At 45.6% G+C, this 42,600-nt stretch carries 34 protein-coding genes and 1 pseudogene; 30 read left to right on the top strand and 5 right to left on the bottom strand.

Annotation, left to right across the window (positions count from 1 at the left end):
- Positions 1 to 236: 236 nt before the first annotated feature.
- A complete protein-coding gene (locus HMPREF1548_RS29450; protein ID WP_021636156.1) occupies positions 237 to 449 on the bottom strand; it encodes a hypothetical protein in 213 nt (70 codons plus the stop codon).
- Between the two features lie 258 nt (positions 450 to 707).
- Between HMPREF1548_RS29450 and HMPREF1548_RS30490 the strand changes: the two genes are divergently transcribed.
- The 23 genes from HMPREF1548_RS30490 (at position 708) to HMPREF1548_RS11105 (ending at position 30,270) form a co-directional block, all read left to right on the top strand.
- The gene (locus HMPREF1548_RS30490) at positions 708 to 1,001 is read left to right on the top strand and encodes a hypothetical protein (protein WP_021636158.1); all 294 of its coding nucleotides are present in this window, start codon (positions 708 to 710) and stop codon (positions 999 to 1,001) included.
- Positions 943 to 2,463 carry a family 43 glycosylhydrolase gene (locus tag HMPREF1548_RS11000; RefSeq protein WP_021636159.1) on the top strand — a complete coding sequence of 507 codons (1,521 nt, stop codon included), beginning with the start codon at positions 943 to 945 and terminating at the stop codon, positions 2,461 to 2,463. The genes HMPREF1548_RS30490 and HMPREF1548_RS11000 overlap by 59 nt, the downstream gene beginning before the upstream one ends.
- A gap of 37 nt (positions 2,464 to 2,500) precedes the next feature.
- Positions 2,501 to 3,061, top strand: coding sequence for an RpiB/LacA/LacB family sugar-phosphate isomerase (locus HMPREF1548_RS11005; RefSeq protein ID WP_021636160.1), 561 nt, complete (start codon positions 2,501 to 2,503; stop codon positions 3,059 to 3,061).
- 30 nt (positions 3,062 to 3,091) lie between these two features.
- Complete coding sequence (locus HMPREF1548_RS11010) at positions 3,092 to 4,063, top strand: alpha/beta hydrolase (protein ID WP_198168630.1); 972 nt, start codon at positions 3,092 to 3,094, stop codon at positions 4,061 to 4,063.
- Positions 4,064 to 4,575: 512 nt separating this feature from the next.
- Positions 4,576 to 5,544 (top strand): hypothetical protein, encoded by a 969-nt coding sequence (locus HMPREF1548_RS11015; RefSeq protein ID WP_021636163.1) that lies wholly within the window; start codon positions 4,576 to 4,578, stop codon positions 5,542 to 5,544.
- 439 nt (positions 5,545 to 5,983) lie between these two features.
- Positions 5,984 to 8,236: a helix-turn-helix domain-containing protein gene (locus HMPREF1548_RS11020; protein WP_162162440.1), complete on the top strand. Its 2,253-nt coding sequence runs from the start codon at positions 5,984 to 5,986 to the stop codon at positions 8,234 to 8,236.
- 299 nt (positions 8,237 to 8,535) lie between these two features.
- Positions 8,536 to 10,347, top strand: a complete 1,812-nt coding sequence (locus HMPREF1548_RS11025; RefSeq protein WP_051358368.1) for a heparinase II/III domain-containing protein — start codon at positions 8,536 to 8,538, stop codon at positions 10,345 to 10,347.
- 23 nt (positions 10,348 to 10,370) lie between these two features.
- Complete coding sequence (locus tag HMPREF1548_RS11030) at positions 10,371 to 12,080, top strand: type 2 periplasmic-binding domain-containing protein (protein WP_021636167.1); 1,710 nt, start codon at positions 10,371 to 10,373, stop codon at positions 12,078 to 12,080.
- Positions 12,081 to 12,196: 116 nt separating this feature from the next.
- Positions 12,197 to 13,150, top strand: a complete 954-nt coding sequence (locus HMPREF1548_RS11035) for an ABC transporter permease (protein ID WP_021636168.1) — start codon at positions 12,197 to 12,199, stop codon at positions 13,148 to 13,150.
- A gap of 198 nt (positions 13,151 to 13,348) precedes the next feature.
- Complete coding sequence (locus tag HMPREF1548_RS11040; RefSeq protein ID WP_270495995.1) at positions 13,349 to 14,083, top strand: carbohydrate ABC transporter permease; 735 nt, start codon at positions 13,349 to 13,351, stop codon at positions 14,081 to 14,083.
- Positions 14,084 to 14,119: 36 nt separating this feature from the next.
- Positions 14,120 to 15,337 carry an alpha-L-fucosidase gene (locus HMPREF1548_RS11045; protein WP_021636170.1) on the top strand — a complete coding sequence of 406 codons (1,218 nt, stop codon included), beginning with the start codon at positions 14,120 to 14,122 and terminating at the stop codon, positions 15,335 to 15,337.
- Between the two features lie 62 nt (positions 15,338 to 15,399).
- On the top strand, positions 15,400 to 16,416 hold the full coding sequence (locus HMPREF1548_RS11050; protein ID WP_157065666.1) for a hypothetical protein: 1,017 nt from the start codon (positions 15,400 to 15,402) through the stop codon (positions 16,414 to 16,416).
- Positions 16,417 to 16,432: 16 nt separating this feature from the next.
- Positions 16,433 to 16,678, top strand: coding sequence for a DUF3502 domain-containing protein (locus HMPREF1548_RS11055; protein ID WP_021636172.1), 246 nt, complete (start codon positions 16,433 to 16,435; stop codon positions 16,676 to 16,678).
- A gap of 402 nt (positions 16,679 to 17,080) precedes the next feature.
- On the top strand, positions 17,081 to 18,703 hold the full coding sequence (locus tag HMPREF1548_RS11060; protein WP_021636173.1) for a SulP family inorganic anion transporter: 1,623 nt from the start codon (positions 17,081 to 17,083) through the stop codon (positions 18,701 to 18,703).
- 227 nt (positions 18,704 to 18,930) lie between these two features.
- Positions 18,931 to 20,628: a sensor histidine kinase gene (locus HMPREF1548_RS11065; RefSeq protein WP_021636174.1), complete on the top strand. Its 1,698-nt coding sequence runs from the start codon at positions 18,931 to 18,933 to the stop codon at positions 20,626 to 20,628.
- Positions 20,606 to 21,349: a response regulator transcription factor gene (locus tag HMPREF1548_RS11070; RefSeq protein WP_021636175.1), complete on the top strand. Its 744-nt coding sequence runs from the start codon at positions 20,606 to 20,608 to the stop codon at positions 21,347 to 21,349. Before HMPREF1548_RS11065 ends, HMPREF1548_RS11070 begins: the two co-directional genes overlap by 23 nt.
- 179 nt (positions 21,350 to 21,528) lie before the next feature.
- Positions 21,529 to 23,106 carry an ABC transporter substrate-binding protein gene (locus HMPREF1548_RS11075; RefSeq protein ID WP_021636177.1) on the top strand — a complete coding sequence of 526 codons (1,578 nt, stop codon included), beginning with the start codon at positions 21,529 to 21,531 and terminating at the stop codon, positions 23,104 to 23,106.
- A 155-nt stretch (positions 23,107 to 23,261) separates the two neighbouring features.
- Positions 23,262 to 24,179, top strand: coding sequence for an ABC transporter permease (locus tag HMPREF1548_RS11080; RefSeq protein WP_025488218.1), 918 nt, complete (start codon positions 23,262 to 23,264; stop codon positions 24,177 to 24,179).
- Positions 24,180 to 24,195: 16 nt separating this feature from the next.
- The gene (locus HMPREF1548_RS11085) at positions 24,196 to 25,089 is read left to right on the top strand and encodes a carbohydrate ABC transporter permease (RefSeq protein WP_051358369.1); all 894 of its coding nucleotides are present in this window, start codon (positions 24,196 to 24,198) and stop codon (positions 25,087 to 25,089) included.
- Between the two features lie 32 nt (positions 25,090 to 25,121).
- Positions 25,122 to 26,480 carry an alpha-L-fucosidase gene (locus HMPREF1548_RS11090; protein ID WP_021636180.1) on the top strand — a complete coding sequence of 453 codons (1,359 nt, stop codon included), beginning with the start codon at positions 25,122 to 25,124 and terminating at the stop codon, positions 26,478 to 26,480.
- A gap of 108 nt (positions 26,481 to 26,588) precedes the next feature.
- On the top strand, positions 26,589 to 27,824 hold the full coding sequence (locus HMPREF1548_RS11095; RefSeq protein ID WP_157065667.1) for a uroporphyrinogen decarboxylase/cobalamine-independent methonine synthase family protein: 1,236 nt from the start codon (positions 26,589 to 26,591) through the stop codon (positions 27,822 to 27,824).
- A 553-nt stretch (positions 27,825 to 28,377) separates the two neighbouring features.
- Positions 28,378 to 28,659, top strand: coding sequence for an MFS transporter (locus HMPREF1548_RS11100; protein ID WP_021636183.1), 282 nt, complete (start codon positions 28,378 to 28,380; stop codon positions 28,657 to 28,659).
- 54 nt (positions 28,660 to 28,713) lie between these two features.
- Positions 28,714 to 30,270 carry a carboxylesterase/lipase family protein gene (locus HMPREF1548_RS11105; RefSeq protein WP_021636184.1) on the top strand — a complete coding sequence of 519 codons (1,557 nt, stop codon included), beginning with the start codon at positions 28,714 to 28,716 and terminating at the stop codon, positions 30,268 to 30,270.
- Positions 30,271 to 30,352: 82 nt separating this feature from the next.
- Here HMPREF1548_RS11105 and HMPREF1548_RS11110 read toward each other — a convergent pair whose 3' ends face one another.
- The 3 genes from HMPREF1548_RS11110 to HMPREF1548_RS11120 are packed head-to-tail and all read right to left on the bottom strand — an operon-like array spanning position 30,353 to position 33,155.
- Positions 30,353 to 31,132: an alkaline phosphatase family protein gene (locus HMPREF1548_RS11110; protein WP_021636185.1), complete on the bottom strand. Its 780-nt coding sequence runs from the start codon at positions 31,130 to 31,132 to the stop codon at positions 30,353 to 30,355.
- Entirely contained in the window at positions 31,129 to 32,298 is a 1,170-nt protein-coding gene (locus HMPREF1548_RS11115; RefSeq protein WP_021636186.1) for an MFS transporter, read from the bottom strand. Before HMPREF1548_RS11115 ends, HMPREF1548_RS11110 begins: the two co-directional genes overlap by 4 nt.
- Positions 32,295 to 33,155: a MurR/RpiR family transcriptional regulator gene (locus HMPREF1548_RS11120; protein WP_021636187.1), complete on the bottom strand. Its 861-nt coding sequence runs from the start codon at positions 33,153 to 33,155 to the stop codon at positions 32,295 to 32,297. The genes HMPREF1548_RS11115 and HMPREF1548_RS11120 overlap by 4 nt, the downstream gene beginning before the upstream one ends.
- Before the next feature lie 317 nt (positions 33,156 to 33,472).
- Between HMPREF1548_RS11120 and HMPREF1548_RS11125 the strand changes: the two genes are divergently transcribed.
- The 7 genes and pseudogenes from HMPREF1548_RS11125 to HMPREF1548_RS11155 all read left to right on the top strand — a co-directional run.
- Positions 33,473 to 33,820, top strand: a complete 348-nt coding sequence (locus HMPREF1548_RS11125; protein ID WP_025488232.1) for a type II toxin-antitoxin system PemK/MazF family toxin — start codon at positions 33,473 to 33,475, stop codon at positions 33,818 to 33,820.
- A 172-nt stretch (positions 33,821 to 33,992) separates the two neighbouring features.
- Positions 33,993 to 34,985 (top strand): LacI family DNA-binding transcriptional regulator, encoded by a 993-nt coding sequence (locus tag HMPREF1548_RS11130; RefSeq protein WP_035321815.1) that lies wholly within the window; start codon positions 33,993 to 33,995, stop codon positions 34,983 to 34,985.
- A gap of 202 nt (positions 34,986 to 35,187) precedes the next feature.
- On the top strand, positions 35,188 to 36,582 hold the full coding sequence (locus HMPREF1548_RS11135) for an ABC transporter substrate-binding protein (protein ID WP_021636192.1): 1,395 nt from the start codon (positions 35,188 to 35,190) through the stop codon (positions 36,580 to 36,582).
- 85 nt (positions 36,583 to 36,667) lie between these two features.
- Positions 36,668 to 37,573, top strand: coding sequence for a carbohydrate ABC transporter permease (locus HMPREF1548_RS11140; protein ID WP_198168631.1), 906 nt, complete (start codon positions 36,668 to 36,670; stop codon positions 37,571 to 37,573).
- A 209-nt stretch (positions 37,574 to 37,782) separates the two neighbouring features.
- Positions 37,783 to 38,415, top strand: a complete 633-nt coding sequence (locus tag HMPREF1548_RS11145; RefSeq protein WP_276946255.1) for a carbohydrate ABC transporter permease — start codon at positions 37,783 to 37,785, stop codon at positions 38,413 to 38,415.
- Between the two features lie 56 nt (positions 38,416 to 38,471).
- Complete coding sequence (locus tag HMPREF1548_RS11150) at positions 38,472 to 39,842, top strand: ADP-ribosylglycohydrolase family protein (protein WP_051358370.1); 1,371 nt, start codon at positions 38,472 to 38,474, stop codon at positions 39,840 to 39,842.
- Between the two features lie 40 nt (positions 39,843 to 39,882).
- Positions 39,883 to 40,740 (top strand): annotated as a pseudogene (locus tag HMPREF1548_RS11155) (ADP-ribosylglycohydrolase family protein); the annotation flags it as partial.
- Between the two features lie 322 nt (positions 40,741 to 41,062).
- On the opposite strand, the gene HMPREF1548_RS11160 reads toward HMPREF1548_RS11155, so the two are convergent.
- Positions 41,063 to 42,600, bottom strand: a 1,538-nt coding sequence (locus HMPREF1548_RS11160) for an extracellular solute-binding protein (RefSeq protein ID WP_021636197.1), incomplete at its 5' end; no start/stop codon positions are given.

The raw sequence follows: 42,600 nt of genomic DNA on the forward strand, positions 1-42,600 counted from the left end.
TGATGAGGATTTGTTTCAGGAGCTTTCTATAACGTTGCTTAATTGTATTATGAAGTTTAGGATATGATTGCTTCATTCCAGATGTATGGCTATAGGAGTGTGAAGAAACGTATCATAAAAGAGAGACACGTTTCCGGATGAGTTTGCCATAATAAAATTAAAAGGGGCAGCTTCATTTATCGTATGAACTGCCCCTGACATTAGTTAAATACATTAATCTGCTCTTGCCACCGTCATCATAAAATACAGTATCTGCTGCTGCATTCGATATACCCCAGAGGGAGGACGGAATCGGTCTGAGAAGCCGCCGCTGCCAGAAATATATATTTGGAAAGTTCACTTTTCAGGTTCAGCACGTCTCCTTGTGTGGTTTTAAAATAAACATCATCCTTACATTGGGCAACTGCCCGAAGGAAATAAGGCAGACTTGTATCTTTTTTTAGTTTCACTGTTATTTCTCCAACCAGGGAAGCCGGAAATTAAAAACCCGTTTGTACATAGAGTTGACAGACCCGCAGGGGACGCCTGTGGGGAAAACGGAGATTCCGGTGACCGTTTTCGCTCATGGAAAACCTATGACGGCTATCTTCTGGCCGCAATCCGTTCCGGAAAGGAAGCGGGTAAGATAAAAGTAACATTTACAGCAGACGGATGCGAAGCAGCAGAAGTTATGCTGACCGTAGATACAGGAAAGAAGGAGTAAAAATATGGCAAATAAATATATTTGTAACCCAATGAATCTGGAGTACCGCTATCAGTTTTTTGGAAATTTAAAGCAGACCGGTATTTTTCATGCCAGTAAAGAGGCGGCGGATCCCTCATTGATTTTGGTGGATGGGACCTATTATCTGTTTCCATCCGTAACCGGCGGATTTTTTACAAGCAGGGATCTGGCAGAATGGGAGTTCCATCCTTTTGTAGGCGAAATGCCTGTCTACGATTATGCACCGGATATCCGTTATATCGGAGGCTATTTTTATTACTGTAAGCGAGCCTTTTGAGAAGGTGGAGGGTTCCTTTCCCTTCTGGGATCCTAACCTGTTTGAGGATGAGGATGGCAGGCTGTATCTGTATTGGGGGTCTTCCAATGTAACACCTGTTTATGGCGGGGAACTGGATCGGGATACTATGAAACTTAAAGGGGAGCCGGTAGAATTAATAGCGGCCAGAGAAGAGGAGCTGGGCTATGAAAGAAACGGCGCCGATCATAAGACTCCCAAAACACAGGAGCAGATAGAGGAGGATGTAAAAAATCTGTACGATTCCATTCCGGGTAAGGAAAATGCAAGCGAAGAAGAGTTGGCGGCTATGAGACAGACTCTTTATGCTTATATGGGGAATGCTCCTTATCTGGAGGGGGCATGGATGACAAAGCACAATAGCATTTATTATCTGCAGTATGCATTCCCGGGAACACAGTATAATGTATATGGGGATGCGGTATATATTAGTGACAGCCCGCTGGGGCCGTTTAAGGTGGCTGAAAACAACCCCTATTCGTATAAGCCGACCGGTTTTATTACCGGAGCCGGACATGGATCCACTGTGGAGGATACCCGGGAGGGATTCTGGCATATTTCTTCTATGCGTATCAGCCGCAATCATAAATTTGAACGCAGGCTTGGCCTGTGGAAGGCAGGTTTTGATGCCGATGGAGAGTTGTACTGTGATCAAAGGTATAGGGATTGGCCGCTTCGTGTGGATAGCCACCCCTGGGAGCAGCCGGAATGGATGCTGCTTTCTTACCGTAAGCCGGTGAGTGTTTCTTCCGGGAAGGGCGCGGAATTTATAACCGATGAGGATATCAGGACGTGGTGGAAGGCCGCTGATAACCAGCCTGGTTCGCAGGTCTGCTTGGATCTGGAAAAGGTGCAGGACGTACATGCCGTACAGATCAATTTTGCGGAGGATGGAATTGAAGTACAGCTTCCTGAAGGTGAAAGTGCACATCAGGATATGTCGGAAATACGTTTTATTGATACCAGGATACAGCCGCTGCGCTGGATACTGGAAGGTTCACAGGACGGTGTTCATTTCAGTATGCTTGCAGATAAATCGCAGGCGGATACCGATCTTTCCCATGATTTTCTTGTCTGGGAAACAGGAAAGCAGGTCAGATATCTGAGGCTGACAATTCTGGAACTGCCATATGCTCAGATTCCCTGTATTTCCGGGCTGCGTGTATTTGGAAAAGGACAGGGCCAAAGACCGAAAGCAGCCGATGAAGTCACAGTACAGGAGATGGGAGAACTGAATATCACGGTGGACTGGAAGGATACGGCAGCGACAGGCTATAACGTGTTATGGGGATATGCGCCGGATAAACTTTATCACAGCAGTATTGTTTACGGGCAATGCAGACGGGAAATCGGCGCGTTGATGAAAGGAAAGCCCCTGTATGTGCGTGTGGACGCTTTTAATGAAGCCGGGATTACGGAAGGCAGTATTCTGAAGGTGCGGTGAAGCGTTTTGCAGTGGCAGACAGATTGGAGAAAATAAAATGAAGACAGTTAAAGAAAAACAAATTCTGGTAGGTGCTGATTTTGCAGGTTTTCCTCTGAAAGAAGCTGTAGTGGAGCATCTTCGTAAAAAAGGCTGGACAATAACGGATATAGGGGTAAAAAGTGCCGATGAAGAAAATCCGGAAATGTTTCATCGGATAGGGCTGAAGGCAGGGGCAATGATTACCGAAAAAGAGTTTGAAAGGGCACTTTTATTCTGCGGCACAGGAATGGGGATACATATTGCCGCAAGCAAATGTCCGGGTGTACATGCCGGCGTAGTAGAGAGTGTTCCGGCAGCTCTTCGCGCAATAACAGGAAATGGAGTCAATGTGCTTGCCATGGGTGCTTTTTATGTGGCGCCTCAAATGGGAAAGGACATTGCAGATGCATATCTGGGGGCTGAGCTTGGCACAGGATATGAGTGGTGGCCTAATTTCTATGAATTTCACAAGCTGGCTATTGATGAGCTGAATGCTTTTGATTATGAGAAATTCAGGGAAAATGGGTTTGAGGTGAAAAGAATGGGGGATTTTCCGCTGAAATTGATGGATAAATAAAAATGAGAGGTGTAAATAATGAGGTATTTCGTGAAATCTTTTGAAAAAGAGAATGTAACATTAACGGGCTATATCCATGATGTAAGCAATGAACTGAAAAATGCTCAAATCCGGCCGGCTGTCCTGATTTTTCCGGGCGGCGGATACTTTATGTGTTCTGACAGGGAAGCGGAGCCGGTAGCCCTGGCTTATATGGCCGAAGGATACCAGGCGTTTGTACTGAGGTATTCCGTTGGAGAGAAAGTCCCTTTTTCTCAGTCCTATGAGGACGCCTGTACAGCCCTTGCATATCTGAAGGAAAATAGCGATGAACTGCATGTGGATGCCAAAAAGATTGCGATTGCAGGATTTTCTGCAGGCGGTCATCTGGCGGCTGCGCTCGGGACAATGGGAAAGGATAAGCCAACCGCAATGATATTAGGTTATCCGGTAATTTTATCCTCCATGGGAGATGGTATCTGTAAAGAAATTCCCGGTCTGGATGAAAAAGTGACGGCAGAGACACCTCCTGCTTTTATTTTCTCAACAAGCAATGATATCATTGTCCCAGTGGAAAACAGCCTGAAATTTGCGGAGGCACTGAATAGAAATGGGGTGGAATTCGAACTGCTTATTTTCAGAAATGGAGTTCATGGCCTGTCTCTTGCTAAACCTCTGACTTCAAATGGAGAGCGCAGTATGGTAAATCCTGTGGTCGCAGAATGGTTTACGGATAGTGTACGCTGGCTGAAGGAGATATGGGGCGATTTTTATGCGGATTATACTAGTGAGCTGGAGATGACCGTAAATGGTGCAGGAATTGATACTCCGGTGAAGCTTTTGCTCCAGTCAGAGGGCTGTGAAGCAATACTGACAGAACATATTCCAAACATAAGAGAAATGCTGAAGGAGAATCCGATGGCCGGGGAATTCTCGCTGCGTATTATGAATCATTATTCTCCGGAAATTATAACCGGTGACATGCTGGAAGAAATGGAACGGAAACTGGGTGCATTAAAATAAGCGGAGTAATAAGGGCTTAAGTGTGCTTCGGAAGATGTTTATAAAGACGACATAAAATAACCAGAGAAAAACGAGTTTGTGGTTTTCTTCTCTGGTTATTTGCATGGAGTGAGGATAAATGCATTAATTTTAATCTGATAGTTCATTTTTAACAGCTTAAATTGTCACATTTTTTGCGCAGTTATATTGATGCGTTTATACTGGGAATTCTGGAAGAATTACAAGAAAACGGAAGAACGGTAATAGCAGAGACAGCACAGGAAGAAAGGCAGAAAGCTGATACAACTGGCCCATGGGCGGCAGTATGCAGACTGTCCGCAGCAAATAAGTTCTTCACTATTGACAATTAACCATCTGTAAAGTATCATAATTATATTCTTATTATTAGTATTAAGTGCGTTCGCACATTCTGGCAGTTTCTGCCGCAAATCACATTTTATAACGGCAGGAACTGCAGAAGATAATGTCAGAAGTGTCTTTGTCTGCATTCCTGCTTTCACAGGGAGGTAAGAATGAAGGGAAAGACAGCAATTGGCGCGGCACTGGATGCCGCCGGGGCGAAGGCCCAGTACGATGGGCATGTAAAGCGTATCCTGGGAAACAGACAGGTTCTGGCACGTATTCTTAAGGGTGCTTCTGAGGAATTCCGGGAGTACTCCCCGGAAGAAATCGTCGGCTGGATTGAGCCTGACATCGAGATTGAGGGGACAGCGCTGCGTCCTGGAGAAACAGGGAAGGAGAAGCTTCTTATCACCGGGGACAGCACAGAGAGCAGGATACCCGGAGAAGGAACCATAACCTATGATATCAGATTCCGTGTTTATGTCCCCGGACAGGGCCGCAGGGAGACGGTAAAGCTCCTGATGAATGTGGAGGCGCAGAAAAAATTCTACCTGAAATATCGGATAGTAACCAGGGGAATATTTTACGGCGCAAGAATGCTCTCGGAACAGCTGGACAGGGAATTTACAGACTCGGAATATGGGAAGCTGAAAAAGGTATATAGCATATGGATCTGTATGAATGCCCCATTACATATAGGAAACGCCCTGACAGAGTATTGGATTGGGAAAAGAGATATTATAGGGACAATGCCGGAAAAGAAAAAGAATTATGATAAACTTTCAGTTATCATTATCTGCCTGAATGAAAAGAGCAAGGAGAAAGGAGGAGAACTGCACGGTTTTCTGAATACCCTGCTTTCCCCAAAGATGAATGCAGCCAGGAAAAAGGAAGTGCTGTTGAGGGATTATGGAGTTGAGATGGAACAGGAAATAGGAGAGGAGCTGAAGCAGATGTGTAATTTAAGTGAGGCCATTGAGGAAAATGCAATGCGGAAGGGGGTAAGGAAAGGGGTTAGAAAGGGAATCAGCCTGACTAAGAGTATAATGCGTCTGGCGGGAGAGGGGAAAACGGAAGAAGAAATTTCGGCCATCTGCGGCGTCAGTGCAAAGATGGTACGTGAGATTATGGAGGCTTAGCTGATGTGCGAGAGTGCAAAATAAAGTATGTTGCCGGCCAGTCTTCTCCTTTTTTGGCCTGATTTCCAATATTCTTGGTATTGCACGGCAGAATGGCAGATTGGATTATACGCTTTGTTTATGGGCTGCGTAGTGCTGCAGGCCTGGTTCTGATAATATCTGCAGGGCAATATTCCCGAAAAACGTGCCTAAGATACCTAAACTGTCTATGCAGCAAGGCTGATTGTGATATAATGATTTCTGAAAATGTTTCCGTATCCTTCTGATATTGATGAGAAGTGTATTGGAACTTTGGGTAAATAATAAAGCTGAGATATTATCTTTATCAGGAAATAAGAATTTTGGTCAGGACGGGTGTGGCAGAAAAGACGGGAAGTACTTTTATGACTACTGTCCGTCGCATTATCGCAGGCAGGCCTGTGGTATGCAGGGGGAGAACATGAAATTAACAAATATATTTATAAAATACTGTCTTAAATATTTTGTGGCCTTTATTATTATTCTGGCCTGCTGTATACCGGTTGCGGAAGTTTCCTATAAGATTGTTAAACAGCAGATTATTGAGAAGAACCAGCTTAAGCTTAAGGAAGGAATCAATATAATTGATCAGAATATATCCAAGATGTTTCTGCTGACAAAAAGCATGAAGCAGGATTATCATTTTAATATGCTGATTAAGAAGAAGGGCGAGTTAAAGCCGGATGAGTATTTGTGGCTGCAGTATGCAAGAAGGAAGATGGAAGGTGACAGCCTCATCTATACTTTTCCAACGTACAGTTTTCTGCTGTTTAAAGAAAATAATATTTATATATCACCGGTCCAGTCCGATTCTGATTTTAATGAATATTATGGGAAGTTTTTAAAGATTTCAGGGGCGGAAACTGCGGAGAAGCTTAAACAGAAATTATTTGAGATACCGGGGATTTATTCCTTTAATAAGGTGGATAAAATTAATTTTATTGCTGACGGAATGGAAAAGGAGCTCAGTAATGCCATAATTTGTATGATTAAGGGCACATCCAATTATACCGACAGCGCTTCCTATATAATGACCTATGTTCTGGATCCCAAAACCTTGATCCAGTTATTGCTGGCAGAGGATGCCATGGCAGAGGGAGTAGTGCAGATCGAAGATGTTGGGCAGGATGAGATATTATTAAGTTATGGCACTGATTGCATACTGCCCTGGAATAATGCGCCGGACGAAAGGGTTCAGATTAATGGGGAGGGGTATTTTCTCTGTTCCTATGAGGCCCAGGAAGCCGGTTGGCGGGTAACAATAGGTTTCCCGGAAACGATTGTGGAAAACCAGACAAAAAATATTATGTATATCATTCTGTTTTACATTTGCCTGGGAATTTTTATTGTGTTATGTCTGACCATTTTTTTCAGTTACAGGCAATATGCGAACATAAGGAATTTATTTGCCACCTTATCAGGGGAGGGCAGCGCGCCTGATAAGGGGCAGAATGAATATGAAGCCTTACGCTGTATTCTTAAGAATATTACGCAGAATAAGAACGAGTATAAGAGCAAAATGGAGAATCTGAATCAGCAGAACAGGGCTTTGATGCTGGAAAATCTTATTGTGCGGGGAATAAATACACAGGAAGAGCGGGAAGAATTCAAAAAATGCTTTGAAAGGCCTATGGAATATTTTTGTGTGGTGCTGCTCCGGATGAAGATTGAAGACTTGAATCAGTACCAGATAACTTTGCTTTGCATTATGGAATATCTGAAGGAAACTTCCCCCAATGATTTTTCAAACGTACATACAGGGATTAGGGATGAACTGTTTTTATTTTCACTGAATCCGGAAGATGCGTCTAATGTCAGCGGCATAAAAGTGATGTTCGAAAATATTATCACAGCGCTTTCTGATAACAGCAATATTGTTTTCCATGTGGGCATCAGCGCTATCGGAACGGACATATCGAATATCAACGTCTGCTATAATCAGGCAATGCAGGTTATTCAGGCTTATTGCAGTGAAGATGTTAATTCTGTGGAAGCGTATAATATCAATATTAATTCTGCGAAAGAGAACATAATTGATGTGGAATTTTTAAATAAGCTTTATAATTTGATTTTATGCGGTGAGAAGGAAATGATTGGGCAGCAGTTTTCAAAGGTGGAAGCATATTACCAGAAAATGCCGGTACAGTATGAGCTGCAGAAACAGCAGATTTTTTATACGGTAAGAAATGTAATTTACAGTGCGTATCTGCATCTCGTAACGAATCCGGGAGAGGCAGACATTCTGCCGGAATATCAGAGCAACTATTCTCTTTCGGAAATGGTTGGGAAGCTGAGGGATTCTTCCATTGCTGTCTGCAGCTATATGGAAGAAAAGAAAAAAAGCAGGAACAGTGAATTAAGGCAGAATATAATCAATTACATGGAATCGCATTTTATGGATTCTTCCATAACGGCATCATCTGTCAGCCGGGAAATGAAGATTTCTGAAAAATATTTAAGCCAGTTTATGAAAGAACAGACCGGTGAGACATTCGCTTCCTATTTGGAGAGGCTTCGGATCGTTAAGGCAAAGCAATATCTGGAAGAAACGGATTTGAGCAATGAAAAAATTTCGGAACTGACAGGGTTCGGGGCGCTTAACACATTTTACCGAACCTTTCACAAGCATACAGGGGTATCCCCGAAGGCATACAGAAGTGCCTGCCAGCATTAAAATGCAGGCACTGCACCGCGGCTTTACAGCTGCAATATGTCAGAATATTAGATTGGCCCTTATATCAGGCTCGCTTCGCGGCAGTAGACTCAAACAAGCGCGAAATGCTGAATTTGCCTGGTATAGGGGCTTTTTAATATTCTGATTTGAGAATAAAAAACAAAAATGAGAGGGTCTGATTCTTGCGGATGGAGAGTAATTTAAGGAAAGTGGCACTATTCATAATCATAATTATCATGTAAAAATGGACAGGTAAGGAAAGCGGTTATCTATTGCCGATTTGGGAAGGAGGAGATGTTTTGATTTATGAATCAGTAAGGAAATATGAAGGAGAATTTAAAACTTTTTATCCTTACTCACCTGCAGCAGACAGAGGACGCTGGGAAAACCTGAATCTGTGTCTAAGAAAAAAGTGGATTTCTCTTGGGGAAGGTTACCTGAATACAGATTATCCGGCATTAACAGCTTCCGGTTATATGGAATTCTGTAATATCGGGGACAGGGCCGGATATGAGAGCGGTTACTTTGAAAGAAGGCGTATGCTGTATGCTCTGGTAATGGCAGAGTGTATGGAGGGAAAGAAGAGATTTTTAAGCAAAATAACCGATGGCATTTTTGCCATTTGTGAAGAAAGCGGCTGGCAGCTGCCTGCGCACAACCATTATAGTACAGGAGTTCACTACAAGCTTCCGGATATAGCCAATCCGGTTATGGATCTGTTTGCCTGTGAAACTGCCGCCGGACTTTCTATGGCTGCCTACCTTTTAAGGGAGGAACTGGATGGAATCAGCCCATTTATCTGTGAACGTATCCGTTATGAGATAAAGCAGCGTATCCTGGTTCCTTATCTGAACCGTGATTTTTTCTGGAAAGGAAAACCGGGGCAGAAGGTAAATAACTGGACAGCCTGGTGTACGCAGAATACCCTGATTGCTTTGCTTTCCGATGAGGATCTGACGCAGGATATAAGGAGGCAAATCCTGGAGCAGGCGGCAAGGAGCCTGGATATCTTTCTGGATACCTATGGGGAGGACGGCTGCTGTAATGAAGGCGCCAGCTATTACCGTGTGGCGGGTTTGTGCCTGTTTAATGCGCTGGAGGTTATGAATTTCGTAACGGATGATGCGCTGACAGACATATATCGCGAAAACAAGGTTAAAAATATGGCCCCGTACATATTAAATGTCCATATAGCAGAGGAGTACTATGCTAATTTCGCGGATTGTGCCCCTGCCTGTGAGCGGGCGGGCGCGAGGGAATATCTGTTTGCCAAAAGAGTAGGCAATGAAAATATGATGCGTTTTGCAGCTAAGGATTTCAGAGAAAATAAAAATACAGTCCTGCCAAGGCAGTCGGAAAATTTGTTTTATTTTCTGCAGAGCGTTTTTACCAGTGACGAAATCCTTGCCTTTGATGCATCAGGTGAGATAAGCAAGCCTGATATTTATTATGAAAGCGTGGGATTGTTTCTTGCCCGGGACGCGGAGAATTTTCTGGCAGTAAAGGCAGGAGGCAATGACGACAGCCATAACCATAATGATACAGGAAGTATTATTTACTATAAAAAGGCAAAACCGGTTCTCATAGATATTGGTGTGGAAACGTACAGCAGAAAGACATTCTCTCCGGAAAGATATGATATCTGGACCATGCAGTCCGCTTACCATAATGTATTGACATTTGGTAACATTATGCAGAAAGCCGGAGCAGAGTACCATGCGGATGTATTGGATGTAGCGCTGAAAACGGATCCTGTAAGAATAGATATGGAACTGGCAGGATGTTATCCGCCGGGAACAGTGTCAGGCTACAGACGTACGGTTGAGTTTAAAAAAGGAAAATGGATACGGGTGGCCGATCATTTCTCACCGTATGCAAAAGAGGTATTCTTAACACTGATGACTGTGGAGAAGCCCAGGCAGCAAGGCAATGTTCTTTATATCGGGGAATTGGAAAAATTATATTTTGACGGTAACGTTAAGGCAGAAATAGAAGAGATTGAATTATCCGATACAAAGCTGAAGAAGGAATGGGGAAGGAACCTGTACCGAACAAAAATATATCCTGCTGACAGTGAGATTGCTTTTACCGTCAGGCTGGATGAAAAATAAAAAGTAAAGGGGTAATACAAGTAATGAAGAAGAGTATTTACAGTGGATTAAAAAAGAGCTGGAAAAAAAGCCTGTCAATGGGTCTGGTATTATGCGTTCTGGGAATGAGTGCGGCAGGCTGTGGTAAAACAGCAGAAACAACAGAAACCGCAGGAACTACAGGAACTGATGTACAGGTATCGGAGGAAAGCGGAAAAGAAAAAATTACAATTGCACTTCAGGCAAACAGCTTTATCACCGACTATGATGATAATTATCTGACAAAAAAGCTGGAAGAGGAGATGGGAGTGGATATCGAAATCTATCAGCTTCCTGCCGACAGCAATGAGATGAAGACAAAAATTTCCCTGATGGTTTCCGGGGGAGATGAACTTCCGGATGTATTCTGCACCTATGGTATCCCTCAGGAACTGATATTGGATTACGGAAGCAAGGGCGCTTTTATCTCTTTGAATGATTATCTTGACAATCCGGAAACCGCACCGAATTTTAATGCTATCCCGGAAGAAGAAAAACAAGCTATTCTTGATACAATTACAAGTGCGGACGGGAATATTTATTCCCTGGCAAAGTATGAGCCTCAGTCCTGGAATCTGACTCCTTACCGTATGTATATAAATCAGGCCTGGCTGGATAATCTGGGATTGGATATGCCTGAAACAACAGACGAACTTCATGAAGTCTTGAAGGCTTTTGTAAATAACGATCCCAATGGAAACGGTGTTAAGGATGAAATAGGCGTATACGGACTGGCAGCAGGTGGATACGGCGAAAATATAACGGTTGCTTTGATGAATTCCTTTATCTTTTATAATGGGGGCTTATCTTTAGCCGAGGACGGAAAAACGGTCATTGCTCCTTATGCGACGGAGGAATGGAAAAAGGGTCTTGCGTATATGGCCGGGCTGTATTCTGAGGGGCTTTTATCAGCATCTATCTTTACGGATGATTCAACACAGTTTAAGGCAGTGCTGAATAATGAAGCGGCGAATCTTGTAGGTGTTGTTTCTGCGGGCAGTACAAGCAACTGGGCGGATGCAAATACAAATCCCAATTTCCTGGAGATGGAGCTTCTCAGCCCGCTTCAGGGGCCTGATGGAATTGCATATACTCCTTACACTCCTTATAACTCGGAACCTACATGGTATATTACTTCATCCTGTAAAAACCCGGAACTGGCAGTAAAAATGGGCGATCTATTTTTCCGCCAGGATATCAGCATGACAGCCCGTTATGGAGAAGAAGGCGTGGACTGGAGCATGGAGGACGACGTATTGTCTAAATACACCACACCTTATATTGAAATGGGAATTTTTGATAAAGTAACTGCTGTGGATCTGAGCAATTTGTGGGCCCAGAATAGTAATAAGAGCTGGCATAACATCGGTCCCCGTTATGCATCCCTGACCTTTACCGATGGTGTGGCGCTGGGAACAGAGGACTATAATCCGGAACTGAAAACAGAACAGCTGAAAGCACAGAATTATCTCAAGTATCAGTCGGCACATCCGGAACATGTATTGTCAGGCTATAAATATACACTGGAAGAGACAGAAAGAATTACAGAGGCCGCAACAAACATTCCTGATTTTGTGAAACAGAGTGTTGCCGAGTTTGTAACCGGAGCCAGAAGCCTGGAGGACTGGGATCAGTATCTGGAGGAACTTAACAATATGGGACTGCAGGAATATGTTGAGTGTACACAGGCAGCATTTGACAGGCTGAATCAGTAAGACTGTTCCATATAAAAAAGGAAACTAATCAAAGGGGCTGCTGTTTACCGGTGCTATAATATTCCGGATTACGGCAGCAGCCCTTCCCTAATTTTTACTTTAAAGGCGGTATCTCAATGAGTAATGTAGCGACAACAGGTAAAGGAATGAGTAATAAACAAAGGACAGTCTGGAAAAAAATCCAGAAACGCTGGCAGCTGTATCTTCTTTTACTGATTCCGCTTATCTATATTATTGTGTTTGCATATGTTCCTATGGGCGGTCTGGTAATTGCGTTCAAAAAGTATGACTTTTCCAAGGGAATATTCGGAAGCCCCTGGGTTGGGCTGGCTAACTTTGAAAAATTTATTTCTTCTTATAAATTTGGTATGGTTCTTAAGAATACGCTGACCATATCTTTATACAGCCTTCTGACTTTTCCCATTGCCATTATTTTTGCCCTGCTTTTAAATGCATTCCCTATGAGGCGGTATAAAAAAGTTATTCAGACAACTACCTATATCCCTCATTTTATTTCCACGGTTGTTATGGTTGGCCTGATTTTTCAGCTCTTAAATAACAGGACCGGAATGTTCGGAAGCCTTTATACATTTTTTACAGGAAGCAGCGCGCCTAACCTGCTTGCGGACGGTGAGTATTTTAAGCACCTGTATGTATGGTCAGGGGTATGGCAGGGGACCGGCTACAGTTCCATAATATACATAGCGGCATTGGCCGGGGTAGACCCGTCGCTGCATGAAGCGGGAAGAATTGATGGGGCAAGCAGATTCCAGCTGGTCCGTTATATAGATTTCCCGAGTATACTTCCCACGGTTAGCATCATGTTGATTCTGGCAATTGGAAATATTATGAATGTAGGATTTGAAAAGGTATTGCTGATGCAGAACAGCCTTAATATGAACTATAGTGAAATCATATCTACTTATGTGTACAAGGTTGGCCTGGCCAGCGGAATTAATGATTTTTCACTGTCCACAGCCATCAGTATGTTCAATTCCGTTATTAACTTTATTCTGCTCATAGCTGCCAATACTATCAGCAAAAAAGTAAGCGGCAACAGAATATTCTAAAGGCCGTTCAACACATATTGTGAACAGATGGGAGTAAACATGAAAAAGTTCAGAAGTTATAGTATAAATGATAAAATATTTTACATTATTACAGGATTTCTTTTAACAGCCTTTTTTATTATAGTTCTGTATCCCTGTATTTATGTAGTATCGGCTTCTTTTTCCTCAGGCTCCGCAGTAGAAGCTGGGAGGGTTATTTTGTGGCCCGTAGATTTCAGCCTGGAGGGCTACAAAGCCGTATTCCATACCCCGAGTGTGTGGATTGGCTTCAGAAATTCCCTTTTTTATACGATTGCGGGTACCCTAATCAATATTTTGGTTACAATGATTGCGGCCTACAGCCTTGCCAGGCCGGATCTGCCGGGTAGAAACGGCATTATGCTTTTCTTTACCTTCACAATGTTTTTCAGCGGAGGAATGATTACAGGATATATGCTGGTAAGATCCCTTCATATTCTAAATACCATATGGGCGATGCTCATTCCGGGCGCCCTGGGAGTATATAATCTGATTATTGCACGGACCTTTATCGAATCTAATATTCCCACTGAGCTTCTGGAAGCGGCGCAGATGGATGGCTGCAGTGATATCCGTTTTTTTGCGAGTATTGTTTTGCCGCTGTCTAAAGCAGTAATTGCGGTTTTGGTGCTTTTTTACGGAGTGAGCCACTGGAATTCTTATTTTAATGCAATGATTTACCTGAACGATAAGGAGCTCTACCCTCTGACCATTTATCTGAAAGAAATATTGATGGCGAGCCAGATTGATCCTTCTACCGTTGCCGATCCGGAGCTGCAGAATCAGATTGCAAGAATGGCGGCCGTAATTAAATATGCGCTGATTGTGGTAAGTATGATTCCAATTCTTATCCTGTATCCGTTTATACAGAAATATTTTGTAAAAGGCGTTATGATCGGTTCTGTAAAAGGATAAGGGGTTAATTTCATTAGATATAAAAAAGGAGTTCATATGGAAGACGGAAAAAAATGGTTTTCGGATGCAAGATTCGGAATGTTTATCCATTGGGGGATCTATTCTGTGTGCGGACGGGGAGAATGGGTCCGCAACAGAGAACGGATTCCTCAGAAGGAATATGCGGATTTGTATGGTGCACAGTTTAAAGCGGAGAATTACAATCCGAAGGAATGGGCAAAGGCTGCAAAAGAAGCCGGAATGAAATACATGGTTCTTACGTCAAAGCATCATGACGGATATTGCCTGTGGGATACAAAGACAACAGAGTTTAATTCCATGAAGCTGGGACCGCACAGAGACCTGTTAAAGGAATTTGTGGAAGCGGTAAGAGGCGAAGGCCTGAAAGCAGGAGTATATTATTCCCCTGCGGATTGGAGCCATCCTGATTATCCCGGTGCATATCTGCGGGATTGGCCCCATGTATGGAAGGATGAAGAAGCGAGAAAACGGTTTGTAGATTTTTATACCAGCCAGATAAGGGAGCTTATTACCGGTTATGGGAAGCTGGATTTGTTCTGGTATGACGGCTGCCTTCCTCAGCCCCTTGAGGGAGCGGAAGTAAATAAAATGATAAAGAAATACCAGCCGGATATTCTAATCAGCAACAGGAATGGGGAGCCTTTTGATTTTACCTGCTGCGAACAGGCAATAGTGCCGGCAAAGGATGGAAAGCCATGGGAAGCATGTATGACGCTGAATGATAACTGGGGCTACCATGAAGGCGATGATAATTACAAGTCAGCCAGAGATGTGATTTTACTGCTTACGGAGGTGGCAAAGGATGGAGGAAATCTTTTGCTGAACATAGGGCCCAGGGGAGATGGTTCCATACCGGAAGAAGCCCGCACGATTTTGCATAAGGTTGGAAAATGGATGGAAGCAAACGGGGAGTCCATATATGGTTCGCAGAAATCACCGTTTTCCTGGGGAACTTCTTCCACATTAACAGTAAAGGATAATCGTGTATATATCCATGTACATAAAAAGTTAAGGGAAATCTGCATTGCCGAAATAAAAAACCCTGTTACAGATATATATGTATTAAAAACCAAAGAAAAGCTGAAATTTACGCAGTCTGAGGATGGAAGGCTTTTCATATATGGGATTCCGGATACCTGGGATGAAGACATGGTGATCACACTGGTGTGTGAAATGGATGGAAAACCGGAAGCTTTGGTAGAAAGGACTTCCTTTTGGATACCGGGTTTATAATGTGCCAGCTTGATGTTTATTTACCCGAAGATGTATACTGTGCATCCGGGAGAACAATTGAATTGTATAATCGTCAGATTTGCCTGCAGGCAGAGCAATATCACGTGAAATGGGACTGCAGGGTGGGAAAGGCATTAAAACGTAAATTTTCAGTAACGGGTACGGATGCTTTGCTTGGCGACTATTCATTAACATTTGAAATATATGACGACCGGTTAGTCTGTCTTTGCAGAAAAGAAGCTGTGCTTCATATTGTGAAAAATACGATAGTGCGGAAGTACAGCATACTGCCAATCGGCGACAGCCTGACGAATAATAAACTGTGGGAGCCGGAGGTAATGGGGCTTTCCCATGGGAAAATTTCCTTTGTCGGCACCAGGGGGCCTTATTTTGCAGCTGATTCCCAGGGCAGCAAATGGAGCTGCTGCCATGAAGGACGTTCCGGAGCCTCCGCCCGGTGGTATACCGATGACAGTCTATACACTTTCGAAACCAGGTATGTGGGGAATCCTGAAGTTGACGGTACAGGGAATCCATTTTTTGATCCGGTAAAAAAACAGTTCAGTTACTCCTACTATATCCGTACGCAGGGAAAATATCTGAATGATATGCCGGATTGTCTCCTTATTTATTTGGGAACCAACGGGATTGCCCTGGATAATGAGAAGAACGCAGGCTGTATCAAGCTGCTCGTTGATAATTTCAGGGCAGAGGAACCAAATATGCCTGTTTATGTGGTGAATACGTTATACAGGGGAAACCAGGATGGAATAGGAACCCAGCAGGATTCTGACGGCTATGCTTCCCAGGCGGGACTTTTTAAATATGAAGAGGATAAAAAGGTAATGAACTTGCAGATTATGATGTCTGATATGCTTCATGGCTGCAATAATCTGTATTTTATTCCTGTCGCGGCAACGCACGACAGTGAATATAACTTTGGGGCAGTAGAGACTCCGGTGAATCCAAGGGCTGTGCAAAAGGAGTATTTGCCTGTGGAAGGTGTTCATCCACAGGCGCAGGGATACTATCAAATGGCAGATTGTATTTGGTCGGTATTGGCCGGTACGCTGGACTGATGTAATTTGTTTAAACATGAGCATTGGCTGTATCCCTCAGAAGGATTTGGGCTTTTCCTTTGATATGACGCCGGTACAGACCGAGTACGCACAGATGCAGGCGGTTGAGCAGGAGTACTTCAATCCTATAACCAATGGCCTGGTGGAATATGATGAAGCAATTGATGAGGCGCTTAAGAAACTGGATGAGGCGGGAATCGACCGTTTCCTGGAGGAGTATCAGAAACAGTTTAATGCATTTTATGAGAGTAAGAATAAGTAACAGTAAGCTATAGTAAGTAACAGAGGCTGCCAGGCGTAAGCGCTCCTGTGGAGCTCAGGCAATAACTATAAGCTTCCTCTGAAAAAAACAGAGCCGTCTGTGTCTGATATCAGTAAAGTATCGGACGCAGGCGGCTCTTTGCGTGGCCGCAGAGGGAGAATCGGCCAGGGTTATGAGGGCTGGAGGACTTTTTCCTTGATTTTACCCTCCTGATTTCGTGTGTCTGCCTTAATTTCATATAGTCCATGATTTTGTAGTTTTCATGTCTCCCCTGATTTCATATTGACGCAATATCATAGAAATCCTATAATTAAGTTCTGCGCGCCGGCCTGCAAGGGAAACCACGATTACAGAGGCAGGTCCTGCGCCGGACTTTTTTATATTAAGGGGAGATAGTGTGTTATGTTAATCAGGAATTATGTGCAGCAGCTAAAAAAAGAGTTTAAGAACTACAGCGGGGCCGATCTTATAAAGGATCTCATGGCCGGGCTGACGGTTGCGGCGGTGGCGCTTCCGCTGGCGCTGGCCTTCGGTGTAAGCAGCGGTGCGACGGCGGCGGCCGGGCTGGTTACGGCCATTATTGCCGGCCTGGTGATCGGTGCGTTTTCGGGCGGGTTTTATCAGATATCCGGCCCTACGGGAGCAATGGCAGCCATATTGATGTCCGTTATTGCGGGATATGGCTTGCAGGGTGTTTTTGCGGCCACGCTCATTGCGGGTGTCCTGCTTGTGCTTTGCGGTATTTTCCATATCGGCAGGCTGACAAGCTTTATCCCGGCGCCTGTTATTACGGGATTTACATCCGGTATTGCAGTGATTATTGCGATGGGGCAGATTGATAATTTTTTTGGCGTTGCATCGGAAGGATCCAGCGCGGTGCAAAAGCTTTTCAGCTATGGGCGCCTGGGTTTTCCGGTGAATTTGCAGGCTGTTTTGCTGGGAATGTTTGTTGTATTATTTATGGTGTTTTTTCCGAAGAAATGGAACGCGGTGGTGCCGGCTTCCTTTCTGAGCATTATTATTGCCACAGTGATTTCTGTTGTAACGAAACTGGATGTGGAAACGGTGGGCGCCATTCCCAAAACGCTTTTCCTGGAGGACCGTCTGGATATTGCGGCGCTGAATTTCCAGGATATCAAAGGGCTTTTCGGCCCGGCGGTGAGTATTGCCATGCTGGGGATGATTGAAAGCCTGCTGTGCGGGGCCAGCGCCGGAAAAATGGCAAATGTCAGGTTGAACAGCGATCAGGAGCTGGTGGCGCAGGGCATCGGAAATATTATCCTGCCCTTTTTCGGGGGGATTCCCGCAACTGCGGCCATTGCCAGGACGAGCGTTGCGCTGAAATCCGGGGCGCGCACAAGGCTGACCGGGATATTCCATGCGCTGGGGCTTCTTGTTTTTATGTTTATCCTGGGGCCTGTGATGGCAAGGATTCCCCTGTCCGCCCTTGCGGGGGTTCTGATGGTGACCGCCTTCCGCATGAATGACTGGAAGGAAATCAGGTATATTTTTTCCCATCATTTCAAGGGGGCCGCAGCCAAATACCTGATTACCATGGCGGCGACCATTTTATTTGATCTGACCACGGCGATTCTGCTGGGTGTGGTAACCGGGCTGGTTCTTCTGGTCAGCCGTTTGTCCCATATAGAAATCAATTATGAGAAAGTGGATATGAGCCGTATCAAAAATGCGGACGAGAGGCTGAATAAGAAGTATGAAAATGCTGCGGTCGCTTACCTGACGGGAACCATAATTTTTGCGAACACGCAGAATATTGAGGAAATCCTTGTAAAAATGCAGGAGTTTGATACCGTCCTGCTGTCCATGCGAGGGGTTTCCTATATGGATATCTCAGGCGCCATTACTTTTATGCAGGTGCTGGCCGAGCTGCAGAAACAGGGGAAGAAAATCTTTTTATGCGGAGTTCCTAACAGCACTATGATGATGCTGAAACGCTCCGGTATCTATGATATGATCGGTGAGAATAATTTTTACTGGAGTGTGGAGAGGGCGCTGTTGGATTAGAAGTACCTTTGATGTAACTTTGAGGGTACTGAACAGTTATCCATTGATTTTATTTTTGCATTGTTCTAAAATTAACCCATGGAACCATCTTTTCGTATGATTGCGTACAGGGATTTAAGTCCCTGGTTGGACGGCGCGCAGATACCCGTATATGTGCATCTACGACAGGATGGTTCTTTTTTGTATCTTGAAGTTTTGCTGCGGCAGGCGTAAAGGAAGAGACTGGAATGAAGGGGATAAACATGGGGGAAAATGGCAAAAAATCAATTTTTAAAAAGGTGCTTTGGTCAATGGGGGCGGTTATGACCGGCGCCATTTTAATTATTGAGATAAGCAGCCTGTTATTGATACATAAGGACGGGCAGCGGGCGCAGGAGCTGTTTGAAGATACCATTGACAGCTACGGAGTCTTCTGGGAGAACAAGCTGAATGAAACATCGCGGATGATGTTAAGTTTTATTAGTGCGGAAACCGGGGCATTGTACAGCCAGCTGTGCAATTCTGAGGATAAACTGACTGTGGAAACCGCAAAGCTGCAGCTTCGTTCACAGATTGCGGATATGAATGCCAGGCAGGGATATGAACTTGTGACCTTTGTATATGTCCCGGATAGAAACATATATTTTTCAGTGGATGAAAAGAATACTTCCTATCTGAAATCGCAGGGGATCAAAGAAAATGTTTTCGATTATATTGCGCATAATACAATAGCCAGCAAGGACAAATGGAGTGTCCTTTATGTGCAGGATACGCCGTATCTGCTGAAAATTTACCATATGGAAAACGGGTATATCGGCAGCCTGTATCCTGCGGGGCATATTCTGGAAGGCTTATATGATCAGGAAGAAAACTGGGTCCTGGAAATGGTGGATCGCGCGGGAAATACGGTTGCGCACATGGGAGAGCCTTACAAGGGGATGACAGTTTCCTATGACCGTTTTCTGGAGTATACCGATGCCGGTATCCGTGTGACCATAGGCAGCGGCAGGCTCTACAGCAATAAAGGCACGGGAGTGCTCATTTTAATGGGAGCTATGCTGTTTGCGTCGCTTCTGATATTTCTGGTCTTGGGGAGGCAGACCAGGGACGTATTTGAACCGTTGGAAAGGCTGCGGGCGGCAATGGAAAATTACAGCGGCGGGGATATGGATACCAGGCTTCCTGTGGTACATGATAATTCCCAGATTGCGAATCTGTACCGTACCTTCAATAACATGGCGGATCAGATTGCACATCTGAAAATTCAGGTTTATGAAACGGAGCTGGAGCGGCAGAGAATCAACAGCAATTACCTGAGAATACAGATACAGCCGCATTTTTATACGAATATACTGAATCTGTTCTATGGTATGGCGCAGATGAAGGATTGCCTTTCCATCCAGAAACTGGCGCTTGCCTGCGGGAGCTATTTTCGCTATCTGCTTGGCAGGAAGGGGACATTTGTCCTGCTGCAGGAGGAATTAAAATGTCTCAGCAGTTATGTGGAAATCCAAAGATATCGCTATCAGGATCGGTTTGAGGCCCGGATATCGGTGGAACCGGGACTGGAAGAACAGGCGGTGCTGCCTCTTCTCATACAGACATTTTTCGAGAACAGTTTGAAGCATAATATTATGCGTGTTCCGCTGCTGCAGGTAGAAGTGACGGTGGAGGCTGTGGAAACAGAGAAGATGAAGATTACGGTCAGGGATAATGGAATCGGTTTTAAAAAGGATATCCTGGAAAAAATAGAGCGGAATGAATCCATTGAAGCAGGAGGAGAGCATATAGGAATCCAGAATGTGAAGGAAAGAATCCGGGTATTTTACGGGCAGACAGCGCAAATGCAGATAGAGAGCGTACCGGGCAATACGGTGGTAACCCTGCTGCTTCCGCTGATGATATCGAAGGGGGACTCAGAGTATGAAACTGCTTCTGGTAGATGATGAGGTTACTATGATCCAGATCATGGAGAAAGCCATAGACTGGAAAAAGAAAGGGATACAGAAGGTTTTTGTGGCTTATAATGCGGATGAAGCAAGGGATATCCTGGCGTCGTCTGCGATTGATATCATGATTTGCGATATTGAAATGCCGGGAGAGAGCGGCCTTGAACTGATACAGTGGATGCAGGATGCTTATCCGGAAATTATCTGCATAATCCTGACTGGCTTTCCTGATTTTAATTATGCAAGAAGCGCGATTTCCCTTGGGGTCTATCAATACCTGCTCAAGCCTGTTTCCTTTGAAGAGCTGGAGAAGGTGATAAGCTCAGCGATTGAACGGGTGGAAGAAAATATGGCCGTATCCATGAAAACGCCGAATGAAAAAGACAGTGAAATGTCAGATCCCATCAGGCAGGTCAGAGGCTATTTGGAGGAGCATTATAACGAAATTATCACACGCAGGAATATCGAGTCCCTGGTCCATCTGAACGGGGATTATATTAACCGGGAATTTAAAAAATGCACCGGCTATACTTTAATGGAATACATACAGAGGTACAGAATTATCATGGCGAAGAAACTGCTGCGGGAAACAAATCTTTCTATGGCGGAGATCAGCGCTCAGACCGGCTATGACTCTCCGGCCTATTTTGCCAAGATTTTCAAGAAACTGACATCCCAGACGCCAAGTGAATATCGTGTCAGACATGAAAGGGATTGATGGGAAAAGGAGCATCTGCGGCCGCACTGCGGCTGGTGCAGATGCTCTTTTTCTTTATAAAAAGTCGGTTTTGTTATGGAATGCATCGGTATTGAAATTGAAGAATGAAGGTGCAGAACGTATGATAAGGATATCAGAACAAGAACGGCCGTTACCATTTTAAAATTAGGAGGAAGTATATGAAAAAGAAGTTAATTACATTGTTATTGGCAGCTTCCATGATAGTATCGACGCTGTCGGGCTGCGGAAATTCTTCATCAGGGGGCGGAAGCGACAAGCCGGCTGCCGAAACAGGGAATGAAACGGGAAATGAAACAGGAACGGCGGAAGCGGCTGATGCGGCTGACTCTGTTTTAAAAGACGGGGATATGGCAGAAATCCTTATGATATGGCCTGGTTCCAATGCTTCTCCTGCCAGCATGCAGGAGGTAGAGGATGCAATGAACGAAATTATCGCCCCGGTGGCTGATGCGAAAGTAAAGCTGCAGATTATTGAATGGGGAGCTTATGGGGATCAGATTAACCTGATGCTGTCCAGCGGGGAAAAGATGGATATTTTCATGCAAAGTGATGGTATCAGGGAAGAAGGACAGAGAGGACAGCTGTATGATGTTTCGGACATGATTAAGACTTATGCGCCGGAAGCCTACCAGGCGATGGAACGTTACATAGATGCCTGCTATTTTGACGGCGCGCTGTATGGACTTCCCAGCTATAGGGATATGGCGGCACAGGCGGGCCTGGTATGCAGGAAGGATATCCTGGACGAAACCGGTATTAAGGAAGAAGATATTAAGACAATGGACGATGTGGAGAAGGTATTGAGCCAGGTACAGAAGCTGCATCCGGGTATGTATCCTTTGATTCCGTCCGATTTAACCAGCGGCTGCTTTTTGAATTATGTAAAAGGTCAGTTTGATGAAATTGCGGCAGGCGTAGGCGTGGATATGAAGGATGATCCTTCAGATGGCGTGACTATCATTAATACCTACGATACGGAACAGTATAAGAAAATGGCGGAAGCCGCTTATGAGTGGAATAAAAAAGGTTATTTTATGCCGGATTCCACAACAAATACCACACCGAGGCAGGATATTCTGAAAGCAGGCAATGCCTTTGGTTATTTCGGAAATTATCATCCCGGCATTGTAACGCAGGAAACGATGAATACAGGACTGGAGATTACCGCTATCCCGATTACGGAAAAATCACTTTCCACCGAATCTGTAAACTTTATTGAATGGGTAATTGCAGGGCAGTGTGAACATCCTGAGAAAGCGCTGGCAGTGCTGAATCTTTTGTATACCAATTCGGATTTCCAGAATCTGTTCCGTTACGGGATAGAAGGCAAGGATTATGTAGTGAAGGACGAGGCCAAAGGAATTGCCGGTTATCCGGAAGGCGTTACCGGGGACAATGTAGGCTGGGGCAATGAAATGTGGTTTTCCGGGAATGCATCCATCGGATATGCATGGGAGACCGACCCGGAGGATGTGTTTGCAAAATATACCGAGTTTAACGACACGGCAAAATTATCCCCGCTGTATGGCTTTATCTTTGATACATCCAAGGTGAAGAATGAGATTACGGCAATCAGCAATGTTAAGGGAAAATACAAGGCGATTATTGAAAACGGGGATGCGGATCCGGCAGAATCCCTGCCAGCCTTTAATGAAGAACTAAAAGCGGCGGGAATTGACAATGTTATTTCTGAAATGCAGGCACAGGCGGACGCCTGGCTGGCAGAACAAAAGTAAACAATAATGCTTATAAGCGGTCGGTTGATATCGTTATCGGTTGACCGCTTATTCTTTAGGGCGGTATTTGATGTCAGGAGGCGCTGCATATTGCAGGAAGGAAGAAAAATTTGATAAGGACTGCCGCTGCAGGGGCTTTGGAGGAAAAAGTGAATATGAACGGTAAAAAAATAAAACTTTTCCGTAAGGCATTGCCACTTTATATTATGGTATTGCCGGGATTTGTATATCTGCTGATTAACAATTATATTCCGATGTTCGGTATTGTCATCGCATTTAAAAATTTAAATTTTTCAAAAGGTATTCTGAAAAGCGACTGGGCAGGCTTTTCCAATTTTGAATATCTTTTCAAGGCGCCGGATGCATTGCTGGTTACCAGGAATACACTTCTGTATAATACGGCGTTTATTATTGTAAATACATTCGCGGCAATTTTAATTGCAATTCTTTTGAGTGAGTTACGCAGTAAGACCAAGGTGAAGCTTTTTCAGTCCTGTGTGCTGATTCCGTCGTTAATTTCCATCATCATCATCAGCTATCTGACCTATGCGTTTTTTAGCGGCCGAACCGGATTTATTAACGGAAGCCTTACTGCGTCGGGCAGGGAGGCAATTTCCTTTTATACGGAGCCCAAATACTGGCCCGGGATTTTGATTTTTATCAACTGCTGGAAAGGCGCGGGGTATTCTTCCATCATATATCTGGCGGCGATACTGGGAATCGACCAGGAAATGTATGAGGCCGCAGAAATCGACGGCGCAACCAGATGGAGCAAAATCCGTTTTATCACGCTGCCGCTTTTAAAATCAACGGTAATTACATTGACCCTTATGAGTATCGGAAGAATCTTTTATTCGGATTTCGGCCTGTTTTATCAGGTGCCGATGAATTCCGGAGCCTTGATTAACGCAACAAATACGATTGACACTTATGTGTATCGCGGGTTGATTGAACTGGGAGATATCAGCATGTCGTCTGCGGCATGTGTATATCAGTCACTGGTGGGCTTTGTCCTGGTGCTGGCAGCCAATCGGATAACCAGAAAATACAGTGCTGAGAATGCATTATTTTAGCAGACAGGAGGACAATATGGTTGGGAAAAAAGAAAGACGTTATCAGTGGATGCTTACTTTAGCGATGGGGCTTATATCGCTGATTATGATAATACCTCTGGTTCTTCTGGTAATGGCGTCGCTTACCAGTAACAATGAGATTATAATGCATGGCTATTCCTTCTGGCCAAAGCAGTTCAGCCTGGAAGCATATCAATATATATGGAATGAAAAGGCTCAGATTTTCCGCGCCTATGGAGTTACGCTTATGGTAACTGCGGTTGGCACGGTGGCAGGAACCATGATGACGCTGCTTTATGGCTATGTTTTAGCGCATCCGGATTTTCCCGGGAGAAAATTCCTTTCCTTTTATTTGTTTTTTACCATGCTGTTTAATGGAGGCCTGGTTCCTACATATATCATGTATACCCGTTACCTGCATATGAAAAATACGATAGGCGCACTGATAATACCGGCGCTTTTGATGAACGCCTTTAATGTTATCCTGGCCCGCACCTACATTCAGTCCAACATGCCGATTGCATTAAGCGAGGCCGCTCAGATTGACGGCGCCACGGAATTCCGGATATTCGGCCAGGTAGCGCTGCCGCTTTGTAAACCGATTATTGCCACAATCGGCCTGTTTATCGGTTTGGGGTATTGGAACGACTGGATGAATGGGTTATATTATATCACAGATGCAAAACTGTTCAGCGTGCAGCAGCTTTTGAATAATATGATTAAAAATATTGAGTTTTTATCAAAAAATGCAAACAGCAATATCAACATGTCCAGCATCAGCGGGGGGATTCCCCAGGAAACCGTCCGAATGGCTATTGCCATTGTAGGCCTGCTCCCGCTCCTTGTGGTATTTCCTTTTATGCAGAAATATTTTATCAAGGGAATTTCGGTAGGAGCCGTAAAGGGCTGAGCGGGCCTGGAAAAAACAGCAGGAGGAAAGCTATGAAAAAGATAGAAGAAATGAAATCCTTTGAACAGGCGCAAAAAGAATATGTGCCGGAAGAAGTACACAGACTGGACGAGAGCAGTATGCAGTGGTTTCGGGACGCCAAGTTTGGGATGTTTATCCATTGGGGACTGTATTCCATGCTGGGAAAGGGAGAATGGGTACTGTTCAGCGAACGGCTGAATGTGAAGGAGTATGAAAAACTGTCGGAGGAATTTGCGGCCTGCAGGTTTGACGCCCGTGCATGGGCCAGGGCGGCTAAGGATGCGGGAATGAAATATATGGTGCTGACAACCCGCCATCATGACGGCTTCTGTCTGTTTGACAGCAGGAGCAGCAGCTTCAATGCGATGAACAGCGCGGCGCACAGGGATTTTGTAAAAGAATATGTGGAAGCCTGCCGGGAAGAAGGGCTTAAGGTGGGGTTCTATTATTCTCCCCTGGACTGGAGATTCCCGGGCTATTTTTTCCCGGATCTTTATTGGGAAAATGCGCTGGAGCTTAAAAAACAGTGCCATGATCAGCTGATGGAACTGATGACGAATTATGGGAAAATCGATTTGCTCTGGTTTGACGGGGAGTGGCTGGCATTGGGCGGAATCGACTGGTCCTCCGAGCAGGGGTGGTTCCGCAGGCCGGAATGGGCCGTCAGCGAATATATGAAAGTTAATTATTTCTGGGAATCGGAAAAAATAATCAATGAGATACGCAGGCTTCAGCCGGATATTATGATAAATAACCGTTTCGGCTGGAAAGGTGATTTTCACGTGAGGGAACGCCGGATTGATGATATCCGTACGGATAAACCATGGGATTCCAATGATTGTATTGCGGATTCCTGGGGATACATTCCGGGAAGGCCGGTGCTGTCTTTACGGGAACTGGTTCATAACCTGATTTCTATTGTGGTCAGGGACGGCAATTATCTGCTCAACGTCGGTCCCACAGGAGACGGGGATATGGAACCGGAACAGGTGGAACGTCTCAGGCAGCTTGGTGACTGGCTGCAAAAATATGGGGATACAGTGTACAAAACGAGAGGCGGCCCGGTTATACCGGGAAGCTGGGGCGGAACAACATACCGTAAAAACAGGGTATACGTCCATATCATTGAATGGCAGCAGGATACTGTAAAGTTTACGATACCGGATAACGAGCTGGTTTCCTGGCGATCCTTGAATGCCCGTGACGCAGAACTTACGGAGGATGGAGGCAATATTGAAATCCGGGTGCCGATAGCTTCACGTGATATGCTGGATACGATTATTGAACTGGAGTTTAAAGAAGAAATCCATTGGGATGGTGTGGAAGGAAAAGAAAATGATGTTTACGGGCTGGGTGACGGATTAAAATAGGTCTGGTATAATAAAGGAAATAAGCAGACTTCAGAACCTTACGGTTATAATGGAAGAGAAGGGCTTCCCTGGTTTGCAGGCGTGCCATGCACGCAGATGGGAGCGGAATTGAGCGACAAGATTATTTTAAGAGGATTGGCCTCACGGTATGCCGAGTTTGCGCGCAGTGATGAAAACCGGGAAAAAATCAGGCTGCACAGGGCGGTAAATGATTTGGAAATGATACGTCCTATCGTACTGATTGACGAGCTTCCATGGGAAGAAATGGAGATAGAAGACGAGCTGGCCCTGCAGTGTGAAGATGAGGATTACAGAAGGGTGGAGCAGGAGCTGAGACGCAGCCTTTATAAGCGGAAGCATATGCCTGCGGATCTGGCTCTTCCGGATTATATCGGAGTGGAAAAGGTAATCTATTCCACCGGGATAGGCGTGGAGGTGGAGGAAGAGCGGCTTGGGAAAAATAACGGCGGCATCAGCTCCCATAAATATCATAATATTTTCCGGGAGAAAGGGCTGGAGATGCTTCATGATCCCGTTATCACCTATGATGAAAAGGAAACCCTGCGGCGCTTCATGAAAATAGCGGAGGCCGTGGGAGATATACTTCCGGTCAAGATAACCGGACAGCCAACAGGCTATGATCTGGGCTGCAAGACCTGGGATACAATTGCCATGTTGATGGGAGCTGAGGATTTATTGATAGGGCTGGCGGAAGAGCCTGCATTCATGCATCAGCTGGTACAGAGACTGACGGATATTTTTTTACATACGGTAAAACAGTATGAGGAACAAAACCTGATTGATATGGAGCCGCTTTATTGCCACAGCGCCTCGGCGTCCGCTTCCGGCATGGGCAAAGCCGCCGGAGATTATGAACACAATAACCTGAAAAAGGTCTGGGGACGCGGGCTGGCACAGATACTGGCGGCGGTATCACCGGCAATGCATGATGAATTTGACATACAGTATATGATCAAAGCCATGGAACCCTTCGGCTATGTTTATTACGGCTGCTGTGAGCCGCTGGATAGAAAAATTGATATCCTGGAGCAGATACCGAACCTGCGCAAAATATCAATTACTCCATGGGCGGATATCAATACGGCAGCGGAGCGGATCGGTTCCCGTTATGTGATTTCCTGTAAGCCGAATCCGGCGCAGCTGTCTCTTGGAAAGCTGAACCGGGATGCGGTGTATAAGGAGCTGGCCGGTATTCTATCGGCATGCAGGAAAAATAACTGCTCCTTTGAACTGGTTTTAAAGGATATCAGCACCGTGAACGGGAAGCCGGAATGCCTTTTTGAATGGGAGAGAATTGCAATGGAGGTGGCGGAGGGGTATTGATGAAAGCCCGGGACTGACCTATAGCGCCGGGAGAAGGCGCTTAGCGGTAACCTTGTCCTCATCCGGAAAGTACCCATGAATCCAATTTCATTGTCCGGCCGGTTGGCGTCAAACACATGGAAGAAGGGGGGGCAGATTTTTGCAAAGTACCAGGCTGTTCCGTAATCCGGTTCTGCGCTATATATATGTTTTTATTTTGATGAGTAGAATAACTCCTAAAAAAGAGGTCTTGCTAAGCAAGCTCTCTTTTTTTGAGTTCGGCGGAACTGTTTGAATTAAAGTTAACAAATAATCCATTAACTGACACTACAGATGATCTCATTCCGAAACAGTAAATTGCCAGGTTATGGAGTAACCTGCTGCATAATAGTTACAGGGAAAAAACGTATATTTTGATAAATAATTAAATCATATTGAATATAATTCGTTATCATGGGCGAAAAACCCACTTACATTGGAAGCGTAAGGAGGTATTATTATACTTATCAGATTTAATATGAGAAATTTTCCTGTCGTTTGCTGAGCAAAAAATACGGAAAGCGGGACGCAGCCCGTGTGGAAGGCATGCTTTACTCCAGCGCAGCGCGCCTTCGGCGCAAAAATCGGTGCGGGCGTCGGCGGTGCCGCAGCACTGGCTATTATCGGCGCAGCGGGATATAATGGACTTGCGGCAGTACAGCCGGAAACCGCCATTGCGGCGGTTAAGAATCTGTATCTTGCGGCGCCGATTCCGTTTATGCCGGCGATTCCGGCATTCTATTATTTTTATAAGCTGGATAAGCTTTATCCGACGGTAATGGCGGATTTACAGAAACAGGAGACAGAAGGAAAATAAGAGTCATTCAGGGAAACACACATTTTTTTCAGCAAGAACAAGGAGGAGAACGAAATGGCTAAAAATTTTAATTATGACGATGTACCTGTAGTTGAAACCACCGGGGGCAGCCTGAAAGGATTTTTCTATGAAGGGGCGTATATTTACAGAGGCGTGCCCTATGCATATGCGGATCGTTTCCAGATGCCGGAGGAAGCAGCCTGGGAGGGCGTAAAGGACGCCACCTCTTACGGGTTTGTATGCCCGCTGATGAACCAGGATACTCCCGGCGCGGAGCTTATGGTTCCCCACCGTTACTGGCCTCAGGATGAGCATTGCCAGAACCTGAACATCTGGACAAAGTCCCTTGATAAGGAAGCGAAAAAACCGGTGGTGGTATGGCTGCACGGCGGAGGATATTTTGCCGGCTCCTCCATTGAGCAGGTTGCCTATGACGGGTATAACATGTGCATGGACGGGGATGTGGTGGTGGTTTCCGTCAATCACCGTCTGAATCTGCTGGGATACCTGGATCTGTCCCCCTTCGGGGAAAAGTACAAAAACTCCGGAAATGCAGGCCATGCGGATATGGTGGCGGCATTGCGCTGGATACATAAAAATATCGTCCTGTTCGGCGGGGATCCTGAGAATGTAACAATTTTCGGCCAGTCCGGAGGCGGTATGAAGGTGGCCGACCTGATGCAGATTCCGGATGCGGACGGCCTGTTCCATAAGGGCATGATCATGAGCGGCGTTGGGGATGCGTCCACACTGCCTGTCTGCCGCGGCGACGGGCGTGAGATCGTTGGGGCGCTGCTCGCGGAGCTGGGGCTTGGCGAGGGGGATGTGGAAAAACTGGAAACCATACCTTATTATGAGCTGGCAAAAGCCTACACGAAGGTCAGCGCGCCGATTGCCATGAAGGGCGGCTATGTGGGAGGCTCCCCGCTGTTAAATGATTATTATCTCGGCAGCCCGCTGGAGTGCGGCTTCCGTGAACATGCATATCAGATCCCGCTTTTGATCGGTTCCGTATTCGGGGAGTTTTCGTTCCTGCCGGAAACCTATGATAAAACAAAGCTGTCAGGGGAAGAGGCCAGGGAGATCATTGCAAAGGTTTACGGAGAACATACGGATGAAATGATTGCCGCCTTTGCCAAAGCCTATCCCGGAAAATATGCCACGGATCTGCTGAATGTGGACCGTGTGATGCGTCAGCCCTCCAAACGTCTGGCAAAGCTCCACGCGAAGGGAGGCGCGGGGACCTACCTTTACAACTTTATCCTGGAGTTCCCGATCCAGCATCAGAAAATCGCATGGCACTGTTCGGATATCCCCTTCTTTTTCCACAATACGGATAAGGTGGAGGTATGCGGCATCCAGGGTGTTTCCGATGAACTGGAGGCCCGGATGTTCGGGGCCCTGATGACCTTTGCACGGACCGGCAGGCCGGGACATTCCGGACTTCCCCAGTGGGATGCGGTAACGGAGGAAAAAGAGCCTACCATGATCTTTGACCGCAGCTGTGAGGTGCGCGACCATTATGACGACGCTCTGTATGAGCTGATTGACAGTATTCTTCCTCCCTTTAACCTGATGGAAATGATGAAGAATCAGGATGTCCAGCACTGAGCATGCATGAAGAACAGGGCTGCTGCAAATTGTTTGATTTTGCAGCAGCCCTTTGTATTGCAGTCCCCTGTTTTTATATGGTTTAAAGGTGAGGGATGATATGCCCTTCCCATTCCCTGACAGCCGCAACACCGGTCAGCCAGGCAATCGTAGGAGCAAGATCCAGCAGGCATGCGTGCTCCAGCTTCCTGCCGTGCTGGAAGTACCTGCCGCAGAAAAACATGGGAATTGTCATATCCTCAGGACAGTTATCTCCATGGCTGCGGTCATGGCCGCCGTGATCAGCGGTGATGATGATATGGTAGTCATTGCCAGCCGCCTGATAAATCCTCTGGGCACAGGAAAGGGCGTTGCCGAGCTGCCCCAGATATTCGGGAGACATCCAACCATGGTCGTGCCCTCCCTTTTCATCGGTTTCCACCAGATGCAGAAAGAGGAAATCCGGTTGCTTCCGGGAGATAAGGGATAAAAGCATCCCGGTCAGAAGGCTGTCGGAATTATCCTCCTGATAGGCATTGATATAACCGGTATATTTCATGGTTTCCGACTGCCAGATGTGACGGATCGGTTCCCAGTTATGGAAAGCGGCGCATACCTTCCCGGAGGCGGCCAGCTGTTCGGCAATTCCTTTTACCGGCCGTACAGGAGGGGTATAGGTGTTGGTAAGGATACCGTGACGCTCCGGCGGGACCCCGTAAAACATGGAAGTATGGCAGGGCAGAGTGACTGGTGGCAGCACGGAGCCGCCCTGCAGAGTATAAGTGCTTTTTTCCATCAATTCCTGTACAAAAGGATGGCCGCAGCCAACGGCTCCGTCGGGACGCATACCGTCAATGGATATGAGGATTACTTTTTCGTTCATGTTAATCTCCTTTTTTGTACTATAAATAATAAAATAACAGCCAGGACAGACAGGAAAACCCAGGATAAAAACATACCGGAATAGGTGTGGGACTCCAGCCAGAAGCCATAAAAAGAGGAACTGATTCCAGCGCCCAGGTAAGTGGCGAAATCCATCAGCCCCACCACCTTGGATACACAGCCGTATTGCTGGTAGCGCATAGGGTAAATGGTGAGGAATGAGGTATTTATCAGTGAAACCGCTGCAGAGGCGGTGCTCAGGCATATGGCGGAGGTTATCAGGGAAATTCCGGAATAACACAGAGGGACCAGGCTGACCGCCGCTAAAATGAGTGCGAATAAGGATACCCTGTGTTCGTTTCCGCCACAGGCCCGGTAGATAAGCGGGTAAATCAGCCTTCCTGCCAGGGTCAGCAGTGGAACCGCAAATACAAAGAAGGACATAGTGGGCAAATCCACTGAAAAAGTATCCATAAAATAGGAAGCTGCCCACAGAGTGATGTTGTCCTTGAGCACGCCATGGCACATGGCGGAAAGGAGCAGGAGGATCAGCCCAGGTGAAAACAGGGAAGCCAGGGGTTTTTTCCCCTGATCTGCGGCCTGCGCCGGTACACCGGGAAACAGATAAAACACGGCAATAAACGAAAGCAGTGCGGCCGCACCCGGCCAGATAAAAGCATACCGCAGATTGCCGAAATAGATGGCCGCCGTTGCCAGAAATACGCCGAGAATGCTGCCCGTGCCCACGGAGGAAACAAGCAGTGAGGCGATAAAGGATTTGCGCCCGGGAGGATAGTGGCTGGCGACAGTACGCAGTAATGGCCCCCAGAGCATGGATTGGGCAAAGCCGTTGATTCCCCAGAGAAGAGTGATAACCGCCGTACCGGGAAGAAAGCCAATTCCCAGATTAGAAGCCGCAGTCAGGAAAAGACCGGTCATTATCATGATTTTCGGCGGGAAAATATCTCCCAGATACCCATTCAGCAGCTGGCCGGCAGAATAAAAAAGGAAAAAGATACCTCCCATAGTTCCAATTTGTGCGGCATTCATGAGCTTTTCCGACTGCATGACAGGTGATGCTACTGTCAGGTTCAGGCGTGCAATATAGATAGAAGCATAGGCGAAATAGGCAACGAGGAAAAGCAGCCGGCCGGAGGCTTTTTTCATAGCTCATCCTTCTTTCTGATCCGTTCCAGAATCTCATTCCGGGTTCTTAAGTGTGCCGCCGCCTCTTCGCCCTGGCGCAGGGTCAGTATTACTGCGATGGCATCCAGGATACAGATATGGGCGAGCCTGGCGGAGACTGCCTCCACGGGATAATTGATGTCATCAGGGTAGGCGGTGAGAGAATAATCTGCGGTTTGGGCCAGAGGGCTTGTACGGTAGCTGGTAATGGCGGCGGTAACGGCTCCCTGCCCCTTTGCCAGCTGCAGCGCCTGCAGGGTGGCCTGTGTCCGGCCGCTGTGGCTGATGGCGATTGCCAGCTCTCCTTTTTTCATATTCATAGCGGCGACAGGCATGAAGAGAATATCCTTATAGCTGGATGCGGAAAGCCCCAGCTGGAGGAAGCGGTATCCGGTATCCTCAGCGATGGGGGAAGAGGTGCCCACGCCAAAAATACAGATACGTTCCGCCTGTAAAATCTCATTTACCAGGGCCTCAACAATGGAAAAATCCAGCATGGAGAGCGTATTCTGCAGAGTACGCACGCTGGAGTCAAAAACCTTGCGCGCTGCGTCTGCGGAGGTATCGCTGTTGGTAAGAAGAGGCATGACAGGCGCAGGCCTGCTGGCAAGCTCCATGGCCAGGGTGATGCGGAACTGGGAAAACCCGGTATAACCTAGGGTTTTACAGAACCGGATGACTGCGGAACCGGCCGCAGCAGAGGCCGCAGCCAGATCGGCCACGCTCATTTCCACCACGGAGCTGCTGTTCGCGAGTATGTAATCGGCAATCTGCCGTTCGGTTTTGGTAAGTGTATTGTATTGGTTCCTGATAGCGGCGAGGCAGGCTTCATTTTCCATAAGTACCCTCCTTAACTGTAGAATAAAATTCCCAAAATATATTTATTAAATGTAATTATATTCTAAAATAAAAGTTTGTCAAGGAAAAGAAATTCTATTATCGACAGGGAAAATAGTTTTATCATCGGAAGAAAAGAAGTAACTGTCCAAACGACTGACACTGTAAAAGAACGGGAAAGACGACCACAGGAATAAAGAAATTTTTTCTGCCAAAGCGCCTGAAAGCAATGAATAAAGCTCAGGTTGACAGGCAACACTCCTCAATAGGATACAGAAAGGGATTTTCAGACGAAGTATTTTATTTGGAGGAGACAGCAATGAGCATTCAAAAAGGTGATATATATTACGCAGACTTACGTCCGGTAATCGGCTCAGAACAGGGAGGCATCCGTCCGGTTCTTGTCATTCAGAATGATATGGGCAACCGCTACAGCCCCACCGTCATCGTGGCCGCAATAACAAGCCAGACCGGAAAGCATAAGCTTCCCACGCATATACCGCTTGAGGATTCCAAATTCGGTTTAAGAAAGGATTCCATCATTCTTCTGGAGCAGGTGCGTACCATTGACCGCTCAAGGCTTAAGGAATACATAGGCAGAGTGGACAATCTTTTGTTGGGACAGGTGGACCGGGCGCTTGCGGTAAGCTTTGGGATGTGTATGTAGAGAATAGAAATGTGGGGGCAATTTATTTGTCTGGATGCAGTATCGGTTGCGCTCCGTCTGAATTGTTACATGATAACTGTAATAAATAATAAAAAGGGTTGATTATTGACAGAGATGTTGTATAATAAGACCATAATCGTTTGCGCACACGAAAAAGATGCCGGGGGTATTCATGAGGACTACAATCAGAGATATTGCTGAATACTGCGGAGTTTCCGAAGGAACAGTAGACAGAGCTATCAATAACAGATTTGGAATAAGTGAGAAGACTAAGAAAAGAATAATGGATGCGGCTAGGGAGCTTAATTATGTTCCTAACTATACGGGAAGGAGCCTGGCTACCGGTTCCACGAAAACAATAGGTATTATCTGTTTTGATTTATATAATAATTTTTTTCCGCAGTTGATAGATACTATAGAAGCCAGAGCAAAGGAGAATGGATATTTTATTTATCTAATTCTCACGCATAAGGATTTTGACTTGGAAGAAGAAGGTCTGAAATATCTGGCAAGCAGGCAGGTTGACGGGATTATTCTATTTCCTGTGGGTGCCGGTGCGGATTATATTAAGTTTTTAAAGGGTACCGATATTCCGGTAGTAACGATTTACAACCGTATATCTAGCGATTTTTCTTTTGTTGGGGTTAATGATCGGCAGGCTATGAAGGATGCGGTGGATTATATTGTTTCACACAATTATAAGCGGGTGATATATTTAACTCCTGATATTACCACACAGGAGGAGAAATGTTTGAATACATATACACTGAGACAGCGCCAGAATGGTTATCTGGACGGAATGAAGACTTATGGCATGGAGCCTATGATAATCCAGGGTAGCTCTAAGGAGCGTCTGGAGACGGTTTATGCCTGCTTGGACGATTCTGTAAAAACAGCCTGTTTATGCATGTGTGATTCCTATGCTCTGAAGATACTGGATTTTTTTAAGGTAAAAGGTGTGTCCGTACCGGAAAAGGTCGGATTGATGGGCTATGATGATATTGATTCCCTGCGATATATCAGCCCCAGGCTTACTACAATTAAGTATTCTGTTCAAAAAATGGGAGAAATAATATTTGATACGCTTTTTGACGTGATTAAAACACAGGCAAAGAAGAAGCATATGCTAGAATATGAAATTGTGGAAGGGGAAACTATAGTATAAAAACCGAAAGGTTTTTATAGGCATTTCGTGTACGTACACGAAATGTGGCGGCTTATTTTTGACGAAATATTTTTTTTGAGAAAATCGTGTACGCACACGGAGAGAGGGGGAAAGGAAGTCAATGCGGTAAGAAACAAAAATAAGCACAGAAAAGAGATAAGATAAAAGGAATTTAAAGGGGTTTATTAAGGGAGGAAATTATATGAGTAAAAAATTGTTGGCAATTGTACTGGTACTAGCAATGACGTTTCAGCTGACTGCATGTGGAAGTAATTCTGAGGGTAAGGAGGTAGCATCAGCGGACAGCAATAAAGCAGAAGAGCAGGGGGAAGATATTGTAGAACTGACATTCATGCATTGGGAAGGAGTGGATAGCCAGGCTGAATATGAAGAAATATTTGCCCAATATTATGAAACTCATCCAAACGTCAGGATTAAACAGCTTCCAGTAGACGGTAGTAACTATCTGACCAAATTGACAAGTATGGCCGCCTCAGGTGATTTGCCGGATCTGTTCCAGATGTCGGAGGCTTATCAGATATATTGGAACGAAGAAGGTGCATATGCAAAAATGGATGATGACTGGTATGCAGAAGATGAGAAAAAGCTTGACTATTGCACATATTCATATGATGGAGAATTTGTGGCATACCAGTTTTCAACAGAAAATGAAGCATTATTCTATAATAAGGATTATTTTGATGAAAAGGGGATAGAATATCCGCCATCCAAGGTTGAAGATGCCTGGAGCTGGGATAAGTTCGTAGAGGTAGCCAAGACACTCACCTTTGACCAAAACGGAAATACACCAAATGATGCGGGATTTGATCCTGAAAATATCGTTTCTTATGGTTGTTATATTTCCAATGCCGCCTGGCAGCTGCATGGCTGGATGACAGGAAATGGAGGCGGTTTTGTAAGTGAAGATGGCAAAGAACTGCTTTTAGGCAGAGATGAGTCCATTGAGGCGATTCAGAAGATAGCAGATTTGATTAATGTATATCATGTAATGCCTTCGCCTGGAGTTGCAAGTGAGCTTTCCTCTGAGGATATTCTGCTGGCCAGCAATCAGATTGCCATGGTGGTTACAGGAACCTGGATAATGGGAACAACAGTCGGCGTTGCGGCAGAAAAAGGAGAATTAAATTACGGTATTGGCGTGCTCCCGACTATGAAGGTGCCTGCAAGTGTAAATAATGGGCCTACACTGGTAGTATCATCTGACACTAAGCATTTTGATGAAGCCGCTGAGTTCTGCAAATGGTTTTCAGCGGATGAAAACCATATGGTTGTAATTAAATCCGGCCTGATGCTTCCCACGGAAGAGAAGTATTATTCCTCGGAGGAAATGATACGGGAATGGGCAGATAACGGCAGGCATCCTGATATTGAGGAAATGATTGATTTTTGCGATTATTCCCTGAATCATACAGTTCAGACAATGTTCGCACATAATCTGGTAATGGGTAAAATTTCTGAAATATTTGAAGATGAAATAGCTCCTGTATGGGAAGGGACAGCAACGGCCCAGGAGGTTATAAAAGATAGGATTATGCCTGTTGTAGAACCTATTTTTGAGAGCAATCAGATCAATTAATAACAGACAGAGATGGGAGTAGCATTCCGTGCTGCTCCCGGGGAAAATTAAGTACTGCCTGTATATCGGCGGAATGGAGATTGCTATGAAAAAAACAGGAAAGAAAAAAGTCAGTAAAATGAAACACAGGGAATATCTTGTGGGCTATGCCTGTGCACTACCTGCAATAATCGGCGTAATTGCGCTGATGATTGTTCCCATCTGCTATGTAATCTATATCAGTATGACACGATGGACCGCCATTTCTTCACCGAAATGGATTGGCCTTGAGAACTATAAAAAAATATTTACGGATGTTTATATGTATCGCTCATTGTTTGTAACCGTTAAATATGCAGTGGGTGCTATTTTATTCAGTCTGGTATACGCCTTTGTACTGGCGCTCATGCTAAATACAAATATTCGTGGAAAAACGCTGTTTCGTTCCATATTTTTTCTGCCCTATGTAATGCCTGCCATTGGTGTTACCATATTGTGGTCATGGATTTATAATGCAGATTTCGGTTTAATGAATTCCTTTACCAGTTTATTTGGAGCGGGAAAGTCCCTGTGGATTTATGGAGAGAAAACAGCAATAGTTTCACTGTGGATAATGGCAGTCTGGGTTTCTGGGAATTACATTATCATTTTTTTGGCGGGGCTGCAGGGCGTACCCCAGTCGCTGGTAGAAGCAGTGGCTATTGATGGCGGTAATGCTTTTCATAAGCTGATTTATGTTACAATCCCGATGGTTACCCCTACCATTTTTTTTAATTTTCTTATGGGAATGATTAACCATTTGCAGAATTTTATTCCGGTTTATGCCATTACCCAGGGCGGACCCAATAATGCCACTCTTTTTACCGTTTATTATCTTGTAAGGGAGGCATTTACAAGAAATAATTTCGGTTATGCATCAGCAATTGCCGTAGTATTTTTTGTAGTGATTTCCATTATAACTGCAATTGTGTTTGTTACTTCAAAAAAGTGGGTTTATTACGGAGGGGAATAAGGATGGGGAAATCTAAAAAACAAGTATTCTTTAATATACTGGTGTTTCTGGCAGTAGCCTGTTTCGCAGTTGTGGTAGCGTTTCCGATATATTGGCTCGTTAGAAGTTCCCTGATGTCGGATACGCAGATGTTTGTATGGCCGTTAAAGTATTGGCCTTCTGAGTTCCGGTGGCAGAATTATACTGATGCGCTAAGCAGACAGCCATTTTTGCTTTACACACTAAACACACTGAAAATTTTTCTGTTGGTACTGCTGGGTACTATGCTGACATCCTGCCTTGCGGCATATGCCTTTGGACGGCTGGAATTTCCACTGAAAAATTTCTGGTTTTCCCTGATTATCGGAAGCATGATAATGCCCTATGCCATAACCCTGATTCCCATTTATCTGGGATGGAGCAAGCTGGGGTTTGTAAATACATATGTTCCCCTAATTATTCCAGCCTATTTAGGCGGAGGGGCTTTCTTTATTTTTCTTATCCGCCAATTTATTATGTCGCTGCCCAAGGATCTGGATGAATCGGCAAGAATTGACGGTGCTGGTTATATGAGGATTTTATTTCAGATTATTGTTCCTCTGATTCGTCCAATACTTGCAGTAGTATTTATTTTCTGCTTCCTTAACTGTTGGAATGATTTTCTGGGGCCGCTCATCTATGTGAATGATCCGGAAAAATATACAGTGGCCGTTGGCCTGTGTTTGTTTAAAAGCGAATATAAGGTTGACTGGGGAATGCTCATGGCAGCAACTGCAATCATTGTCATGCCTTCCATTATTATTTTTATAGCGGGACAAAAGCAGTTAATAGAAGGAATCACTTTTACAGGAATGAAATTTTAGGTTATTTTATATTTAACATCATGTTGGAAGAGCTGGCAGCTCAGATAGGAGAACGCATGAGGATTGAAGAAATTAATTATCCCCAGTATCCCAGTCAGATACTGGAACCAATGGAATTTACTGAAAAAGTAGATGACATCAGAAGGTATTCCCTGCTTGCAGCAGAATTCGGCTACAATGACGAGGCAAGACAATACCTGAATGAATTTGAGGAATCTATCAGGTCTATTATAGGAAAGTTCAATGATCTTTTGGAAAATCCCAAGGAAGATCCCCAGGAACCGGAGAAACTGGAAGAAATCCGGGCACAGAGACCGAAAGGGCCGCGTAGACTGTGCGGAAATATTCCTGATGATTATAGGGAGCGTTTTCTTGGTTCCTTCCTTGGGCGGGGAGCCGGATGCACACTAGGAGCAGGGCTGGAGTTCCAGTCCGTTGAAAATATGCGTGTCTGGGCGGAACATTTTGGAGATACCTTTCCACTGACAAATTACTGGAGTGAGGTAAAAAATCCGGAGGCTCCCAGATATATCACGGGAAATGCTACCAATCTGACTAAAGGGAATATGGTTGCGATTCCGGTAGATGATGATACGGCATATACTCTAATTGGCCTTCTTACACTGGAAAAATTTGGAACGCATTTTACCCATGAACAGATGGCGCAACTATGGAACGATGAAATAGAGATCCATGGAAAGAACGGAAGCTGGGGGCTTTTTTGGGGTGAACGGAAGTTTATCAATAATTATCGGTCCGGAATGGATGCTGGGAGAGCCGGATATTTTCAGAATCCTAATGTGCAGTCCGTAGCCGCATGGACACGTGCGGATGCCTGGGGATATGCAGCGCCGGGATGGCCGGAAAAAGCAGCACAGCTGGCGTATCGTGATGCCTCTGCGAACCACAGAAGAAACGGGGTTTATGGCGAGATGTTTATGGCGGCTGCAGTATCTGCCGCGTTTGTGGTAAATGATCCCAGAGAGGCCCTAGAAATAGCCCTGGGGGAAATTCCGGCCGAAAGTCTATTTGCAGAGGCTGTAAAATGGGCATTCTCTATTGCGCCCTCCATACACAGTTATAAAGATGCTGTAGAGGCGGTTACCTCCAGATATGAGGGTATGTTTGAAGGGCATGCAATAAATAATGCGCTTTATGTCATATTTGGAATCCTAATTGGAGGAACGGATTTTACCAGAGTGATTGGGGAAACCGTAGCCATGGGATTTGACAATGACTGTACAGGAGCCACAGCAGGCAGTATTGTGGGTGCGATTATCGGTAAGAAGAATTTGCCCTCTCACTGGTATGAACCATTCCAAAACAGGGTTGAGTGCTATTTCAGAAGCTGTCCCAGATATCTGGATATAGATGAACTGGAAAAAAGATTCCGCAGGCAGGCGGAGATTATATATAAAGAAGGGTAATTTTATGGCGGTATTAAAAGAGAAGATATATGGCTGTCTGATGGCGGGAGCCGTGGGGGATGCACTTGGCAGGGCAACCGAAGGAATGATGTATTGGGAAATCAGGGAAAAATATGGTACGCTTAATCAGCTGGTGGCAGATGGCTATTATGGGAGTTCTGAAAGAAAAGGGTTCTGGACGGATGACACTACTCTGGGAAGCTATATTGCATATCAGATACTGAAAAAAAGAGGAAGGATTACGGCTGCGGATTTTGCGGAGGTGATCCTGGAAAAGCTGGATGAATCTTGCTTTTGGGTGAATGAAAAGCTGGTAAAAATGAGGCTTAGGGAAGGAATCAGTCCCTGGGATGCGGGGGTGGGAGGAATTGGCTGCGGTTGTGCAGCTATGGGAATTGCACCTGTGGGCATTATAAATGCCCAGGATCCGGAGCAGGCCTTTCAGGATGGAATGTGTCTGGCTATGGTGAACAGTAATGGCGAAAACAGAGAATTTGGGGCAGCCTTCGCCTGTGCAATAGCCAGTGCGTTGAAGGAAAATGCGGATTTGGATTCTGTACTTGCGGATGTGGACAAGTATGGGACGGATATCGTACGCCGTGCTTTTACACTGACTATGGATCTTGCCGGAAAATGTAAGGATGAATTTGATTTTACCGAACGTTTCTACGATAAACTATTGGACTACACCTATCCACAGCCAAAGGGGATCTGGAGAAAGGATCGTTATTTCAGTGCGAATGGCAGGGAATATGTACCGGTGGCCTTCGCTTTGTGGTCATTATGCGGAGAGGATATTAACAGGGCGCTGATTGCAGCGGCTAATTTCGGCAGGGACTGCGATTCCATTGCATCTTTGACTGGACAGCTTGGCGGCGCTCTGGCGGGCGCTTCAGGTCTGCGGGAGGACTGGGTCAGAGAGGTAAGCGATGCGAACCGGAAATGCCTTACAGATTTATATGGGGAGAATAGTGTATCAGATATGAAGGATGTGGCGGAAATGCTGTCCGAGTGTCTGAAGGAATCCTGTATCCGCAATATAAACAGAAATAACAGAATATTGAACCAGCTGTAAAAAGACTGCCGTACAAGTGATTTTTCATTAAACTTAAATTACTGGGTACGGCAGCCTTTTTGCCGGAGAAGTTGGGATTGACTACAGGTATGATTAACATAATACTTATAAATCAGCTGATCGCTTGTGGAAAAGCAGGCCTGTATCAGAACTTCCCATCCAGATAATCCTGATACCACTGCAGCCACGCGTCATATTGCAGCGCCTTCAGCTGCTCCAGATGTGCATTCCAGGAGCTGTCGTCGATTCCCTCCAGGATACTTGTAGCGATATAATTACGGATATAGGCCAGAAGCTCCGTTTCAATAAAGGTCCGTTCATTGGTCTTGGCAGGATCTACGAAGCGGATGGGCAGCTGGTTTTCTGCAGGGAGGCAGTAATCATGCACTTCCTTCACGCATTCGATGCGGTACCAGGAGGTCCAGGCTACGTCCTCCAGCACCTCTGCATTTTCGTCCTTACGGATCAGGGGGCCGTAATCCACCATGCCATAGGTGTATTTATAGTTTTCAATCGTGAAATCGTCCGTCAGGCTTTCGGGCAGCTTTTCGAAAACTGTGCCGTTTTCGTCCATGTCCCAGGCCTCGCCCTTAGGACCGAAACGGGAGGTATATTTCATGTCTGTACTGCTTGATAAATAATCCCACCATTCCAGCAGCTGGGGAACGTCCTTGCAGGCGCTGGTAATGGCAAAGCCGGTGCGGTTGGCGGCGAATTTATCCTGAGAGCCGGTTTTTACATAGCCGGGTCCGTCAGGCGCCTGAAGGGCAGGAACTACCACATAATCGGCCGCTGCCGTTTCGCTCTGATCCCCATAAGGATTCCAGGCCCAGTAGCAGCCTGCTACGCCCTCGCTGAGCTTGGCGTGATACTGCTCGGAGGTCTGGGAAAAGGATTCCATATCCAGCAGCCCTTCCTCTACAAGCTGGTGGGCAAACTCGAGAAAGCTCCTGAATTCCTCTGTGTCTGCGGTCCCCACAACCTTTCCGTCCTTTACCATTTTAAAGGCGGCTTCATCACTGGAATCCGTGCCTGCGATTCCCCAGGGATTGGCAAGGTTCATAATCTTGGAGCACCAGTCGCTCTGGGACGGCTCCAGGGGGATTTCGTCCGTGGTGTCCCCGTTGCCGTTCATATCGCCGTCCCGGAAAGCCCTGAGCACATCCAGGAACTCCTCTGTTGTAGTGGGAATTTCCTTCCCGGCTTTATCCAGCCAGGCTTTGTTGATGAACATTATGCCTTCGCCGTCGTTTTCGTAGCTTGTCTGCCGTCCGGTCATGAGAGAGCGGATGGAGCCGTCCGGCCAGGTTACCAGATCGAATCCGCCGTTGATGGTTTCATAGTCCGCGGCCACATGAGGCGCATAGGTCTTGAGCAGATCGTTTTCCGCCAGGTTGGCGAAGGAATCCATGTTGTTTGCGATCTGTCCCTCGCCTACCAGGCCGAAAAACGCATCCGGCAGGTCGGAGGCAAGCATGATATTTACCTTATCCTCCGCATCCGCTGCGGAAATGGGAAGCCATTCAATATGGACGCCGGTAGCCTCCTCCGCCTGTTTGAAAACCTCCTTGTTGTTAAAGTCCTCATCCTTTGTCAGCGGATGAAGGAGCACTGCGATTTTGAAGGTGGTTTTCTCCTTGCTGTCCGTCGGGGCCGGCTCGCCGGCTTCCGTCTGCGCACCCG

Origin of the sequence: Clostridium sp. KLE 1755 (assembly GCF_000466465.2) — a bacterium.
GTDB lineage: Bacteria > Bacillota > Clostridia > Lachnospirales > Lachnospiraceae > Eisenbergiella > Eisenbergiella porci.

Excerpts from the sequence above, each read along its gene's own strand:
- HMPREF1548_RS11000 (WP_021636159.1), top strand. The coding sequence starts at position 943 with ATGCACCGGATATCCGTTATATCGGAGGCTATTTTTATTACTGTAAGC.
- HMPREF1548_RS11075 (WP_021636177.1), top strand. The coding sequence starts at position 21,529 with ATGAAAAAGAAGTTAATTACATTGTTATTGGCAGCTTCCATGATAGTA.
- HMPREF1548_RS11020 (WP_162162440.1), top strand. The coding sequence starts at position 5,984 with ATGAAATTAACAAATATATTTATAAAATACTGTCTTAAATATTTTGTG.
- HMPREF1548_RS11060 (WP_021636173.1), top strand. The coding sequence starts at position 17,081 with ATGTTAATCAGGAATTATGTGCAGCAGCTAAAAAAAGAGTTTAAGAAC.
- HMPREF1548_RS11070 (WP_021636175.1), top strand. The coding sequence starts at position 20,606 with ATGAAACTGCTTCTGGTAGATGATGAGGTTACTATGATCCAGATCATG.
- HMPREF1548_RS11140 (WP_198168631.1), top strand. The coding sequence starts at position 36,668 with ATGAAAAAAACAGGAAAGAAAAAAGTCAGTAAAATGAAACACAGGGAA.
- HMPREF1548_RS11030 (WP_021636167.1), top strand. The coding sequence starts at position 10,371 with ATGAAGAAGAGTATTTACAGTGGATTAAAAAAGAGCTGGAAAAAAAGC.
- HMPREF1548_RS11045 (WP_021636170.1), top strand. The coding sequence starts at position 14,120 with ATGGAAGACGGAAAAAAATGGTTTTCGGATGCAAGATTCGGAATGTTT.
- HMPREF1548_RS30490 (WP_021636158.1), top strand. The coding sequence starts at position 708 with ATGGCAAATAAATATATTTGTAACCCAATGAATCTGGAGTACCGCTAT.
- HMPREF1548_RS11120 (WP_021636187.1), bottom strand. The coding sequence starts at position 33,155 with ATGGAAAATGAAGCCTGCCTCGCCGCTATCAGGAACCAATACAATACA.
- HMPREF1548_RS11125 (WP_025488232.1), top strand. The coding sequence starts at position 33,473 with ATGAGCATTCAAAAAGGTGATATATATTACGCAGACTTACGTCCGGTA.
- HMPREF1548_RS11015 (WP_021636163.1), top strand. The coding sequence starts at position 4,576 with ATGAAGGGAAAGACAGCAATTGGCGCGGCACTGGATGCCGCCGGGGCG.
- HMPREF1548_RS11035 (WP_021636168.1), top strand. The coding sequence starts at position 12,197 with ATGAGTAATGTAGCGACAACAGGTAAAGGAATGAGTAATAAACAAAGG.
- HMPREF1548_RS11065 (WP_021636174.1), top strand. The coding sequence starts at position 18,931 with ATGAAGGGGATAAACATGGGGGAAAATGGCAAAAAATCAATTTTTAAA.
- HMPREF1548_RS11085 (WP_051358369.1), top strand. The coding sequence starts at position 24,196 with ATGGTTGGGAAAAAAGAAAGACGTTATCAGTGGATGCTTACTTTAGCG.
- HMPREF1548_RS11115 (WP_021636186.1), bottom strand. The coding sequence starts at position 32,298 with ATGAAAAAAGCCTCCGGCCGGCTGCTTTTCCTCGTTGCCTATTTCGCC.
- HMPREF1548_RS11130 (WP_035321815.1), top strand. The coding sequence starts at position 33,993 with ATGAGGACTACAATCAGAGATATTGCTGAATACTGCGGAGTTTCCGAA.
- HMPREF1548_RS11135 (WP_021636192.1), top strand. The coding sequence starts at position 35,188 with ATGAGTAAAAAATTGTTGGCAATTGTACTGGTACTAGCAATGACGTTT.
- HMPREF1548_RS11090 (WP_021636180.1), top strand. The coding sequence starts at position 25,122 with ATGAAAAAGATAGAAGAAATGAAATCCTTTGAACAGGCGCAAAAAGAA.
- HMPREF1548_RS11105 (WP_021636184.1), top strand. The coding sequence starts at position 28,714 with ATGGCTAAAAATTTTAATTATGACGATGTACCTGTAGTTGAAACCACC.
- HMPREF1548_RS11110 (WP_021636185.1), bottom strand. The coding sequence starts at position 31,132 with ATGAACGAAAAAGTAATCCTCATATCCATTGACGGTATGCGTCCCGAC.
- HMPREF1548_RS11055 (WP_021636172.1), top strand. The coding sequence starts at position 16,433 with ATGAGCATTGGCTGTATCCCTCAGAAGGATTTGGGCTTTTCCTTTGAT.
- HMPREF1548_RS11150 (WP_051358370.1), top strand. The coding sequence starts at position 38,472 with ATGAGGATTGAAGAAATTAATTATCCCCAGTATCCCAGTCAGATACTG.
- HMPREF1548_RS11005 (WP_021636160.1), top strand. The coding sequence starts at position 2,501 with ATGAAGACAGTTAAAGAAAAACAAATTCTGGTAGGTGCTGATTTTGCA.
- HMPREF1548_RS11080 (WP_025488218.1), top strand. The coding sequence starts at position 23,262 with ATGAACGGTAAAAAAATAAAACTTTTCCGTAAGGCATTGCCACTTTAT.